The 57,671-nt window shown below is 43.0% G+C and carries 38 protein-coding genes, 1 tRNA gene and 3 rRNA genes (2 of these 42 only partly in view); 2 read left to right on the top strand and 40 right to left on the bottom strand.

Going from position 1 to position 57,671, the window contains the following annotated elements; all coding sequences use genetic code 11:
• The 18 genes from cysS to MKY14_RS29595 form a co-directional block, all read right to left on the bottom strand.
• Nucleotides 1–1,171: the 5' portion of a cysteine--tRNA ligase gene (gene cysS / locus MKY14_RS29680; protein WP_076142140.1), read on the bottom strand. Its footprint begins 236 nt before the window's first position; the window shows 1,171 of its 1,407 coding nt (coding positions 1–1,171); the start codon lies at nucleotides 1,169–1,171; the stop codon falls past the left edge of the window.
• 49 nt (nucleotides 1,172–1,220) lie between these two features.
• Nucleotides 1,221–1,913 (bottom strand): serine O-acetyltransferase, encoded by a 693-nt coding sequence (cysE, locus tag MKY14_RS29675; protein ID WP_036680489.1) that lies wholly within the window; start codon nucleotides 1,911–1,913, stop codon nucleotides 1,221–1,223.
• A gap of 553 nt (nucleotides 1,914–2,466) precedes the next feature.
• The gene (gene gltX, locus MKY14_RS29670) at nucleotides 2,467–3,930 is read right to left on the bottom strand and encodes a glutamate--tRNA ligase (RefSeq protein WP_036680487.1); all 1,464 of its coding nucleotides are present in this window, start codon (nucleotides 3,928–3,930) and stop codon (nucleotides 2,467–2,469) included.
• A gap of 51 nt (nucleotides 3,931–3,981) precedes the next feature.
• Nucleotides 3,982–4,470, bottom strand: coding sequence for a 2-C-methyl-D-erythritol 2,4-cyclodiphosphate synthase (gene ispF, locus MKY14_RS29665; RefSeq protein WP_036680486.1), 489 nt, complete (start codon nucleotides 4,468–4,470; stop codon nucleotides 3,982–3,984).
• Entirely contained in the window at nucleotides 4,467–5,165 is a 699-nt protein-coding gene (gene ispD, locus MKY14_RS29660; protein WP_076130021.1) for a 2-C-methyl-D-erythritol 4-phosphate cytidylyltransferase, read from the bottom strand. The genes ispF and ispD overlap by 4 nt, the downstream gene beginning before the upstream one ends.
• A gap of 95 nt (nucleotides 5,166–5,260) precedes the next feature.
• On the bottom strand, nucleotides 5,261–6,349 hold the full coding sequence (locus MKY14_RS29655) for a PIN/TRAM domain-containing protein (protein WP_036680481.1): 1,089 nt from the start codon (nucleotides 6,347–6,349) through the stop codon (nucleotides 5,261–5,263).
• Nucleotides 6,350–6,526: 177 nt separating this feature from the next.
• Nucleotides 6,527–7,264, bottom strand: coding sequence for a CDP-diacylglycerol--serine O-phosphatidyltransferase (gene pssA / locus MKY14_RS29650; RefSeq protein ID WP_036680477.1), 738 nt, complete (start codon nucleotides 7,262–7,264; stop codon nucleotides 6,527–6,529).
• Nucleotides 7,265–7,328: 64 nt separating this feature from the next.
• A complete protein-coding gene (disA, locus tag MKY14_RS29645) occupies nucleotides 7,329–8,405 on the bottom strand; it encodes a DNA integrity scanning diadenylate cyclase DisA (RefSeq protein WP_036680475.1) in 1,077 nt (358 codons plus the stop codon).
• A 13-nt stretch (nucleotides 8,406–8,418) separates the two neighbouring features.
• Nucleotides 8,419–9,786 carry a DNA repair protein RadA gene (gene radA / locus MKY14_RS29640; RefSeq protein ID WP_036680472.1) on the bottom strand — a complete coding sequence of 456 codons (1,368 nt, stop codon included), beginning with the start codon at nucleotides 9,784–9,786 and terminating at the stop codon, nucleotides 8,419–8,421.
• Between the two features lie 186 nt (nucleotides 9,787–9,972).
• Complete coding sequence (clpC, locus tag MKY14_RS29635; RefSeq protein ID WP_036680471.1) at nucleotides 9,973–12,441, bottom strand: ATP-dependent protease ATP-binding subunit ClpC; 2,469 nt, start codon at nucleotides 12,439–12,441, stop codon at nucleotides 9,973–9,975.
• A gap of 35 nt (nucleotides 12,442–12,476) precedes the next feature.
• On the bottom strand, nucleotides 12,477–13,541 hold the full coding sequence (locus tag MKY14_RS29630) for a protein arginine kinase (RefSeq protein ID WP_036680469.1): 1,065 nt from the start codon (nucleotides 13,539–13,541) through the stop codon (nucleotides 12,477–12,479).
• 28 nt (nucleotides 13,542–13,569) lie between these two features.
• Nucleotides 13,570–14,094, bottom strand: a complete 525-nt coding sequence (locus MKY14_RS29625; protein ID WP_036680467.1) for a UvrB/UvrC motif-containing protein — start codon at nucleotides 14,092–14,094, stop codon at nucleotides 13,570–13,572.
• Nucleotides 14,095–14,124: 30 nt separating this feature from the next.
• Nucleotides 14,125–14,586, bottom strand: coding sequence for a CtsR family transcriptional regulator (locus MKY14_RS29620; protein ID WP_036680465.1), 462 nt, complete (start codon nucleotides 14,584–14,586; stop codon nucleotides 14,125–14,127).
• Nucleotides 14,587–14,880: 294 nt separating this feature from the next.
• Nucleotides 14,881–16,053, bottom strand: a complete 1,173-nt coding sequence (locus tag MKY14_RS29615; protein ID WP_340978012.1) for a GNAT family N-acetyltransferase — start codon at nucleotides 16,051–16,053, stop codon at nucleotides 14,881–14,883.
• A 421-nt stretch (nucleotides 16,054–16,474) separates the two neighbouring features.
• A 5S ribosomal RNA gene (gene rrf / locus MKY14_RS29610) occupies nucleotides 16,475–16,591 on the bottom strand.
• A gap of 199 nt (nucleotides 16,592–16,790) precedes the next feature.
• Nucleotides 16,791–19,715, bottom strand: a 23S ribosomal RNA gene (locus MKY14_RS29605).
• Between the two features lie 142 nt (nucleotides 19,716–19,857).
• Nucleotides 19,858–19,933: transfer RNA gene (locus MKY14_RS29600), tRNA-Ala, on the bottom strand.
• Between the two features lie 101 nt (nucleotides 19,934–20,034).
• Nucleotides 20,035–21,597, bottom strand: a 16S ribosomal RNA gene (locus MKY14_RS29595).
• Together the 16S, 23S and 5S rRNA genes with 1 tRNA gene alongside form the textbook arrangement of a ribosomal RNA operon.
• Nucleotides 21,598–22,001: 404 nt before the next feature.
• On the opposite strand from MKY14_RS29595, the gene MKY14_RS29590 reads away from it, so the two are divergent.
• Complete coding sequence (locus tag MKY14_RS29590) at nucleotides 22,002–23,258, top strand: MFS transporter (protein ID WP_340978011.1); 1,257 nt, start codon at nucleotides 22,002–22,004, stop codon at nucleotides 23,256–23,258.
• A gap of 4 nt (nucleotides 23,259–23,262) precedes the next feature.
• Here the strand turns inward: MKY14_RS29590 and MKY14_RS29585 are convergent, their stop codons facing one another.
• The 20 genes from MKY14_RS29585 to MKY14_RS29490 form a co-directional block, all read right to left on the bottom strand.
• A complete protein-coding gene (locus MKY14_RS29585; protein WP_340978009.1) occupies nucleotides 23,263–25,065 on the bottom strand; it encodes a transglycosylase domain-containing protein in 1,803 nt (600 codons plus the stop codon).
• Nucleotides 25,066–25,118: 53 nt separating this feature from the next.
• The gene (locus MKY14_RS29580) at nucleotides 25,119–25,703 is read right to left on the bottom strand and encodes a HAMP domain-containing protein (protein WP_076099627.1); all 585 of its coding nucleotides are present in this window, start codon (nucleotides 25,701–25,703) and stop codon (nucleotides 25,119–25,121) included.
• 61 nt (nucleotides 25,704–25,764) lie between these two features.
• Complete coding sequence (locus MKY14_RS29575; protein ID WP_076099628.1) at nucleotides 25,765–26,877, bottom strand: sensor histidine kinase; 1,113 nt, start codon at nucleotides 26,875–26,877, stop codon at nucleotides 25,765–25,767.
• A gap of 19 nt (nucleotides 26,878–26,896) precedes the next feature.
• Nucleotides 26,897–27,604, bottom strand: a complete 708-nt coding sequence (locus MKY14_RS29570; RefSeq protein WP_036678667.1) for a response regulator transcription factor — start codon at nucleotides 27,602–27,604, stop codon at nucleotides 26,897–26,899.
• 180 nt (nucleotides 27,605–27,784) lie between these two features.
• Complete coding sequence (gene ligA, locus MKY14_RS29565) at nucleotides 27,785–29,797, bottom strand: NAD-dependent DNA ligase LigA (protein ID WP_340978007.1); 2,013 nt, start codon at nucleotides 29,795–29,797, stop codon at nucleotides 27,785–27,787.
• A 77-nt stretch (nucleotides 29,798–29,874) separates the two neighbouring features.
• Complete coding sequence (gene pcrA / locus MKY14_RS29560; protein ID WP_076276865.1) at nucleotides 29,875–32,214, bottom strand: DNA helicase PcrA; 2,340 nt, start codon at nucleotides 32,212–32,214, stop codon at nucleotides 29,875–29,877.
• Nucleotides 32,215–32,275: 61 nt separating this feature from the next.
• On the bottom strand, nucleotides 32,276–32,995 hold the full coding sequence (locus MKY14_RS29555; protein WP_139330100.1) for a heptaprenylglyceryl phosphate synthase: 720 nt from the start codon (nucleotides 32,993–32,995) through the stop codon (nucleotides 32,276–32,278).
• A gap of 226 nt (nucleotides 32,996–33,221) precedes the next feature.
• Nucleotides 33,222–34,091: a phosphatidylinositol-specific phospholipase C/glycerophosphodiester phosphodiesterase family protein gene (locus tag MKY14_RS29550; protein ID WP_340978005.1), complete on the bottom strand. Its 870-nt coding sequence runs from the start codon at nucleotides 34,089–34,091 to the stop codon at nucleotides 33,222–33,224.
• Nucleotides 34,092–34,199: 108 nt separating this feature from the next.
• On the bottom strand, nucleotides 34,200–35,606 hold the full coding sequence (locus MKY14_RS29545; RefSeq protein WP_340978003.1) for an undecaprenyl-phosphate glucose phosphotransferase: 1,407 nt from the start codon (nucleotides 35,604–35,606) through the stop codon (nucleotides 34,200–34,202).
• Nucleotides 35,603–36,502, bottom strand: coding sequence for a glycosyltransferase family 2 protein (locus MKY14_RS29540; RefSeq protein ID WP_254847752.1), 900 nt, complete (start codon nucleotides 36,500–36,502; stop codon nucleotides 35,603–35,605). Before MKY14_RS29540 ends, MKY14_RS29545 begins: the two co-directional genes overlap by 4 nt.
• Before the next feature lie 936 nt (nucleotides 36,503–37,438).
• The gene (locus tag MKY14_RS29535; protein ID WP_340978001.1) at nucleotides 37,439–38,437 is read right to left on the bottom strand and encodes a glycosyltransferase family 2 protein; all 999 of its coding nucleotides are present in this window, start codon (nucleotides 38,435–38,437) and stop codon (nucleotides 37,439–37,441) included.
• 1,093 nt (nucleotides 38,438–39,530) lie between these two features.
• Nucleotides 39,531–40,397 carry a dTDP-4-dehydrorhamnose reductase gene (rfbD, locus tag MKY14_RS29530; RefSeq protein ID WP_340978076.1) on the bottom strand — a complete coding sequence of 289 codons (867 nt, stop codon included), beginning with the start codon at nucleotides 40,395–40,397 and terminating at the stop codon, nucleotides 39,531–39,533.
• 8 nt (nucleotides 40,398–40,405) lie between these two features.
• Nucleotides 40,406–41,428: a dTDP-glucose 4,6-dehydratase gene (rfbB, locus tag MKY14_RS29525; protein ID WP_340977999.1), complete on the bottom strand. Its 1,023-nt coding sequence runs from the start codon at nucleotides 41,426–41,428 to the stop codon at nucleotides 40,406–40,408.
• A gap of 107 nt (nucleotides 41,429–41,535) precedes the next feature.
• The gene (locus MKY14_RS29520; RefSeq protein WP_340977998.1) at nucleotides 41,536–43,641 is read right to left on the bottom strand and encodes a DUF3329 domain-containing protein; all 2,106 of its coding nucleotides are present in this window, start codon (nucleotides 43,639–43,641) and stop codon (nucleotides 41,536–41,538) included.
• An 83-nt stretch (nucleotides 43,642–43,724) separates the two neighbouring features.
• Entirely contained in the window at nucleotides 43,725–44,645 is a 921-nt protein-coding gene (locus MKY14_RS29515) for a glycosyltransferase family 2 protein (protein ID WP_340977997.1), read from the bottom strand.
• A gap of 19 nt (nucleotides 44,646–44,664) precedes the next feature.
• Nucleotides 44,665–46,920: a glycoside hydrolase family 99-like domain-containing protein gene (locus MKY14_RS29510; protein ID WP_340977996.1), complete on the bottom strand. Its 2,256-nt coding sequence runs from the start codon at nucleotides 46,918–46,920 to the stop codon at nucleotides 44,665–44,667.
• Nucleotides 46,917–48,455 (bottom strand): hypothetical protein, encoded by a 1,539-nt coding sequence (locus MKY14_RS29505; protein ID WP_340977995.1) that lies wholly within the window; start codon nucleotides 48,453–48,455, stop codon nucleotides 46,917–46,919. The genes MKY14_RS29510 and MKY14_RS29505 overlap by 4 nt, the downstream gene beginning before the upstream one ends.
• Before the next feature lie 35 nt (nucleotides 48,456–48,490).
• Entirely contained in the window at nucleotides 48,491–49,393 is a 903-nt protein-coding gene (locus MKY14_RS29500; RefSeq protein ID WP_340977993.1) for a class I SAM-dependent methyltransferase, read from the bottom strand.
• Nucleotides 49,386–50,663 (bottom strand): ABC transporter ATP-binding protein, encoded by a 1,278-nt coding sequence (locus MKY14_RS29495; RefSeq protein ID WP_340977991.1) that lies wholly within the window; start codon nucleotides 50,661–50,663, stop codon nucleotides 49,386–49,388. The genes MKY14_RS29500 and MKY14_RS29495 overlap by 8 nt, the downstream gene beginning before the upstream one ends.
• A 17-nt stretch (nucleotides 50,664–50,680) precedes the next feature.
• Nucleotides 50,681–51,481: an ABC transporter permease gene (locus tag MKY14_RS29490; protein ID WP_340977989.1), complete on the bottom strand. Its 801-nt coding sequence runs from the start codon at nucleotides 51,479–51,481 to the stop codon at nucleotides 50,681–50,683.
• A 99-nt stretch (nucleotides 51,482–51,580) separates the two neighbouring features.
• Between MKY14_RS29490 and MKY14_RS29485 the strand changes: the two genes are divergently transcribed.
• Nucleotides 51,581–54,334: an O-antigen ligase family protein gene (locus tag MKY14_RS29485; protein ID WP_340977987.1), complete on the top strand. Its 2,754-nt coding sequence runs from the start codon at nucleotides 51,581–51,583 to the stop codon at nucleotides 54,332–54,334.
• Between the two features lie 74 nt (nucleotides 54,335–54,408).
• On the opposite strand, the gene galU is transcribed toward MKY14_RS29485, so the two are convergent.
• Both galU and MKY14_RS29475 read right to left on the bottom strand, forming a co-directional pair.
• Nucleotides 54,409–55,296 (bottom strand): UTP--glucose-1-phosphate uridylyltransferase GalU, encoded by an 888-nt coding sequence (gene galU, locus MKY14_RS29480; protein ID WP_076182190.1) that lies wholly within the window; start codon nucleotides 55,294–55,296, stop codon nucleotides 54,409–54,411.
• Nucleotides 55,297–55,615: 319 nt separating this feature from the next.
• Nucleotides 55,616–57,671, bottom strand: partial view of a U32 family peptidase gene (locus MKY14_RS29475; protein ID WP_340977985.1) — the 3' portion only. 467 nt of this gene lie beyond the right edge of the window; the window shows 2,056 of its 2,523 coding nt (coding positions 468–2,523); its start codon lies off the right edge, out of view; the stop codon is at nucleotides 55,616–55,618.

The raw sequence follows: 57,671 nt of genomic DNA, 5'->3' as shown, positions 1-57,671 counted from the left end.
GAGCAGCCTCGTTATTCGCAAGCGTATGGTTTGCCAGGCTCACCCAATCGAACATAGCCGTGATCGCATCAGGCGTATTAAAGTCATCCTGCATTCTAGCATGGAAATTGGCCACTATAGCTGACAGCTTATCATTAATCTCTGAGTTGACCTCACCTTGAGCACCATCAGCAGCGAGTTCAAGCCGATGTTTAACGTTACTCTCTGCAAGCGTGATCCGTTCAACGCTCTTTTCGGCGGAAGTCATAGATTCCTCTGAGAAATTCAGCGGGTTACGGTAATGGGTCGATAGCATGAAATAGCGGATAGCTCCTGCTTTAAAACGCTCACGGATGTCTTTTACAAGCCAGCCATTACCGAGCGATTTCGACATTTTCTCGTCTCCGATGTTGATGAATCCATTATGCATCCAGTAATTAGAGAGTGGTTTACCAGTCAGAGCTTCGGTCTGAGCGCATTCACATTCATGATGCGGGAACTGCAAATCTTGTCCACCACCATGGATATCAATCGTATCTCCCAAGAACTCTCGCGCCATAGCCGAGCATTCAATATGCCAGCCGGGACGTCCGTCTCCCCAAGGGCTACTCCAGTGCACTTCACCAGGTTTGGCTGCTTTCCAAAGCACAAAATCCTCCGGTTTTTCCTTACGTGAGTCCACCTCAACACGGATACCAAACTGCAGCTCATCCAGATTCTGACGAGATAATTTACCGTAGTCTTCAAATTTTGAAGTGCGGTAATATACATCGCCGCCGCTTTCGTATGCGTATCCTTTTTCCTCAAGCTCTTTAATAAATCCAATGATCAGCTCCATGCTTTCCGTTACACGGGGATTCAAGGTTGCCGGTTTAACACCAAGCCCTTCCAGATCGTCACGGTAAGCAGCAATAAAAGTTTCCGCTACCTCTGCTACAGTAGTGTTCATTTCTTCGGCTTTGCGAATCAGTTTATCATCGACATCCGTGAAATTCGTAACATACCGCACCTCATTACCTAACAGCTCCAAGTAATTCCGGACCATATCAAAAACAATTATAGGTCTAGCATTTCCGATATGCATATATCCATAAACGGTTGGACCACACACATACATCTTAACTTTGCCCGGCTCCTGGGGCACAAACTGCTCCTTGCTGCGTGTCATTGTGTTATATATTTGTAAAGCCATCCTTATTCCAGCCCTTTCTGTTCTTCCGGATTCCTTAATACCGGGATGCTTAAATTTCGTAGTCACCAATATACTGCTGAGCTTCTGCTATCCGCTGTGCGGTTTTTTGTTTATCTTCTGCGCCAAGCTTTTCCCTAATTTCTTCGATTTCTTTCTGCAAAAACCGCAATGAATCGACAAGCGGGTCAGGCATCTTCGTATGATCGAGCCGATCGGATACCCGTTCTCCATTACGTTTTACCACACGACCTGGATTCCCTACTACTGTACTGTTGTTAGGCACTTCACGCAACACAACTGCATTCGAACCTATATTTGAATTGTCACCAATACGAAAAGATCCTAAAACCTTCGCACCGGAACCAATAACTACATTGTTGCCGACCGTGGGATGTCGCTTACCTTTTTCTTTTCCTGTTCCTCCAAGCGTAACCCCTTGATAGATTATAACATCATCACCGATTTCGCAGGTTTCTCCAATAACAATCCCCATACCATGGTCGATAAACAGCCTATTTCCGATGACAGCTCCAGGATGGATCTCAACACCAGTCATAAATCTGCTAAACTGCGAAACCATACGAGCCATTGTATACCAGCGGCGTTTGAAAAAAGAGTGGGCGATCCGGTGACCCCAAATGGCGTGCAAGCCGGCATATGTGAAGACAACCTCGAACCAGCTGCGGGCAGCAGGATCGTTATCAAATACCGCCCGAATGTCCGACTTAATATGCTTAAACATCACGGTTCCTCTCTTCTTAACTTCCTTATCTCCTGTTTACAGGTACATAAGAAAGGTATTGTCTCCAGGCCCATCATCCTTATCATACATATGCGGTGAGTGTTCGCTTGGTTTGTTATCTCGTAGAAATATAAGACAAAGAGTATTGTATGAAAATTATTTTTGCTTATATTTAGACAAAAAACGCCCCTGCAGCATAATGCTGCAGAGACGTTTAACCGCGGTTCCACTCTGCTTGAACGAATCAAATGAGCCGCTATTGTAACAAACGGCAGAATTTCTTCGTTCCACTTGGCATCATTAACGGCGACGTTCCCGGCGCGATCTAATGAGCCTTAAAAAGGTCATTCAACCGTGCAGCTCACAGGCGCATGTTCTGCCCCGGACAAATGAATAACTCCCAGCCCGAAAGGGTGTCCCTTTCTCGGTTATTCTCTCTGGCAATTGTCTTCAATGGACGTACTTCTCCTGATCACAGCTATTATCATATAATTCTATCTTAGCGCAAAAGACAAGATACTGACAAGGGGGTTTAGTCGTATGAAATACGACCTTAAGCGCCCTTAATTTGTGATTTCAAACGTTCGATGACCCGGTTTTTGCCGAGCAAAGCAATGGTTATATTAAGATCACGTCCGTGCGTTTGTCCGGTCAGAGCCACACGAATTGGCATAAAGAGTGCTTTGCCCTTATGACCTGTTTCTTTCTGTACTTCCTTAATCAGAACAGCCATGTTGCTTGCACTGAAATCCTGACAGGCCTCAACCTTAGCCAGAAAAGCAGACAATACCTCAGGAACTTGGCTTTCAGCCAGAACCTGTGCTGCTTCCGTTTCTAATTCTAGGTGACTGCGGAAGAACAGTTCCGATAGCGCCACGATGTCAGAAGCTGCAGTCATCTGCTCTTGATACAACGCGACAAGGCTTTCCGCCCATGCTTGTTGCTCTTCGTTCAGCTCAGCAGGTATTTTACCCGCTTTTTGCAGATGTGGAATAGCTAGCGCAGAGATCCGTTTAGGATCAGCATGCTTAATATAATGATTATTCAGATGCGCCAGCTTGTTTTTATCGAATACAGCCGGGCTTTTGGACAAACGGTCCGCATCAAAAATAGAAATAAGTTCTTCTTTACTGAAGATCTCTTCTTCTCCCTCTGGAGACCAGCCAAGCAGAGAAATGAAGTTAACCAGAGCCTCAGGCAAGTAACCCAATTCATCATATTGCTCGATAAACTGAATAACGGATTCATCCCGTTTGCTGAGCTTCTTGTGGTTGTCGCCAACAATAAGCGTCATGTGACCAAATAAAGGCGGCTCCCAGCCAAGCGCTTCATAGATCATAAGCTGGCGGGGTGTGTTGGAAATATGGTCTTCTCCACGCAATACGTGAGTAATAGCCATCAGATGATCGTCAACAGCTACCGCGAAGTTATAGGTCGGAATTCCGTCCTTCTTCACAATAACAAAGTCACCCATTTCTTTTGTGTCAAAAGAAATACTGCCTTTTACGAGATCATCAAACGCATACGTACGATCTTCTGGCACACGGAAGCGAATGCTAGCCACTCGTCCCTCAGCTTCAAAAGCTAAACGTTGCTCTTCAGTCAGATCACGGTGTTTGCCAGAATAACGAGGCGTTTCTCCGCGGGCAGTCTGTTCTTCACGTTCCGCTTCCAGCTCTTCCTCTGTGCAATAGCAGCGGTAAGCCAAACCTCTGTCCAGCAAATCCTGCCAATGTACACGATATAAGTCAAGACGTTCTGTCTGACGGTAAGGTCCGTACTCTCCGCCAACATCAACGCTCTCATCCCAATCCATACCCAGCCATTTCAAATACTTAAGCTGGCTCTCTTCACCACCAGCGACATTGCGCTTTACGTCTGTATCTTCAATTCTGATAATGAATTTACCGCCTTTATTACGGGCGAACAGATAGTTAAACAGCGCCGTTCTGGCGTTACCTATATGTAAATGTCCCGTAGGGCTCGGTGCGTAACGCACCCGGACTTCATCCGTCATTGTATTCCCTCCGCTTCATATGGTTGAACTTAATTTACTACTTAGACCATCTCAAGATGATATCACATCTTGGAGTAGACAGACAATAGATTGTGCGGCAATTCCTTCGCCGCGTCCGGCAAAACCAAGCTGCTCAGTTGTAGTAGCTTTAACATTCACCTTGGACGGGTCGGCATTAAGCGCACGTGCGATAATCTCGGTCATTTGTGGAATGTACGGAGCCATCTTAGGCTTTTGGGCGATAATCGTTGAATCGATATTTCCCAGCTTATATCCTCGCTCACGAGCAAGTGCCCATACCTCTTCTAATAACTTCAAGCTATCTGCGTCCTTAAAGGCTGGATCTGTATCCGGAAAATGTCTGCCAATATCACCAAGTCCAAGTGCGCCTAGAATCGCGTCACTAACTGCATGCAGCAGCACATCTGCATCGGAATGCCCAAGCAATCCTTTTTCGTAAGGAATCGTAACTCCCCCAATAATACAAGGCCTGCCCTCTACCAGCTGATGCACATCAAATCCTTGTCCTACAGCGATCATGATTGTCCCTCTCCCCTGTTTCTTTCTGTGAATTCTGCATAATCCAAATCATCAGGTGTCGTAATCTTAATATTTCTGTAGCTTCCCTCTACCACAGAAACCGGAATCCCCGCACGCTCCGCCAAGCTGGAGTCATCGGTGCCCAGAAAGCCATCCCGCTCCGCCGCTGCATAAGCCTCCAGCAAATCAGAAAGACGAAAAGTCTGCGGGGTTTGAATCGCCCACAGACTTCGCCGATCCGGCGTAGACAGTACTTGTCCTTCATTATCCACCTGTTTGATCGTATCCTTGACGGGTACAGCAAGAACCGAAGCACCCATCTGCTTCGCTCGTTCGTAGCAAGCCTCAATTTCATTTGGCTGTACAAACGGACGAACACCATCATGTACCATTACCCACTGTGTCGTAAGTTTCAACAACCCTTTATGTACGGAATGCTGACGCTCAGATCCACCAGTTACTATAGCCTTAACCTTGTCCAGCTTATAGAGCTGTATCCATTCCCGGCAGCGTTCAATATCCTCTTCACCGGTTACGAGCACGATTTCAGAGATCAATTCGTGCTGCTGGAATACCTCCAGCGTATGAACGATAATCGGCTTCCCCTGCAGTAACAAATATTGCTTGCTCTCCGCAGTTCCCATTCGCGTTCCTCTGCCTGCCGCCACAATGACGACGCCCACACTGTTTGACATTAATCTGGCTCCTGTCTTTCACGTATAATCCCATCATAACGTGTTTGGCGGGCATTTCCAACCCATAGGACAGTCCCCATACACTTTATCTTCACTTATTGCGCTTTTTCCAAAAGTTTTGGCTTAGCAAATATCATTCGGCCAGCCGAAGTTTGCAGCACGCTAGTGACCAGAACCTCCATCGTAGTCCCGATATATTCACGTCCGCCTTCTACAACAATCATCGTTCCATCGTCTAAGTAGGCTACCCCTTGCCCATGTTCTTTGCCATCCTTAATGACCTGAACTACGATTTCCTCACCAGGCAGCACTACAGGCTTCACAGCATTCGCCAGATCGTTAATATTCAGAACGGAAACACCCTGCAATTCGCAAACCTTATTTAAGTTGAAATCATTAGTGACTACTTTACCTTGCAATACCTTCGCTAACTTCACTAACTTACTGTCAACCTCAGAGATTTCTTCAAAATCTCCCTCATAGATCAATACCTTCACATCAAGCTCTTTTTGAATTTTATTGAGAATATCAAGCCCACGCCGTCCCCGGTTCCGCTTCAACAGATCCGAAGAATCAGCAATATGCTGGAGCTCTTCAAGCACGAATTCAGGTATGACAATGGTTCCCTCAATAAATCCCGTCTTACAAATGTCAGCGATTCTTCCATCGATAATAACACTTGTGTCGAGGATTTTATGTTCCTCAAGCCCGCGGCCTTCCGGCTCAGCCGCTTGACCCCAGCGTCCAGATGTCCACAGTGCAGCTAGCTCCTCTTTTTTCTCCAAACCGATCCGCAGCCCCAGATATCCAAAAGCTAACGTAGCTGGCACTTGCAGCAGCTGCCCAGCTTTCCCAAGCCAGATCATTGCAGGGTATAACAGGAGAGATAACAGAAGCCCCCCTGTTAGCCCAGCTGCACTTGCAGCTAATTCATTCATCGGAATACGCGAACAGTAGTGAACCGCCTCCCGCAGTTTTGAACCTCCCCATTCCGCGCATAAAGACCCCGCAAACAAAAAAATAATGGCACCCAGCACCGTAAATAAAATGCTTCCTTCTACAGGTAAGCTTTCACCCAGCTTTTCCATCCCCTTGGGGAATCCTCTTTCGAGCGCATGGTATAGCGAAAAACCTGACCAAGCACCACATATTAAGGCAAAAGACAAAATCACTTTTTTCCACATAACCTAACGCACCTCCTTTTTATTCATCCTAAATGGATCTATTCCTCACCAGTATGTTCCAATTTTCAAGACGATAAACTTGGGGTAGCGCTGGAAATGCAAAAAGGCTTTGCCATCCCCCAGGGAAGACAAAACCTTTGGTCATAATTTATTCAGTTACCTTACCTTTTGGACCGATTAACCGTTCTTGGAATGATACACTTTATCCTCTGAACGGCTACGACGACGATGACGGCGTCTGGCTGTCAACCGATCAATATTTTGCTTAAAGCCGTATAATGCATAAATTCCAAGTAAGACAAAGATCAGCTTAGCGATTTGCTCTGGGAACACAACAGCTACAGCCACTGCAACAACAATAACCACTGGCGCTCCAACCACCGCTTTTTTCGGCAATCCAATCTTTTTAAAATTAGGATATTTAACAGTGCTGACCATCAAATAGGATAAGAGCAGTGTAGCAACGATCATAAACGGAGCCGAAACATCTTTATTAAAAAGAGCTAATGTGGCCAGTACACCACCTGCAGCAGGAATTGGCAAACCGATAAAATAACCCGGAACCCCCGGACGAACATTAAAACGGGCTAAGCGCAAAGCACCAAACACCGGAAAAATCGCAGTTACTGTCCAGCCTAATGCAGAGTTCAAATCCTGCAGGCTTGAGACGTACAAAATAACGGCCGGTGCGACTCCGAAAGAAACGACATCAGATAAGGAGTCCAACTCCTTGCCAAATTCGCTTTCGCATTTTAGAGCGCGAGCTACTCGACCATCTAAGCCGTCTAACAGCATAGCAATAATAACCATGATAGCGGCCATGCTAATCTTACCGTCAAACGCCATCATGATACCAAACATTCCGAGCATCAAATTACCTATCGTAAAAAGACTCGGAATTGATTTTTGTATCATTTCTTCACCTCAATTTTCTAACTTTGGCCTTTAACGTCCCCAATATTACGTGATTGTATGTTATTTACATTTGCCTGTCAATAAGAACTTGCTTCTGTAAACGTTTGAGCCCATCCTGAATATTACGGGCCCGCACCTCCCCAATTCCGTCCACTTCATCCAATTCAGCTATGCTTGCGGACATCAAATTAGGCAGCATTTCAAACCGCTCCACCAGATTGTGAATGATCACATTCGGAAGCCGCGGAATTTTGTTAAGCAGGCGATAACCACGTGGAGTCACCACTTCTTCAGAGGTAATTGCCGTAGAAGAATAACCCAATATACGGGCAATATGGTTGTCATCCATCAGATCATCATCGCTTATCCGTTTGAGACCAGCGATAATTTCACGGATTTTATCTTCCTGCTCTTCCTTAGCATAGTCTCTGTATAGAAGCCATGCTTCTTCCTCTGTATTTCCAACCAGTTCTTCCATCTGCATGCTGATCAGGCGTCCTTCGTTGCCCAATTCGTTGATATAGCGTTTGATCTCCATTTTTATGCGCAAAACCATCTCTACACGCTGGATAACGCCCACTACTTCAGCAACGGTAACAATGCCCTCATATTCTGAAGCTGACAAATTCGTCAGTCCTTGCGTGAGCACTGCTTTATACTTCTCGAGTGTCTGAATCGCTTGGTTAGCCTTTGCCAAAATAGCCCCGATCTCTTTGAGTGCATAACGTATCGAGCCTTGATAAAGCGTGATGATATTGCGGCGTTGTGAAATGGAAACCACCAGCTTACCCGTTTGCTTCGCTACCCGCTCCGCGGTCCGGTGACGGATCCCCGTCTCGATGGATGAGATAGAGGAATCCGGTATAAGTTGTGTATTAGCATACAATATACGCTTTAAATCCTCACTTAGAATAATAGCTCCGTCCATTTTAGCTAGCTCATATAAATAATTGGGCGAAAAATCGCAGTTAATGGAGAATCCGCCATCCACTACGTCCATCACCTCAGGACTGTACCCTACGACAATAAGTGCCCCTGTCTTAGCGCGCAGCACATTCTCCAAACCTTCCCGAAAAGGTGTACCCGGTGCCGCCAGTCTGAGCAGATCATTCATATTCTCTAATTGGTTATATTCTTTCATATCCCTGTGCCCCCTAATCTAACGCGACCGATAGTGCATCTGCTACGGTACTGACGCCAATAATCTGGATATCTTGCGGGTGCTTCCATCCCTTCATGCTCTTTTCAGGCATAATCACCCGCCGGAAGCCAAGCTTTGCGGCCTCCTTAACGCGCATTTCCGCGCGCGAAACGCCTCTTACCTCACCGGTAAGTCCTACTTCTCCGAAGAAAACGTCGTAAGGTTTTGTTGAAATATCACGAAAACTGGAGGCGATACTAATAGCTACAGCTAGATCAATCGCCGGTTCATCCAGCTTTACTCCCCCGGCAACATTAAGGTATGCATCCTGATTCTGCAGGAACATGCCCATCCGTTTCTCGAGTACAGCGATAATAAGTGCCATCCGCTGGTGATCCATGCCTGTGCACATTCGCCGTGGGGAAGGGAAGTGGGTGGCAGCAACAAGTGCCTGAAGTTCTACAAGCACAGGTCTAGTTCCCTCCATACTTGCCACCACAGTAGAACCAGCCACGCCAAGCGGACGTTCCGATAAAAAGAGCTCCGATGGATTCTCTACTTCGGTAAGCCCCGCTTCACCCATTTCGAAAATGCCGATTTCATTCGTAGAGCCAAAGCGGTTTTTTACAGCCCGCAAAAGTCTATACGTATGATGCCGCTCACCCTCAAAATACAGCACGCAGTCCACCATATGTTCAAGCATCCGTGGTCCAGCAATAGCCCCTTCCTTGGTAACATGACCAACGAGAACTGTTGCAATTCCACGAATCTTAGCGATACGCATAAATCTTGTCGTACACTCCCGAACCTGGGTCACGCTGCCTGGCGCACTCGTTACTTCTGGCATAAATACGGTCTGAATAGAATCGATGACAAGAAATTGTGGCTGGATTTGTTCGATCGCTTCTTCTATGCTTTCCATATTTGTCTCACATAGTACATAAAGCTCCGTTGACAACGCATCGAGGCGATCCGCGCGCAGCTTAGTTTGCCTTACCGATTCTTCGCCCGAGATATACAGTACTCGCAATCCCTGTGTTGTAAGGGCGTGCGAGGTCTGTAATAAGAGCGTAGATTTACCGATTCCTGGGTCTCCCCCTACTAGTACCAGCGATCCTGGTACGATCCCCCCACCGAGAACACGGTTAAGCTCACCTATACCTGTCAGTATGCGCGGTTCCTTGTCACTTTCTATACTTATGATCGACTGTGCCTTTTCTTTACTATGAAAAATAGGGGCATTCATTCCCTGTGTTTTGACTACGCTTTCCGTTTCCTCCACCATGGAGTTCCAAGCCTGGCACCCTGGGCATTTCCCGAACCATTTTGGCGATTCGTATCCACAGTCGGTGCAAAAAAATTTTGTTTTTGCTTTAGCCATTTGTTCTCCTTACGGTCCGAACTGTTTACAATTCGGATCATTTTCTTCTAATGAAAGTTTACCATTTCTACCCCTTTAACGAAAGGTCATTCGGTATTTGCATTAAATGTATATTTTAAATTGATCTATTTCCAATAAAAAAAGCTTCCGCTCCTCTATAAATAAGGAGCGAAAGCCTTGTTTATTTTATTCGGATTCTACTTCTTTTTCAAGCGCTGGCGCTACTGGAGCGTCCACTTTAGTCACCACAAGTTCTCCGCCGACCTCATCAATATTGAGGGAATCACCCTTTTGGATATTTCCTCTCAACAATTCCTCAGAAAGACGGTCCTCAATATGCTTCTGAATTGCCCGGCGCAATGGACGTGCACCAAAGGCTGGGTCATAACCTTCTTTAGCCAAGAAGGCCTTCGCTGCATCCGTGAGTACGAAATCAACATCATATTCACGCAGGCGCTTGCGCAGCTCATCAGACATCAACGTAACGATCTCAGCGATATGTTTCTCATCGAGTGAGTGGAAGACGATGATTTCGTCGATCCGGTTCAAGAACTCTGGACGGAAGCTCTTCTTGAGCTCTTCCATAACCTTGCCCTTCATATTGCCGTATTCTGCTCCTGCATCTTGCACAGCCGTGAATCCAAGCGTTGAATTCTTCTTGATTGCCTGTGCGCCTACGTTAGAGGTCAGAATGATAAGTGTATTGCGGAAGTCAACTACCCGGCCTTTGGAGTCGGTGAGGCGACCATCTTCAAGCACTTGCAGCAAAATGTTGAATACTTCCGGATGTGCTTTTTCAATTTCATCAAGCAGTACTACCGAGTATGGTTTACGACGTACCTTCTCTGTTAATTGGCCGCCTTCTTCATAGCCGACATATCCAGGAGGGGCACCAACTAAACGGGATGTGGAGTGCTTCTCCATATATTCCGACATATCAATACGGATGACCGCATTCTCATCGCCGAACATGGCTTCAGCAAGCGCACGAGCCAACTCAGTTTTACCTACACCCGTAGGACCGAGGAAGATAAAGGAGCCCATTGGACGTTTCGGATCTTTAAGACCCGCACGCGCCCGGCGCAATGCCCGGCTGACAGCCTTAACAGCTTCGTCCTGACCAATCACTCGTTCATGCAGCAGAGCTTCCATGTTAAGCAGACGGTCGGTCTCTTCTTCTTTCAGCTTGCTTACAGGGATTCCCGTCCAGCTTGCAACAACCTGTGCGATATCTTCAGGTGTAACTTCAGAATCGGTGCGTCCTTGTTTTTCTTTCCACTGGTTCTTAGTCGTATCAAGCTCTTCACGGATTTTTTGCTCCGTATCACGCAGGGCAGCCGCTTTCTCAAACTCTTGGCTCTGAACAGCAGAATCCTTCTCCTTGCGGATATCATCCAAGCGCATTTCTAGTTCCTTCAGATTTGGCGGGATAGTGTAAGAGTGAAGCCTTACTTTAGACCCTGCTTCATCGATAAGGTCAATGGCTTTATCCGGCAGGAAACGATCCGGAATGTAACGATCAGACAGCTTTACAGCTTCCACGATAGCTTCATCCGTAATTTTCACACGGTGATGTGCTTCATAACGATCGCGAAGTCCAAATAAAATTTGTACCGCTTCTTCTGGAGATGGCTGATCCACCGTAATCGGTTGGAAACGACGCTCCAAAGCTGCATCTTTTTCAATGTATTTACGATATTCATCCAGCGTAGTCGCACCGATGCACTGAAGTTCTCCGCGGGCTAAAGCCGGCTTAAGAATGTTGGAAGCATCAATAGCACCTTCTGCGCCACCAGCACCGATCAGCGTATGAAGCTCATCGATAAAGAGTACGATATTCCCCGCTTGGCGAATCTCATCCATGATTTTCTTGAGGCGGTCTTCAAACTCGCCGCGATATTTAGTACCAGCCACTACCGAGCCCATATCGAGCGTCATTACGCGTTTGTCGCGCAGTGTTTCTGGAATTTCATTATTAATGATTTTTTGGGCCAAGCCTTCAGCAATAGCTGTTTTACCAACCCCAGGTTCACCTATCAACACCGGGTTGTTCTTCGTCCGGCGGCTCAGTACCTGAATAACACGTTCAATTTCCTTGCTGCGACCGATAACTGGATCCAGGTTTCCATCCTTGGCATAAGCCGTCAAATCGCGTGCTAGACCGTCTAGAGTAGGTGTGCTGACATTAGCAGGTGTTCCGCTATGACTGGATGCAGCCTCGCTGCTTCCCAGAAGCTGAAGCACTTGCTGACGAGCTTTGTTCAAGCTGATGCCGAGGTTATTAAGCACACGAGCCGCGACACCTTCTCCTTCACGAATAAGTCCTAGCAGAATATGCTCAGTGCCGACATACGTATGTCCCAGCTTGCGGGCTTCGTCCATCGACAACTCGATTACTTTTTTGGCGCGAGGAGTATAAGCAATGTTCGTAGGTTGTTCTTGGCCTCTGCCAATCAGTGTCTCCACTTCGTCCTGGATTTTTTCAAGACCCAGACCCAAAGCGATTAATGCTTTAGCAGCAATGCCGTCTCCTTCACGAATAAGTCCTAGCAAAATATGTTCTGTGCCAATATTGTTGTGTCCTAAACGAACAGCTTCTTCCTGCGCTAGCGCTAGCACTTTTTGTGCGCGTTCCGTAAATCTTCCAAACATCATATCTCCTGCACCTCCATGAATAATAAATATCTATATTAATGTTGTGTTCCCAGTGTTTCTCGGAGCAGTTTCGCCCGATACATATCCCGTTCAGTGGCGTTCATCTCGTCACCGAACATTTTTTGCAGAAATCCTGGCTGTGTCTTAACGTTAAGCTCATTAAGCACGGAAATCGAAGGGCCTTCCAGTATGCCAAGGTCAACCCCAAGTCTCACATCAGACAGCCGTTGTGCGGATTCTTTAAGCTCCATTAGAGCAGCGTAACACAAAATCCCATAAGATCTTTTCACTCGGTCTGTAATTCTCAAAGCGGAATCTACAAGCAGCCTTTCACGGGCATTTCGTTCATGCTCTATAATCTGGGTGACTACACTGTGAAGGTTCTCGATGATTTCACTTTCCGTTTGACCGAGAGTAATCTGATTGGAAATTTGAAAGATGTTCCCTACTGCTTCGCTGCCCTCACCATAAATTCCTCTTACAGTCAATCCCACTTGGTTCACTGCTGACAATATGCGATTGATCTGTTGGGTCATTACTAGTGCTGGCAAATGCAGCATTACTGAGGCACGCAGCCCTGTACCCACATTGGTGGGACAACTGGTCAAGTATCCTCTTTTATCATCAAAAGCGTAATTCACAGCCGATTCGAAGATATCATCGATGGCTGTCGCACGTTCCCATGCTTCTCTTACCTGAAGACCCGGGAACAGACATTGGATCCGCAGATGGTCTTCTTCGTTAATCATGATGCTAACCGACTCATCTTCATTTAATATCACAGCTGCGCCACGTGAATCATTAGCCAGATTAGGACTGATGAGATGTTTCTCGACCAATACCTTTTTATCCAGTTCATTCACTTCAGCAAGCTTTATTAGTTGAAAAGATCCGAATTCGGCAGCAGTTTCCCCATGAAACACAGGGGCCAGCAGCTCTAATACTTCTTCCGATTGCTCTAAGGAAGCAAGCATAGGGAATGGAAGATGCTCTAAATTACGTGCAATACGCATACGGCTGCTAATTACAATCTCGGAGTGACTGCCTCCCGAGCGCATCCAATCACTAAGCGCTTGTTCAGTAAATCGGAGACTTGACATGTCATATCCCCCCTATATATCAAAGACTTTACTCTTGTGCCATTTCTTTTTCAAGTTGGCGAATTTGATCCCGCAGCTCTGCCGCAGTTTCGAATTCCTCCTGTGCGATACTTTGCTGTAATTCCAGCTTCAATTCATCAATTTGCCGCTTGAACACAATTTGTGCTCCAGCACGTTTAGGAATCTTGCCTACATGCGAAGTGCTGCCATGCACCCGTTTAAAGAGCGGGTCCAGTGCACTGTTAAAATATTTATAACAGGAGCTGCAGCCAAAACGACCCAATTTGCTAAACTGCGAGTACGTCATCCCACAATTCTCACATTGCAGACTCTGCGTAGTCTTCGTAGCAGCCGTCTTTTCCTTACCGGCCCCTTCAAGATCAAGCAGACCGGACAGCAAGCTGTGAATGGAGAATCCTCCAGCAGTTCCCGGGATCAGTTCACCCTTCTCCCGCGCACAGCTCTCGCAGATATGAAATTCTGTCTTCTCTCCATTCACGATCTTGGTGAAATGGAGTGTTGCTGGCTTGACGCCACATTCCTGACATTGCATAAGCGAAAGCCCCTCCCTTATGATTGACAATTATTTGCCTAACAAAGAGATTAACATCGCCTTCATAATCTTGGCCCGAATCTCATCCCGATATGGAATCTTAACCGTTAGGCAATCCCGAGAAACAGCAGCGCGCATAAGACACGCCTCACGCTTGCTTAGAAAACCAGCTTCCTCCAGTTGATAAATCAACCCTTCGGCAGCGTTCTGATCTATCCCGCCACCTATAGTATGGTTTAAATGGGCATGCAGTGCCACGTTGGGCGGCAATTCAAAACGTTGAATACGAATATATCCCCCGCCACCACGCTTACTTTCCACCACATAGCCTTTTTCCAGTGTAAAGCGTGTACTAATAACATAATTGATCTGTGACGGTACGCATGAGAACTGGTCCGCCAGGTCATTTCGCTGGATTTCCACCGTACCTTCGGGACTTTCATGCAAAATATTCTTCAGATATTGTTCAATAATATCAGAGATATTGCGCATCACTCATCCTCCAGTGCTCTTTAAAGCTTCATAATATCGCTTACGGCCCGCATCCTTAATGACATTCATTAGTGAACTTCATTCATATAAGTCTGAAGAAAACTTCACGAATTCAGAGGATCGCACTGTATGTCATCAGGTGCGTTGACTTTGACTTTCTTTGACTTTTTAATATTATAACATATTCTGTGCTAATTCCAAGAGGATTCTCTTATTTTTCACTTTTTTCAGCGAATGTATTCGGAAATAAAGAACTCTCCCAGCTTCTTTCGAAGGGGAGAGCCTAATTATTTTCTAAAAATGATCAAAAAGTGCTGTTTCAGCTTGCGGTATGATTTCTTCGAGCCATTCCAGAGCCGTCGGATTACCAGTCACACGTCCATAACGAGCCAGCTCTGCCGGGCGTTTATATCCAAACATTAGAATCGTCAGCGTACCAATCTCACAGCTTAAGTCAGCTGCATCCCGTTCACCCTCTATACGCAAGAAAGCTGCTGCTCCCTTTTCGGAGACAGTCCATTCCCACAACCCGTCATTCCATGGGGCATATTTATCTTCAATATAGATAACCTGTTTCTTCTGACTGTTGTGACGCTTAAAAGAATAACTCTCCACGAATGCTTTAGCATTAACAATACGCGCCATAAAATAAGGATAATTCTCCTGCTCTATACGCGGATCAGGCAGCAAAAAGGGTAACATATCATCGGATGGCACCAGTTTTAGCGATGCACCGGTCACCATCGAATCGTGATTCGCAAGAAATGTCCACAGCCCCTGCCGGGCCTGTTCGTTCAAAAACACAAATTCATCAATGACCAGCTCTCTATTTTCTATCTTATATAGTACGTATCCTTCAGGTTCCCCAAGCTGTGAATAAAATACCGCAGTCTGACCTTCATCATCCAGAACAGAGCTCTCCCACCAGTCCAAATCACGCTTAAGTGTTCCGTTATATCTAACTGCAAAACGATTGTATAAGTTGTCCAATACTTCGATATCGTTAACACCACGTCTTACCTTGCCCTCAACTTCAACCTTCTTGGGAAACTTGGCAACAGGAATGGAGTATTTCTTATATTCACAATAAACTTCCCAACCAAATTTGCGATAAAAGGGGATCAGGAACGGATGCAGAAAAGATAATGTCTGCCCCGCCTCATTCATCGTTTGCAGCGTATGCGCCAGGAGCTTTGCCACATGCCCCTGTCTGCGATTCTCTGGCCATGTCGCTACCCCTGCGAGCCCTCCCATAGGTACTAATCTACCTTGTATGTACACTTCGAACGGAAGAAGAGTAAGTTTAGCTTCCAAAGTACCTTCTTCAAAAGCACCCCATACGCGTTCTGCTTTAAATCTTTCCTTAGCATTCGCCCTTTTCTCACTAGGCAGCTTGTATTGAAAAGCATATTCAGATAAATCCATGCTTAGATCAAACTCTTCTGAGTGCAATTGTCTGATATCCACAAAACTCACCTCATCATTTATGAATTTACTTTTATGGTTAGTATAACAAGAGAGTGTATTGTGTGCGAATTATAAGGATATTTTTCGAACTTTTTTCAGTTATCCACAGCCTTAGGCAGTTTTAAAAATAGTCTTGTAATCTTGTTCTATTCAAGTTAAAATAATTATCCACTTATCAATCCCTCTATCCACATAAATATGACTATATCCACAGCAACCCGTGTATTACTTAGGTTTTCTGTTGACAGATCTACATAAATATGTACTTAATCCACACCATTTGGTGATTTTTTGCCTTTTAATCATCTATCCACATGTGCGTAAGTTTTCTGTAAATTCCAATGAATTATCCACAAGTTTTCCACAATCTATAATAGACGCAAAAAAGCCACTGTCGAGTTATCAACAGTGGTCTATTTGTGCTTGGCAACGTCCTACTCTCCCAGGACCCTTCGGTCCAAGTACCATCGGCGCTGGAGGGCTTAACGGTCGTGTTCGGGATGGGTACGCGTGGAACCCCTCCGCTATCGCCACCAAACATGCGTCTGTGAAACAGACGCCGCCGCGTGAAATTCAGTTCATCACCAGAAGTGACAATGAATTCCTAAGCGTGTTACAGGCTTGATGCCTGAAAACTGAATCCGAATTGAATTTGCGTCGCCCGTCATCTCTTCGGGGCCCCCGGAAAGTATTCGGAATTAGCTTCGCAGCTTCTTCTTCACTTTTTGGGGTATTTTTAGGATAAGCCCTCGACCGATTAGTATTGGTCAGCTCCATGCATTGCTGCACTTCCACCTCCAACCTATCTACCTCGTCGTCTTCAAGGGGTCTTACTAATTGGGAAATCTCATCTTGAGGGGGCTTCACGCTTAGATGCTTTCAGCGCTTATCCCGTCCGTACGTAGCTACCCAGCCATGCTCCTGGCGGAACAACTGGTGCACCAGCGGTACGTCCATCCCGGTCCTCTCGTACTAAGGACAGCTCCTCTCAAATTTCCTGCGCCCACGACAGATAGGGACCGAACTGTCTCACGACGTTCTGAACCCAGCTCGCGTACCGCTTTAATGGGCGAACAGCCCAACCCTTGGGACCTACTTCAGCCCCAGGATGCGATGAGCCGACATCGAGGTGCCAAACCTCCCCGTCGATGTGGACTCTTGGGGGAGATAAGCCTGTTATCCCCAGGGTAGCTTTTATCCGTTGAGCGATGGCCCTTCCATGCGGTACCACCGGATCACTAAGTCCGACTTTCGTCCCTGCTCGACTTGTAGGTCTCGCAGTCAAGCTCCCTTATGCCTTTGCACTCTGCGAATGATTTCCAACCATTCTGAGGGAACCTTGGAACGCCTCCGTTACTCTTTAGGAGGCGACCGCCCCAGTCAAACTGCCCGCCTGACACGGTCCCCGTACCCGGTAAGGGTACTAGGTTAGAACCTAGATACGATCAGGGTGGTATCCCAACGGCGCCTCCACCGAAGCTTGCGCTCCGATTTCTACGGCTCCCACCTATCCTGTACAGATCGTACCCAAATTCAATATCAAGCTGCAGTAAAGCTCCATGGGGTCTTTCCGTCTTGTCGCGGGTAACCTGCATCTTCACAGGTATTAAAATTTCACCGGATCTCTCGTTGAGACAGCGCCCAAGTCGTTACGCCATTCGTGCGGGTCAGAATTTACCTGACAAGGAATTTCGCTACCTTAGGACCGTTATAGTTACGGCCGCCGTTTACTGGGGCTTCGGTTCATAGCTTCGGGTTACCCCTAACCACTCCCCTTAACCTTCCAGCACCGGGCAGGCGTCAGCCCGTATACTTCGCCTTGCGGCTTCGCACAGACCTGTGTTTTTGCTAAACAGTCGCTTGGGCCTTTTCACTGCGGCCCCCTCGTGCTATTCACACTACCGGGGCACCCCTTCTCCCGAAGTTACGGGGTCATTTTGCCGAGTTCCTTAACGAGAGTTCTTCCGCGCGCCTTAGAATTCTCTTCTCGCCTACCTGTGTCGGTTTGCGGTACGGGCACCTTCTCCTGGCTAGAGGCTTTTCTTGGCAGTGTGAGATCATGACCTTCGCTACTACAATTTTCGCTCCCCATCACAGCCCAGCCTTAATGATGTGCGGATTTGCCTACACATCAGCCTCACTGCTTAGACGGACATCCATCAGTCCGCGTCACTACCCTCCTGCGTCACCCCATCGCTCATAGCGGATTACGGTGGTACAGTAATTTCAAACTGTTGTCCTTCGACTACGCCTTTCGGCCTCGCCTTAGGTCCCGACTTACCCTGAGCGGACGAGCCTTCCTCAGGAAACCTTGGGCTTTCGGCGGATCAGATTCTCACTGATCTTTTCGTTACTCATACCGGCATTCTCACTTGTGTAGTGTCCAGCGCTCTTTTCAGTACACCTTCAACCCCTACACAACGCTCCCCTACCCCAGATACATACGTATCTAGCCATAGCTTCGGTGGTGTGTTTAGCCCCGTTACATTTTCGGCGCAGAGTCACTCGACCAGTGAGCTATACGCACTCTTTCAATGGTGGTCGCTTCTAAGCCAACATCCTGGTTGTCTGTGCAACTCCACATCCTTTCCCACTTAACACACACTTGGGGACCTTAGCTGATGGTCTGGGCTGTTTCCCTTTTGACAATGGATCTTAGCACTCACTGTCTGACTCCCGGCAATAAGTATATGGCATTCGGAGTTTGACTGAGCTTGGTAATCCTTGCGGACCCCGCACCCAATCAGTGCTCTACCTCCACTACTCTTATACCGAGGCTAGCCCTAAAGCTATTTCGGGGAGAACCAGCTATCTCCGAGTTCGATTGGAATTTCTCCGCTACCCCCACCTCATCCCCGCACTTTTCAACGTACGTGGGTTCGGGCCTCCAGTGCGTGTTACCGCACCTTCACCCTGGACAGGGGTAGATCACACGGTTTCGGGTCTACGTCCACATACTAATTCGCCCTATTCAGACTCGCTTTCGCTGCGGCTCCACCTTCTCGGCTTAACCTTGCATGTTAAACGTAACTCGCCGGTTCATTCTACAAAAGGCACGCCATCACCCATTAATAGGGCTCTGACTTTTTGTAAGCACACGGTTTCAGGTTCTATTTCACTCCCCTTCCGGGGTGCTTTTCACCTTTCCCTCACGGTACTGTTTCACTATCGGTCGCCAGGTAGTATTTAGCCTTAGCAGATGGTCCTGCTGGATTCATACGGGGTTTCACGTGCCCCGCACTACTCGGGATCCGTCTCGGAGAGAACACAGTTTAGGTTACAGGGCTTTTACCTCTATCGCGGGCCTTTCCAGACCTCTTCACCTACCATATTCCTTTGTAACTCCATGTGAGACGTCCCACAACCCCTAAGAGCAAGCTCTTAGGTTTAGGCTGTTCCGCGTTCGCTCGCCGCTACTGACGGAATCACTATTGTTTTCTCTTCCTCAGGGTACTTAGATGTTTCAGTTCCCCTGGTCTGCCTCTACATTTCCTATGTATTCAGAAATGAGTAGCTGCGAATTACCACAGCTGGGTTTCCCCATTCGGACACCCCCGGATCAAAGCTTGCTTACAGCTCCCCGAGGCAGTTTCGTTGTTCGCCACGTCCTTCGTCGGCTCCTGGCGCCTAGGCATCCTCCGTGTGCTCTTATTAGCTTAACCTTGATTCTTCCGAAGAAAAATCTCACTAATAACATTTACTTGTTTGCACAAGTTGCTAAAAGATGTTCTAAAACGCAAATTCGTTTCGGTATCCAGTTTTCAAGGATCAAGTGTATAGACATAACAAATAGATGAAGTTTGTTGGTGGAGCCAAGCGGGATCGAACCGCTGACCTCCTGCTTGCAAGGCAGGCGCTCTCCCAGCTGAGCTATGGCCCCGCAAATTCCATCAAAACCGAACAAATGGATACACGTTAATTGGTTGTGGAAGTTAAACTTCCGATTTGAATGTTCTCATTGCAGAGAACGATTCTCCATAGAAAGGAGGTGATCCAGCCGCACCTTCCGATACGGCTACCTTGTTACGACTTCACCCCAATCATCTACCCCACCTTCGGCGGCTGGCTCCCTTGCGGGTTACCCCACCGACTTCGGGTGTTGTAAACTCTCGTGGTGTGACGGGCGGTGTGTACAAGACCCGGGAACGTATTCACCGCGGCATGCTGATCCGCGATTACTAGCAATTCCGACTTCATGCAGGCGAGTTGCAGCCTGCAATCCGAACTGAGACCGGCTTTGATGGGATTGGCTCCACCTCGCGGCTTCGCTTCCCGTTGTACCGGCCATTGTAGTACGTGTGTAGCCCAGGTCATAAGGGGCATGATGATTTGACGTCATCCCCACCTTCCTCCGGTTTGTCACCGGCAGTCACTCTAGAGTGCCCAACATTACTTGCTGGCAACTAAAGTTAAGGGTTGCGCTCGTTGCGGGACTTAACCCAACATCTCACGACACGAGCTGACGACAACCATGCACCACCTGTCTCCTCTGTCCCGAAGGCCGCCGCTATCTCTAGCAGATTCAGAGGGATGTCAAGACCTGGTAAGGTTCTTCGCGTTGCTTCGAATTAAACCACATACTCCACTGCTTGTGCGGGTCCCCGTCAATTCCTTTGAGTTTCAGTCTTGCGACCGTACTCCCCAGGCGGAGTGCTTACTGTGTTAACTTCGGCACCAAGGGTATCGAAACCCCTAACACCTAGCACTCATCGTTTACGGCGTGGACTACCAGGGTATCTAATCCTGTTTGCTCCCCACGCTTTCGCGCCTCAGCGTCAGTTACAGCCCAGAAAGTCGCCTTCGCCACTGGTGTTCCTCCACATATCTACGCATTTCACCGCTACACGTGGAATTCCACTTTCCTCTTCTGTACTCAAGCCACCCAGTTTCCAGTGCGACCTCAGGTTGAGCCCAAGGTTTAAACACCAGACTTAAATAGCCGCCTGCGCGCGCTTTACGCCCAATAATTCCGGACAACGCTTGCCCCCTACGTATTACCGCGGCTGCTGGCACGTAGTGGTATTAGCCGGGGCTTTCTTCTCAGGTACCGTCACTCCGGTAGCAGTTACTCTACCGGACGTTCTTCCCTGGCAACAGAGCTTTACGATCCGAAAACCTTCATCACTCACGCGGCGTTGCTCCGTCAGGCTTTCGCCCATTGCGGAAGATTCCCTACTGCTGCCTCCCGTAGGAGTCTGGGCCGTGTCTCAGTCCCAGTGTGGCCGTTCACCCTCTCAGGTCGGCTACGCATCGTCGCCTTGGTGGGCCGTTACCCCACCAACTAGCTAATGCGCCGCAGGCCCATCCCTCAGTGACAGATTGCTCCGTCTTTCATTCTTCTCTCAGGAGAAAAAAGAAATTATCCGGTATTAGCTACCGTTTCCGGTAGTTATCCCAGTCTGAAGGGCAGGTTGCCTACGTGTTACTCACCCGTCCGCCGCTAAGTTATTTTGAAAGCAAGCTTTCAAAATAACTCCGCTCGACTTGCATGTATTAGGCACGCCGCCAGCGTTCGTCCTGAGCCAGGATCAAACTCTCCAATTAGTATTGAAAAGAGCGATATGCTCATTTTGAAACTGACGATTCATTAATTGAATCTTTTTAAAAATTAACGTGTTCCATTTGTTCAGTTTTCAAAGAACTTGCTCCTAGCATTTCGACATTCAATGTCTCTTGCACAGGAATTAGAGTATATCATGTTTGTTTCTATATTGTCAACTTATTTCTTCATCGCTTGTGTTTCGTATGTGCGATGCGTCGTAAGCACAAGAGATAATATACCATGCTGTCATTGAGTTTGCAAGCTTTTTTTGAAATAAAAAAATCATTCGTATAAATAACTTCGATACAACACAAATTGATACCATTCATCCATTATTTGTGGCTAAATAGAATTTATCGTATTCGCCAATCTTACCTTTTAACTATCAGTACAGAGAGGAGTCAAAATGGAGACCAAACCTACAGACGCTGCATCCAAGGTAGACAGCAAGGACAAGGAGCAGCGTAATTTGCAGCAAGCAACGATTTATAAAATTTTGTTAGCTGTCAGTTTTGTTCATTTATTTAATGATTCTATACAGGCAGTCATTCCAGCAATCTTCCCTATTCTCAAAGATAATCTACTGCTCTCTTTCGCCCAGATTGGATGGATCTCATTCGCTTTAAATATGACGTCATCAGTAATCCAACCCGTCATTGGATATGCTGCAGACCGTAAACCCCGTCCTATATTATTACCACTGGGTATGTGCAGCACATTTTTAGGTGTACTTCTATTGGCTTATGCCAATAGCTATTTTCTGGTCTTATTCTCGGTTATCCTGATCGGATTCGGTTCAGCCACCTTCCACCCAGAAGGTATGCGTGTTGCTCATATGGCCGCAGGTCAGCGAAAGGGATTGTCGCAATCTATTTTTCAAGTGGGCGGCAATGCTGGCCAGTCCCTGGGTCCAATGCTTACGAAATGGGTATTCATCCCCTTTGGCCAGATTGGTGCCCTAGGCTTCACGATCGTCGCGGCTGCCGGAATCGCTGTTCAGACCTATGTAGCTCGCTGGTATAGAGAAATGCTAGATGCCGGTTATACCTTTCATAAAAAATCAACAGCACGAGCAATCGACCCCACCCGCCGAAAAAGTATACGAACAGCAACGATTATTCTTGTATTCCTAGTCTTTGTTAGGTCTTGGTATGGCGCTTCTATCGGCAGTTACTACGCCTTCTATCTAATGGACAAATATCAAATGACGCTGGATAAAGCCCAAATCTATATTTTTATGTATTTGGCTGCTGGCGCAGTGGGCACATTTTTTGGAGGTCCGCTGGCTGACCGTTTTGGACGGCGTAATCTCATCTTACTATCAATGGTAGGAACCGTTCCCTTTGCACTTGCTCTACCCTTTGTAGGTCCATTATGGGCGGCTGTATTGCTGCTGATTGGCGGTTTCATCCTTCTGTCCAGCTTCTCTGTTACCGTCATTTATGCTCAAATGCTATATCCGGGCAACATTGGCACAGTTTCAGGTCTGATCACGGGACTTGCTTTTGGACTCGGCGGGATCGGCTCATTAGTCCTCGGCAACCTCATTGATAGTATCGGGATTGCTAAAGTGTTCATCGCTTGCGGCTTCCTCCCGCTGCTTGGGTTTCTTGCCTTGCTGCTTCCTAGAGATGAGAAATTAGAAGAATGGGCGGCGCAATAACTTCTCAATGATCACTTAAGGCTTTACTCATTACTGTAGAAAATAGAGCGGCAGCCTTCCCGCTGCCTTCAGTCATGTAATTATCCTGATTCGTACGATCAAAACCCATCCATACCGCAGCTGTCCACTCCGAAGTATAGCCTACAAACCAAAGATCCCGATTAGCTTTCTTGCTCACGCCAGCCAAGTCCAATTGGGTCGTACCGGTCTTTCCCGCTACTGGTCTGTTCATCTGCGCTTTTTTCCCTGTTCCTTCATTAACAACATTGCGTAACATAGCCGTCATCGCTTCTGCGGTACGCGGCGAGATTACCTGACGTGATTCAGAGGGATGAGTATACAAGACCTTCCCTTTTGAATCCGTTATGGAGCGCACCATATGAGCCGCATTAAATTTTCCTCCACTAGCAAAGACACTGTAGGCCTGGGCCATTTTTAGTGGAGAAACCCCATTATGAAGCCCCCCCAAAGCTATTGATAAATGATTGTCCTCCTCCGTCAGTACAATTCCTAATTTGGCGGCAAATTGCCGCGCAGAAGAGATTCCAACCTGCTTCAATACCCATACGGCTGGTGCATTGATGGATTTTTGCAAAGCTGTGTTCATTGTGACCTGACCTTGGTATATACCGTTCAAGTTCTCAGGCTTATAGCTGCCATAAGCAACTTTACGGTCGGACAGCATACTATTCGGGTTGAATTTCCCGCTCTCGAGTGCAGGTCCATAATCAATGATCGGCTTAAAGCTGGAACCCGGCTGACGTGCATCAATAATAGCTCTGTTCAAATTGCCCTCGTTTTGATCTCGCCCACCAATCAATGCCACTACTTCTCCTGTACGATGATCCATTATGGTCATAGCTGCTTCTACCTGCTGATCTTTTCCGTCAGGTGGAAATGAAGCCTCTTTGAGAACGGCCTGCTCAAGTGCCTGCTGTGCTTTGATGTTCAAACCTGTAACTATAGTGTAGCCGCCTGTACGAAGCTCCTCTACGGATTCCCCTGTGATCTGAGCCGCTTCCTTAAGGGCTGCATCCACATAATACACTCCGGCAACCCCATTTTCGACCGCAGCTGGAGACTGATATTGTTTATTCATAGCTTCCTGCATTTGCTCATACGTGATTAGTCGCTGATTGAACATCATCTTTAGCACTAGATTTCTTCTCGTTTTGGATAATGCACTATTGTCTACTGGGTTATAAATAGAGGGGCCTTTAGGGATTCCCGCCAGAGTGGCTATTTGCCAGATCTCCAATTTTTTCAGATCAGACACGCCGAAGTAACGCTTCGCTGCTGCTTTTACTCCATATTGTCCCCGCCCCATATAAATCTGATTGAGGTACAGCTGCAAAATCTCACGTTTCGTCAGTCGCTGCTCCAAGGCAAAAGCAATAGAGGTTTCATTTAACTTGCGCAGCATATTCTTATCTCTGTTCAAATAAAGATTGCGAGCAAGCTGTTGAGTAATACTACTGCCACCTTCTGATAAACTCATGTCCAAGATATTTTTTAAGAACGCGCGTGATATCCCTTTATAATCGACCCCTTGATGGCTATAAAAACGGCGGTCTTCTACTGTTAAAAAGGTATCTATTAATAAAGCCGGCATCTCCTCAAGCTCTGCTGTAAGCCTATAACCCGAGCTCGGTAGCGGAGTCATTCGTATAACTGTTCCATCTGAAGCTGTGATGAGGCTTGATTCTGGCAATTGCAGCCTATCCTCATGCCGGTTAAGTACAATCCCCCCATACTGGTATACATAAAACAAAATCAAAAGCGCCAATACCGTACTAATAACACTCACATCAAATAATAGGTACCCTACTCGCAATATCCGGGTGCGTGCATTCCATCTGCTCATGATTCGATAATCAGGTTCTCCAGGAACCGCTCCATACTGCGTACTTCATCATTCGCTGCTGCAAGAAGTGTATGTACTTCCGCCCCATCCTCTTCAACCTCACGGAGAGTGCGAAGTATCGCCCTAGTCCTTATTAATAAAGCTACTGCTGGTGTGTCCTCTATCCGATTTGAGCTTGCACCTCTATCAGGAACTTCTATTCTTTGCATTCGATTGAGGTTAGCAGCAATTTCACCTATTTCTCCTCCAGAGAGAACCTTGATGTTCTGGGCGACTCCTTTATCTGCCAGCTCCGTGGTTCCCACCACTAGCGAGCGCAAATCATCAGCCATTTTCTGTGAACGAAGAACATACAGCCCACCGAAGACTAGAATAAATAGAAGGATGGCACTAGGGGTTTGACCCATATGATTAATAACCCAATGAATAAGCCGGACAAAAAAGGCTCCTGGTTGACCCGAATAATGAGAATACAGCAAAGCGACAGCCCGCTGGACAACAAAAAGAAAGGCAGCACTCAAAAGAGCACAACCCATAAAAATATATAAATAGCTGATACGAACCGTCCGAAGTTTTGGCATGGTAGTTCCTCCTTGTGCCACAAGGATAACTTCCAAATCTTAAGAACCCGCCAGAGTTTTCTTAAGATTCTATGAAGAATGGGAAACGGGTAATAAAATCCGTGCGAAGAGATGTACTTTCTACATAAATAACGCCATTGTGGCGTTCGATGATACTTTTGGCAATCGCAAGTCCAAGCCCTGAGCCGCCTGTATGCTGTGAACGCGACTTTTCTGCCCGATAGAATCGTTCAAAAATAAAAGGGATATCACTTTCCGCAATCCTCTCTCCGAAGTTGCTAATACGGACCACAGCATCATTTTCCTTTTTACTGAAACCTATCTCCAATTTCCCGCCGCTTCTGCCGTAACGGATCGCGTTAGTAATCAAATTTTCATAAGCACGTACTAATTCTTTAGGCGAAGCCTCTATCCATAACTCATCAGCAACGTCCTCGATTTCATAGATCATATCCGCCTTTGTTAGTTCAGGAACTGACTCCTCCGCCAGCTGCCGTATGAAGGCCTTCAAATCCAATCTCTGCATAACCAAAGGGTACTCTCCACTATTTACACGTGTGTATTCAAAAAGATCATCGATCAGTTTACGCAGCACCAGGGATTTGTTGTAGGCTATATCCACGTAATACCGGATTTCCGCTTCTTCCTGACATCGATCTTGTTCGATGTATTCCAAAAAGCCCAAGACAGAGGTGAGCGGGGTGCGTAAATCATGGGAAACACCTGTGATCAAGTCATTTTTCGCATTTACAGCTTTACGTTCCTCCTCTATGGAGTGCTGCAAACGCTCAGCCATTTCATTAATATTCTCAGCCAGCACACCCAGCTCATCCGTGGTTCTGACTTCAATTCTATGGGACATCCCGGAGCTTGTAATTTCTCGAATCCCTTTTGTGATCTCTTCCAGATACAGCACAACTTTACGAGTGTAGATAAAAAAGAATAATAAAAAGCTGATAATACCCGCTGCTGTCATTAGTGGCATAGAGCCAATATGATTAATAATCCAGCGCAGTATGCGTGAATAGGGAGCCGACTCTGAAGCCGGATTTAGATAGATCATAAAGTTGACGAGTTGGTACCCTGCCATGAGCAGCAAAGCGCCCGAAAGCACACTCAGCAAAAAAGCAAACATAAACTTCCAGCGAATCGTCGTTATATATTTAGAATTCAAGAAGCCTCACCTAATCCTTTCAGGAAGGTCCGTCTAATTTATAGCCAACTCCCCAGACGGTTTGTATATAACGTGGGCGTTTCGAATCGATTTCGATTTTGTCTCGGAGATTACGAATATGTACCATCACTGTGTTACCGCCATCTAAAAAGGGTTCATTCCATACCTTATTGTAAATTTGCTCCAAGCTAAGCACTTGACCTTGGTGTCTCGCTAAAAGCTCTAGAATAGAGAATTCCCGCGGAGTCAGTTTAATCTTCTGCTGGTCTACATACACCTCATGCTTAGACGTATCTATAGTCAGATCCTCAAAGCTTAGTTTGCTGTCGTTTCCCAACGTATTACTATCCTTATTAAATCCGTGATAACGGCGCAACTGTGATTTTACTCGTGCCACAATCTCCAAAGGATTAAACGGCTTGCCCACGTAGTCATCTGCCCCGAGGCTCAGGCCGGAGATTTTGTCCATATCTGTATTTTTGGCTGATAGTATGATAATTGGCATTTTCCGCTCTTCACGGATCTTCATACATGCAGCTAGCCCGTCCATTTTAGGCATCATGACATCAAGAATAATTAGATCAACTTCCTCTTTCTGCAGACATTCCAGCGCTTCCATTCCATCGTAAGCCTTAAGCAGTCTATAGCCTTCATTACAGAGATAAATCGTTAACAGTTCTACAATTTCCTTCTCATCGTCTACTAACAATATCGTTTCTCTCTTCACAGGAAGGGTTTCCTTTCAAATATAGTAATAAATATCTATAGCTATATATTAGCAGATCATCCGAATTTTTTTCTAAAAATGAAACGTTTAGTTGTAATCCACGCAAAAAAGGCCCCTGCTCCTCTCGTACTTAAACGAAATGGAACCGGGAACCTTTTGGAATCGAATATAGTTTGTTACTTACATATCCAACAAGCGAATTAGCTCATCTTCATCCTCAATGACTTGAATGCCTAACTGCTGAGCTTTGGCCAGCTTACTGCCAGCTTTTTCACCAGCGATAACTAAATCCGTCTTCTTGGACACACTTCCCGACACCTTTGCTCCGAGTGCTTCCAGACGTTCAGCTGCTTCATCTCGGGTAAGCTTTTGCAAGGAACCGGTCAATACGACCGTTTTGCCACTAAAGAAGGAATCGGTACTAACAGGACGTGGTGCCTCAGGAGCCTTCGCTTCCACACCCAACGCCCGCAAGCGGGAAACATTAGCTACTACAACTGGATCTGCGAAGAAGCTGACAATGCTCTCGGCGACAATCCCACCAATGTCTGGTAACTCAGCGAGCTCCTCGGCTTTGGCCTGCATCACAGCATCCAGATCGCGGAAATGATCAGCCAACATCTTCGTCGTTGCTTTACCTGTGTTAGGGATCCCTAACGCAAAGAGAAATGAAGCAAGATCTCTACCTTTGCTATCTTCTAAAGCTTGCAGCAAATTCTGTGCTTTTTTCTCACCAAAACGGTTCAGCTGTACAAGCTGCTCAAAGTTCAGTTCATACAGATCCGCAGAGTCATGTACATTAAGTTCATCATAGAGCTGACCCGCCGTCTTCTCACTGAATGTCTCGATATCCATCGCATCTCGCGAAGCAAAGTGGGTGATCCGACTGATAATCTGCGGCCTACAATTCAGTTTATTGTTACAGAAAAGATGTGCTCCGCGCATTTCTAACGGATATCCACAAGCTGGACAGTCCTCAGGGAAAATAATCTCTCCACCGTCATTCTCCTCTGTTACCTTGCCGAGAATTTCTGGGATAACATCATTGGAACGGCGAATAAAGACCCGCGAACCTAAGGCGAATTTCAAGTTTTTGCGCTCAATATCACCCACATTATTCAGGGTGCAGTTCTGAACGGTAACTCCGGCAAGCTCTACAGCCTCAACCCGAGCCAGCGGAGTCACTTTACCTGTACGACCTACATTCCAGCTAACAGACTCCAGCACGGTCGTCGTTTCTTCGGCTTCAAATTTATAAGCTACTGCCCAACGCGGGAACTTGTCAGTGTAGCCAAGCACCTCACGGATCCGGAAATCCGTGACCTTAATTACAGCCCCATCAATGAGGTAATCAAGACTCGAACGACTCTCCTCGATTCCAGCGAGCTGCTCAGTTACATCATCAAAATCATTGCAGTAGGTCAGGTATGGGTTCACTTTAAATTTGTTATTCCGCAGAAAATCCATCATTTCCTGATGGTCAGCGAACTCCGCGCCTTCTGCAAAGCCTACATTATAGAAAAAAGCGTTCAAACGGCGGTCCGCAGTAGTCTTCGGATTAAGATTACGCAGTGCACCTGCTGCTGCATTACGCGCATTCTTCAGCGGCTCTGCAGCCCTTGTATTATAATCAGCCAGCACAGACAGATTCATAATCCCTTCACCCTGAACCTCAATGACCCCATCCTTGAAGGGAATCGTCAATGGAACGGATTTGATGGTCTTCACCTGTGCAAGTATTCCTTCGCCAACTACACCATTGCCACGCGTTGATGCCTGTTCGAGAACACCATTACGATAGGTTAAATTCAGTGTTAAGCCATCGAACTTCAGTTCTACTGCATAACAAGGATCAGGAAGAGGGGTGTCTGGATTCTTGAGATTGTATTCATTCACTAACCGGAGCACCCGGGTATTCCAGCTGCGCAGCTGTTCAATATTCTGTGCTTTATCCAGACTCCAAAGCGGTGCCAGATGCCGATGCGGCGTGAAGCCCTTAAGCAGCTCTCCACCTACACGTTGTGTAGGCGAATCCGGTAGTACGAAGCCACTCTCAGCCTCCAGTGCTACAAGCTTGTCGTATAAAACATCGTATTCCTTATCGCTGACTAGCGGTGCATCCAGCGTGTAGTAGTGGTAATTATAGTTATTTAATTCCGCAACAAGCTCTTCCATCACATGCATAGCATCCATGCAGGTACATCCCTCCGTCAATAAGTTTCCTAAAGTTAGCGTGGTCTAAATATCCGTTCGTTAATCGTTGTCTGTTATTATTCCACTTTGGTAATCGGCGCAAACCCCGCAAGCAGACGTTTCACACCCACGGGTGCCGGAAAAGCAATCTGTAGCTCCGTGTCATTCCCGCTGCCTTTAACAGATACAACGGTGCCCGTGCCCCATTTGCCGTGGGAGACCTTGTCACCCGCTTTGTAATCGCCAGCTGCTGCAGCCCCTGCTCCGGTAGCACGCTGTGCGCCTCCGGAGGTCACGGTCACGCTGCTCTTGCTTGCCGCCGCTGACGCCGTGCTTCCGCCGCCTGCCGGCGTAGCTCCGGCGGCGCCACCCCGGCCGCCAAAGTTCCCACGGCCACCGCTGCCGAAGCCGCGTCCGCCGTAAGCACCGCCTGCCTCCGCGCCTCCGCGCTGGAAGCGGTCTTGAGTCTTAACGGTATCTTCCTTCAGTTCCTCCGGAATCTCCTCTAAGAAGCGGGACGGTTGGTTCGCCGTCGTCCGGCCAAAGAGCGTACGCATCCGCGCACAAGAGAGAAACAGTTGTTTCTCCGCGCGGGTGATCCCCACATACGCAAGCCGGCGTTCCTCTTCCAGCTCGTCGTTGTCCTGGAAGGCACGGCTGTGTGGGAACACGCCTTCTTCCATTCCGACGATAAATACCGTCGGGAACTCCAGACCTTTGGCGCTGTGCATCGTCATTAATACAACCGCATCACTACGATCCTCTTCGTCATCGTTCACACTATCGATATCTGCGATAAGTGCAAGATCCGTGAGGAAGGAGACCAGCGACTTGTCTTCGTTGTTCTTTTCAAACTCCATCGTCACCGATAAGAACTCATCGATATTCTCTAGCCGCGAGCGTGATTCGAGTGTGTTTTCATTTTGCAGCTCCAAACGGTACTGCGACATTTCCAGTATTTTTTCCGTCAATTCGGTTACAGACAAGAACTCCACCATACGGTGTAGAGCCTCAATCATATCGTAGAACTCTACTAGCATATTCCGCGTCCGTCCAGCAAAGCCCAAATCATCGACCGTTTGCAGCACTCGGAAAATAGAAACACCACGTTCACCAGCAGCAGCTGCCAGCTTGCCAACCGTTGTATCCCCTAATCCACGCTTAGGAACATTAATAATACGCGTCAGGCTGATATCATCATCAGGGTTAGACAGTAAACGTAGATACGCCAGCAGATCCTTGATTTCTTTACGATCATAGAACTTGATCCCGCCAACGATTTGATATGGAATATCTGATTTGATCAAAATTTCCTCTATTACCCGTGACTGGGCATTCGTCCGATACAGAATCGCGTGATTCTGGTAAGCTTGACCTTGCTTCACATTTTTGCTGATTTCTCCGGTTACAAAATACCCTTCGTCATGCTCGGAATCCGCCCGGTACACCTTAATCTTGGCGCCTTCCTCGGAATCGGTCCACAGCTTTTTCGGTTTACGGCCACTATTAAGCGCGATTACCCCATTGGCTGCATTCAGGATATTAGCGGTTGAACGGTAATTCTGTTCTAGCAGAATCGTCTTCGCTTCCGGATAATCCTCTTCAAAATTAAGAATATTCGTAATATCCGCACCACGCCAGCGATAGATCGACTGGTCACTATCCCCTACCACGCAAATGCGGTGGTGGCTGTCTGCCAGCATGCGGCACAACATGTATTGTGCTCTGTTCGTATCCTGATACTCATCCACATGGATGTATTTGAACTTCTTTTGGTAAAAATCTAGAACCTCGGGAACTTCCTTAAATAATTCGATAGTCTTCATAATCAAATCATCAAAATCAAGCGAGTTATTGCTTCTCAAACGCCGTTGGTACATTTTATAAACCTTGGCAACTAAACCTTCGAAATAATCACCGACTTTTTGCTCATACTGCGCCGGAGTAATCAGTTCATTCTTAGATGCGCTAATTATGGCTTGTACAGCTTTCGGTTCGAATTTTTTCGTATCAATATTCAGTTCCTTCATGCAATTACGAATGACTGATAACTGGTCTGTAGAGTCCAGAATCGAGAAGTTGGAAGTAAATCCAATGCGCTCAATATCCTTCCGCAAGATCCGAACACACATGGAGTGAAAGGTGGATACCCAAATATCTCTTCCCTCAGGTCCAACGAGCTTAGATACACGTTCCTGCATTTCCCTCGCAGCTTTATTCGTAAATGTAATCGCCAAAATCGCCCAAGGCGGCGCCTTTCGATTAGCAATCAGCCAGGCAATTCTGTGAGTCAGCACTCTCGTCTTCCCACTGCCCGCACCAGCCATAATCAAAAGGGGGCCTTCAGTAGTTTCGACAGCCTGCCTTTGTGGAGGATTCAATCGGCTGACCGCGTCTTGTATGTTAATAAGTTGCATGTGTAACATGCTCCTTTCTAAAAATGAAATTACAAATCATAAGTAGTCCATAAGCTAACCGCTAGTCGAACTGCTCTTGCACCGTCTTTTTAACAGCAAATACCGTACGAATTGCCTGCTCTACATCCCGATAAATAATATTGCCGACAACTACTGTATCACATAGAGCTGCTGCCTGCTCGGCCTCTGCCTCACAAGTAATGCCGCCTCCATAAAATAGTTGGGCTTGCTCCACCATCTCACGCACTATACGTACTGTCTCCATATCCCCAAATCTACCGCTATATTCAAGATAGACTATTGGCAGGGACATCAGCTTGTCCGCAACCTGGGCATACGCAGCAGCCTCTTCAGCATTAATGGTTGTCTCGGCCCCTGTAATCCGCGCAACTGAAGAATCACTGTTCAAAACGACGTAACCTTCCGTTAGCAGCTGATCCCATGGGATCATAAATCCATAACGCTCTATAGCTCGACGATGATGGCCTACAATCCAAGCTGGATCAGGTGTATTTAGCACCATAGGAATCATATAAAGATCAAATCCGGGTACAGCAGCTTCAAGTTCGGATACCTCGAGTGCACAGGGCAGCTCAAAACGTCTTACTCTTGATAAGAGATCTACTGTATTCTCATAAGTAACTCCTGTAGAGCCTCCTATCAATATGGCATCCGTGCCGGACAAGCAAACGGCCTCCAAATCCTCATCTGAAATCATACGATCTGGGTCCAACTTAAACACATGCCGCCAAGGTTTGATCATTTGCTGTACTGATTTCATGGGAATCATCCTTAATTGTCATTTGGGCAAGACAAAACACTCCTGCCGCCGCAAAAGATATAGATCTAGTCTATGCCAGCACAGGAGGTGTGTCAATTTAAAGCGAACAAAAATACGAACATTTTTTCGCATATAAATTTGGGGTCCCCGCAAAGTACCTGAATACACATCTGAGGAAAGCTGCACTTTGCAGGGATATATTAGTTGTAATGAGTGGAGATAAATTTCAGCGTATACCTCTGAGGTTATTCAAATCATTTTCAGGCACAAAATCACTATAAAATCCGTCTACACCCATACGAGATAACGCTCTAATCTCATCCTCTTCATCCACTGTATGAACGTATACACGAGCTCCGATATTTTTTAACTGTTTGACAAAACGCTTGGTGGCCCGGCTAACTGGCATCGTAATATCCACACCTGTTTTTTTAACAAACTCAATAACTTGTTCATCCGTATCCTTAGATTGGTACAGGGTGTAAAGCACTTCTGGAAAAGAATACACTTTACTGATCTCATCAAGCATCGGCTGATTGTAGATCTGTGGAACTATCCGCTCCAACAACGCTGGATCCCGACGCTGCGCCGCTTCGGTCAGCAATGTAAATTGCTTCTCTATAAGTTCCGGTTGGATTTCTTTGGTATCCGTAACGATATAAGCATCTGGATAATTCTGCATTAGATCAAGCACCTTCTCAATATCAAGCGGAGAGTATATATTCAGGATGGGGCTGTCCATAAATTCCTCGTAATCTAGTGCCACACCCTGTTTATTAGCAGGGAGAACCTCCAACTGACCTAAAAGCTTGCTCATATTGCCTGTCCATTCATGCCGAGCAACCAACTGATCATCCTTCGATAACAAAAAATCAACTTCAAATACGCGAGTTCCCCGTTCATAGTTAGCGACAAAGGCCTCCCAAGCATTGGTATACGTATAGCCGTTAATTCCCCCCATGGCATGTGCAACGATTCTGTGCGCTTCAAAACCGCTCGCGGGTTGTTGCTCTTCCTCTTTGTTCAACGTTATTACAAGAATTATTATTAGTGCGACAATCATTACTACGGTTGCAATAATCTTTTTCTTATTCATAGTTGTGAGTTTCCTTTGCAAAGTTTAGATTAGAAAATTAATACCCCGCTCTGCCTGTGGCAAAACGGGGTATTATTAAAATTTCACAAATCTAAATAAGTGCAGGTCTCAATATGCGTTTTTGTTAACGAAGCCGTTGCGAATCGTTTTGAAAATAATTCGAATATCGAACAGTAAGGACCAGTTCTCGATATAGAAAATATCGTGCTTAATCCGTTCTTCAATTGAAGTATCCCCGCGCAGCCCATTGCTCTGTGCCCAGCCCGTAATTCCTGGACGCACATGGTGCTTCACCATATACTTCGGAATTTCATCACGGAATTGTTCTACATAAAATGGTCGTTCTGGCCGTGGGCCAACTACACTCATATGACCGAGTAATACATTAAAAAATTGCGGAAGCTCATCCAGACTTGTCTTACGGATAAAGGTTCCAAATCGAGTTCTACGAGGATCTTCCCGCGTACTCCAACCTGTATCCTCTTCCCCGTCCTGCTGCAGCTTCATTGAACGAAACTTATACATCATAAAATTACGCCGATTAAGTCCCACCCGTTCCTGCCGGAATATGATCGGTCCCGGTGAGGTAAGACGTACGCCGAGAGCTACGATCAGCATCACGGGAGATATCATAATAATAGCGAATAGAGAGAACACGATATCAAACAAACGTTTTGCCATCTTATTCCCCGTCATATCCAGTGGAATATCACGAACATTAATCATTGGCATACCTGCAAAGTTATCAAAGTAAGGACGAGCTGGTAAATAATCAAAGAAATCCGGAATAATCAATGTGCGTACCCCTGCTTTTTCACAGGCCGCAATAATCGAAGGATATTTAGAATGCGCATCGAGCGGCAAAGCAAGAATAACCTCGTCCACAGGCAGCATCTCCAGCATTCCGGATAACTGATTAACCGTACCTAGAATCGGTTTATACCGTTGCTCCTCAATCCCATCCCAAGTATGGTAATCGTCTAAAAAGCCAATGGCTTCATATCCAAGCTCAGGATATTGTTCCAAATTGTTGTAGAATCTTTTGCCGAGTGTACCAGCGCCGATGATAAGCACGAACTGGCGGTTGAATCCCTTTTCTCGAAAAGATTTAAGCATCTTCTTCAACACATAACGGTAAAGCATAATGGAAAGAACGTTAAATCCCATATAAATAGCCAGATATGTACGGGAGATATCAATTTCTTTCACGAAAAACATTAGACCGAGCAGGATGAAGATGCTCATGATATGCACTTGGAAAATCTTAATAAATTCATCGACAAAACGTTTCTTACGCTTAGGCAAATAAAGCGATAAAAGGATACCGATTAAGACAGCTACTCCGCCATAGATCATACTCCAATAAGCGTACGACTCTACGGGTAGAGGATTGTAAAATTCCATCCATCCACTCTTAAACTTAAGCCACCAAGCCGCCAAAAAAGACAGCTGAATGACAATGAAATCAGCAACCATATAGAGCTGTGTCAAAAATTTCTGATTCCGCCGAATCATAATCTCACCTCAGTATTCTTATCGTTACGAGTGCCTGTTTCAGGGGCAGAGCTAAGACTCTGTGCAGGTGATGGAACTGCTTTAGGAAAGATTAGGGCATTCCGCAAAAGGGACAGAGCAAACTTCATACCAACACCAGCATATACTGTTCCATTTATAATACTGTTGTACTTCCTACTATAATGCTTACGATGAAATAAAATCATTGCCCTGTGAAATTCATAGACGATCTTGAACGGTCTACGTCTGGCACTGCCGCCTTTGAGATGTACGATGGAGGTCTTCGGATAATAATAAATCTCCCAACCAGCCTCTTTAATACGATAGCACCAGTCTAAATCCTCACCGTACATAAAAAACTCTTCATCTAATCCGCCGACCTGATCAATCGTCTCCCGCCGCAGCAGCATAAACGCACCCACCAGACAATCTATCGGGTAATCAAGATCAGGGTCCAGATAACCTAACTGGTAACCGTTAAACTTCGGTCGATCCGGAAACAACTTACTGAAACCAAAAGCATAATAGAAGGAAGCTGACGGTGTAGGAAATCCTCGCTTACACGCTTTATCCAGCGACCCATCTGGCAATATAATCTTACATCCTGACGCCCCAACATCGGGACGACCATCCATAAAGGAGATCATCGTCTCCAGCGTATCCCTGCGTACCACCGTATCTGAATTGAGCAATAGTACATACCGTCCGGATGAAGCTTCCATCCCCTGATTATTTGCACGGGCAAAACCGACATTGTCGTTATTTGCGATCAATATGACACTTGGAAACTCTCTACCAATCATCTCTACCGAATCATCATGGGAATTGTTGTCTATCAAAATAATCTCATAGGAATAGTTCGTTTCTGAGTCATATACCGACCTGATACAGTCCATCGTCAGGCGACACGTGTTGTAATTGACAATAAGTATGCTTACATCTACATTCACTGCGTAACGCTCCTGACAAATATAGTAATCTACCGACAATTATTATAACATAAAACCTCCCTGAGAGGAGCCGCCTATGTTTGGGAGCTAGTTACATTTGATAAATACGATAAACCTATCAAACTAATTGGTTATCATTCAATAATAAGTTGGCACAAGCCTACTTAGAAGGCAAAGGCAGCAGGCACTGGTAGTACCAGTCGACTCAAGGGTTGTCCACGTACCATCGGCAAAAATGTGGAAGAAGATAGGGATTATTCGCAGAGGGATTACTAAAAAAGAGGTACCCCAATCTGCTTCAGGGAGTAAGCTCGGTTTGCACGGTCAATACCAAATCGTGGAAAAATTGAAAGAATTTTATACCATAACCACTTTACTCAACTTGGCAAGGGTACAGAGAGCGAAGCGAACTATTTACAAGTGACGTAGAGCAAGGTACAAGAAGCTGAATAGCAACAAAAGAGATCATGAAATCAATGAGCATATGATGGCTAACATTTAGCTCAATACATCTACTTTTACAATACCAACGATTTCAAGGTACCTAAAACAGCGCATGCCGGTAGAGTACCAACACGCGCTGACAGCTTAGTCTTTTTTAGATGTCTACTTGAGGATATGACTAGCTTCGGATGTATGATACTTCTTTCAAAAACTGTGAGTGAAAAAACAAGAAGCTGCTATCAAAAGACACCTTTTTTTGTGTTGTTCGTAAATTTTATCCATACCACAAATTTCACTTGAAGTAAAAAAATACCAAATATGCGTGATCTCAGGCAAGTCTATTTTATAGTTTATCTAATCAATTTCAGGCGTACTTTTATGTGCGTATTCCACCAAGTTTGCATTTGCAATAGTTCTTAGTTTTCACCCTCGAAGGATTTAGGACATAATAAATTCTTTTTCAAATTGTTTTTGAGTACAACTGGTAAGTTCAGCCTCGATGATATATTTAGGTCTTCTTTTAACTTCTTTATATATTTTTCCAATATACTCACCGATTAAACCTAAAGCAACTAACTGAAGTCCACCAATAAACCATATCGAGATCATTAGTGATGGCCATCCAACGACTGTATTGCCTGTTACCTTGTTAAGTATTACATATGCAGCGATAATTAAACTAGTTGCAAACATGAGGAAGCCAAGTACGCTAATCAACCTGATGGGAGTAACACTGAAAGACGTGATTCCATCAAATGCAAAAGCCAGCATTTTTTTAAGCGGATACTTAGACTCTCCAGCAAACCTTTCATTTCGATCATAATATACTTCGGTTGTCTTAAATCCAATAAGGGGAATTAAACCTCTTAAAAACAAATTAGTTTCTTTGAAGTCAGTTAAGTGTTCAAGAACTCTTTTACTCATTAACCGATAATCAGCATGGTTGTATACAACGTTCACTCCCATTAACCGCATTAATTTATAAAAACTTTGGGCAGTAAATCGTTTAAAAAAGGTATCGGTATCTCTACTTTTTCTCACTCCATATACGACATCGTATCCTTCTCTATACTGTTGTATAAATTCCTTTATTACATTCAAATCATCTTGAAGATCTGCATCAATTGAAATGACACAATCAGATTTAGTCTTAGCATTCATTAATCCTGCGAGTAATGCATTCTGATGGCCAGCATTCTTAGCTAATTTCAAACCAGATACAAATATATTGCTTGAGTTATGTTCTTGAATAATACTCCATGTATTATCTTTACTACCGTCGTCGACAAATAGAATTTTGCTTTCTTTTGAAATTAAGTTTTGATAAAGCAAATCTTTTAAAACTAAAGTTAAACGTTTTATTGTTTCTGGTAATACAGCTTCTTCGTTATAACATGGGATTACCAAAGTTAAAATGGGCTGATTATTGCTACTCAAACTGCACCTCTCCTTATAAATAGATAACTTGCTTGAATCAGCTTAAATAGTATAAGAAACGATAAGTATCTTATACTATTTAAGCTGACTTTTCCCAAGTCTTATCATGGTTTCTCATAATATTTATATGAGCAAAAGCTATTAGAAACGTTAGTACGAAAACACAAATAAATGAAAGAATATAGGACATACTTTCGTGATTTAAAAAATGAATTTTTCGCAAAATTCCAGTGTTCATATTTAATATTAATACTATTGGATGTATTAAATATAAACCAAAGCTACTTAATTCAAGAGAATTAAAAAACGATTAATAAGAAGTCTTGGTCGAAAATAAGAGATTTAATGTATTAAAAAAACAATACTGCTGAAAAAAATAAAATTTGATTAAAAAAGTTCAACTCAAATGTAGATTCAGATATTCTTTTAAGTTCATTACCGAATAGGTGAAATTCAACAAAAACAAAAGCTGACACAAAAAAATAATTATAGAATTTATAAGTTATTTTGTAAAACCACTAACAACGGAAACTAAAAGTAAAATATCCACTCAACACCTATAGACCATCCTGCCCACACAATACTCTCTTGTTTATCTGGTAACAAAGCATAAATAAAAGATATGTTTGCTAAAATATCGACATCGCAACATTAGCTTTATGAAGTAAACAATTATACATAGTAGAACAAGGGAGCTTTTTAAAGAATCTACCAAGATAAAAGTTTTTTATACCGTTTTCCATATTGATTTCATAACAACCATAAAATAAAGAAAATGCGCTCAAAGCATAAAATAGTCGGACCCCTATATCCAATTTTGTTATAACTGATTCTATCAGCAAAGCCGCCTAAAAATAGTACATGAAAAAATATTATCATAGTCGCGGCTATGTCTCTCAACGAATTTAGCCCTTCTAATCATTTCTTCTTCACGCAGTTCACCATTTCTCCTCCAAACATTAAAAATCCCGAAAGATAAATAAAATATTCTTCCGGGAATATAGATTTATTTGTTAATTCATTTTCTCATTTATCTAAGCATCCTCTAAACTATAGATTATAAGTCAATGAAAAAAACACTTAGATGATGTATTTAATCCTCTAGTAAATCATATAAAAAATCTCTCAATCCTTCACGCCATGGACGAAGATCTTGGAATCCGTTCGTACGTATAGATAAATGCTCCATCACCGAGTATCGTGGGCGTGGCGCGGGACGAGGAAACTGCTCGGTCGCACATGGTTCTAATTTGGCAGTAAACTTAAGGTGTAAAATATCCTCAGCTTCAGCAAAAATCGCCTGCGAAAACTCATACCACGTACAGGATTCAGTGTTTGAAGCATGATAAACTCCATATTTCTCGGTTTGAATCAGTTCAGTCAAGAAGCGTGCTAAGTCAACAGTATACGTAGGTGACCCCTTCTGATCGTCAACCACTTGCAACAAAGGCTTCTCTTGCCCCAACTTTAGCATCGTTTTAACGAAATTGTTGCCGTATTTACCATACACCCAAGAGGTGCGAACAATAAAGTATTTGGATGACAGCGACTGCACCAGCATCTCACCAGCGCGTTTAGACTTGCCATAGATGCTCTGGGGATCAGTATTATCATATTCGTGGTAAGGATTCGAGCCTAAACCGTTAAACACATAGTCTGTACTGATATAAACTAACTTAGCCCCAACCTTTTCAGCCGCCAAGGCCACATTACGGCTTCCCGTTGCATTAATTAGATAGGCTATATCGATGTCTGTCTCTGCAGCATCTACCGCCGTATGAGCAGCACAGTGAATCACTGCATCAGGAACATAGCCGCCGATAACCGCTTTAGTCTGCTCCAGATCAGTAATATCCATCTCCTGTCGATCGCAGCCCATTACCTCATACCCATGCTGTTTTAGCAAAAACAATATGTCTTGACCTAATTGACCTGCTGAACCTGTGACAAGCACCCTCAATGTCGACATTACAATGAATCCCCCAGACTGTTGCCATATTGCTTTTCAGCATATTTCTGATATTCCCCAGATAGAATGCGAGTCCACCATTCCTTGTTGTCCAAATACCATTTAATTGTTTCCTTGATGCCTGTTTCGAATGTATGGTTGGGCTTCCAGCCCAACTCCTTCGTAATTTTGGTTGGATCAATACCATAACGACGGTCATGACCTAGACGGTCCTGCACATAGGCAATCAGTGACTCAGGCTTACCGAGCTCTTTCAGGATGGTTTTCACAATATGAATATTAGTGCGTTCATTGTTGCCGCCGATATTGTATACCTCACCGTTAACACCTTCATGAATAACGAGGTCAATCGCGCTGCAATGATCCTCAACATACAACCAGTCACGGATATTGAGTCCATCGCCATATACCGGTAGCGCTTGATCCACAACTGCACGGGACATCATTAATGGAATCAATTTCTCCGGAAATTGATACGGTCCATAATTATTCGAGCAGCGAGTAATGTTTACCGGTAGTCCAAAAGTCTCGTGGTATGCACGCACCAACAAGTCCCCTCCAGCTTTACTTGCGGAGTATGGACTGTTTGGAGCCAATGGAGTTTCTTCCGTGAATAGTCCTGTAGCACCCAGTGTTCCATATACTTCATCAGTAGAGACCTGCACATATTTCTTCACACTATACTTCTTAGCTGCATCAAGCAGCACTTGAGTACCTAATACATTCGTCTTTACAAATACTTCGGGCTCCAAAATACTTCGGTCCACATGCGATTCCGCCGCAAAATTAACAACAATATCCACACCTTGGCTAATGAGATTATCCATAGCTCTTACATCAGTAATGTCAGCCTTCACGAATGTATAGTTCGGATAATTCTCAATTGATTTCAGATTTTCCAAGTTACCCGCATATGTCAATGCATCCACATTAATAATTTGGTAATCAGGATGCTTTTTCAGCATATATATCACAAAGTTGCTACCAATAAAGCCGGCTCCGCCGGTAATGAACAATTTCATAGTAATTTTAACCTCCCAATGTTATTCTTATTAATTTCACAATATTCATCCCACTAACCGAGGTGTCATCCGATTATTCAAATAAACTATTGCCAAGTTTTTTTCATTCAATTTTCGAAAAGTTTATCCAAGTCAGCAATTTGGAACGATGGATCATTGCCTTTAGTTATAAAGTAACTTATACCATCCTTAACTCCACCGTTTTCCAACTGTACCAAGGAAGTGGCTTTATTATTTATATCTTTTATATTAATCTCCCTTGTTCTCTCGATGCTTACTGATTTAATTCCTATAACTTTATCAGGCTCGTTCCCCAAATCAATTCTAAGATTATATATATTTTTAGCGGGCAACTGAGCAACTAGATTATCCGCGTTACTAACGTTAGTCTTAATGGAATTGCTTTCACTAAACCCATTTCCTAGGTCATAAAATATTTGAACTTCTTCAGTAAGTTTAGCTCCAAAATCAATCGTTACTTTCGTGCCTTTATCTGTATAGTCATTTACAAATTCAAGCTGCGGATCATTACCAGAGGTAATCAATTCTAAATACTCATCCGTACGTTTTATCGTAGCAATGTCATGTTGCGGTACTAACATTTTTTTTAGTTGGGCACTATCATAACGTTTAATTATATCCCCATTTTGAATTGTAATTTTAGAAATGACAATTTTCTTATCCGCATTTATCCCAGGATCAAACCGAAATTTATAAATAGGCTTATCGGGAAGATCAAAATAGAGTTTGTTCCCATCTGTTCGATTATAGATACCCGCATATGATGTATCATTCTCGTTAAATCCGTTACCAGTATCATAATATAATTGATATTGATTTATTACAGGATCCTTGAGGTCAACAATTAAAACCGGAGCATCAATAACTACTGACTTAAGCCCATAATACTTTGCAAAATGATCATTAGCAGTATATTTAGGATTTGATGTAATATCATAAATAAAGACTCTATCACTCTCTTTTACTGAATAAGCAGGGAGTCTAACTTCAACATTTCCTTTAGCTATGCTTTCTGTAACAATTTTCTCTCGAATATCATTTTCATGTGCGACAGTCTGAAGTTCTTTATATAGATTAGTTACGGACAGAAAAAAAGGAATACTAGAAATCAACATAATGATATATACTACCTTTTTATTAATGTAGGACGAAAGAATCATTATTGAAATAATAATACAGATTACTCCAATAAAAGTGGACCGAGTTGGAAATTCAGGAGAAGCAATCATAGCAAGGTACGATATAATCCCTGACACAAAAAGTAAAGCTACTAATCCAATATCCACTGCTTTAGATTTTGATCTCTTAAACAACACAAAAATAAACAATACAAAAAACAAAATAAATAAGGTCATCTGTTCATTCAATATATATTTTAATGAATGAATAAATCCGTTAATTTGATCATTCAAACTTATATCAAAATACATTTTCTCCTTGCGTACCCCATTACCTGGAGCCAAAAGAAGGAAGGCAGCCCCAATGACAAGACCTATAGTACCACTTACAAACCAATAAGGTATTCTTTTGTATTTGTACATCACAAATACAAAAGTTATTCCTACAAAAGCTAAAGCAGTTACAACAGTATTCTCATGAGAACACCCCGCCAGTAGACCTAAAAAAAACATAACCGTAACACTAGTTATATTATTTTTGATAATGTACTTACCTTCTATTAAGTATCTATATGGCAAGAGAAAGGTTAAAACAATCACTGTCGCCCACAAATAATTCACAGCTCCTGCAAGCCAGAATATAGTTTGTCCCATTACAGGAATCAGCGACCATAGAAGAAGCGTTGCAATTATAAAATCTCTTAAATCATCCTTAGTGTTAAATTTTCTAATTCGAACAAATGAACAAACTAAATATATTAAGAATACAACTAAGATAGAGTTTATAATATTAAAATAGTCTTTACCTATCAACAAGAAAAATTGTACTAAAGATTGTATTATTACCCTCCCTGTCCAATTAAAATACAGGTAATGTTGTGAACTTATGATATCAATCATACTATTTACTCTCGTATCGCTACCTATTATAAAACTATAAGCGAACTCATCATTCCAGTAAGGAGTGAATCCATTGAGCTTAAGGAAGTACCCAAAAATAATAATTGATAAAAAGATTATTGATACTCTATAAGCATTAAGCGTTTTATCATCAACACTTATTTGAATTTTCATTTATAACATCCTTAATCATGAATTTTCACACTATTTTTAGAGGCGCATTATTTAATCTCTGATTATTATCACTACTCCAATAATCATTTACGATCAATAAAAGCTTGTCTGGTCTGGTATATAAAATTCAGAGGTGACCTAGAAAACAGCCAAAATTTATGAAGTGACATATTATGAATATGGTTCATGAAATCACTCCCCCAGTTTTTGGGACTCGGGCACAACGCGTTTTCCATGCTTTTCTTCCTACATTTAAAGAAAAAATCCCCTAACACAGTTTTCACTTCTCTATCGACTACATCATTTAACTGCAAATACGAATTATTCCCGTGTAGTCTGTAATAATAGTTGGTTTCCGATATATATAGCGGCTCCGTAATTAATAAACATTTTAAAATAAAATCCCAATCGTGACAGTACTTTAGGTTCCTGAATCCCCCTACCTTATGATATAGATCTCGCATAAATAACATATTGCCCGTTGATATTGCTGCATTATGAGGTATGAGGGACCATCCAACTGTTGGAAAGCTACTTATTGAGTTTTGAACCGCAATAAATTTTGCAGCTTCCTCTGTCTGACTATCTAATTGAGTCCCCTCTCCATCAATCACGCATATTTTTGTAAAAGCGAACCTTGCATTTCGAGAAATCATCTCTGACATCATTACCTCAAACCGATTGTTATCATACAGATCATCGGCATTCAAAATTGAGATGAATTCTCCACTAGATACGTTAATCCCTTCATTTATTGAATAGTGAGCACCACAATTATGTTCGTGCTTTATAAACTTTATTCTTCCACAAAAACGTTCTTTAACTGATTCTTGTGAAATCAGTCCATTTATTAGTGACACACTATTGTCTTTGGAAAAATCATCAACAATCACTAACTCTAAGTTTACATACGTTTGAGATATTATTGATTCTAAAGATTGGATGATGAATTTCTCATAGTTATACGACGGAACGATAACACTAACTAAAGGGGTATTGGTCATTGAGTTCTCTCCTATTTTATTAACGCACATTTACCGCTCTCTGTGTAGCTTCGAGGTAATCGTGTCCATATTTTTCATCAGGTTCTAGATGTGTTCCCTCCGCCCATTCATTCCAAGCATTAACAAAAATAACTTGGCTCTTGGCACTATTGAACCTTCTGGTATAGTCTACTAAACCTATCATCCATTTTTCATATTCTGTAGGGGAAGCCTCATAGAATATATTCGATGAAGTTTTTCTTCTTGCTGTATTATCCCAGCTTAACATTGCTCCACGGAACCAAGTGTAGTTACTCAAATTATTTTTTTGCAATGTACGTTCGACAACTTCTTTATAATTATAGATATTTCCGTCAAAGTCAGGATTTAAGCCCTCGATTTGCTTAGAAATCTCACTAGCATAGATTCCATGTGGTGGAAACTCAACTGCAGAATCGCATCCATGAACTTCAGGATCCTGTTGCCCGAAAGATTGGACCATACATACATGTAAATCCTTTATCCCATTTTCCTCACACTTTTCTTTCCAGAATTTTATTGTATTTTTTAAATTCGGAAATAGTTCAGCTCTATAGATTAAGATTATTGGCACTCCATCCTCTATACAAATGTACCTCTTATCTTTTAGCATTGGGATAATCTCTTCAATAAACCTTTTATCAGAATCTTCATCATGAACTTGTTGCATTAGAAGTTCTTTTTCTTGACCATCCCAACGTCTAGACCAACTTTCGTTTGCCCAACATATGCAGAACGGAAAATCGAGATCTTTATTAGCCAATAGATCATTCAATGGTTTCTCTAATAATCTCTTTCCATTAAACCAATAATAATAGTAGCAAAAACCAAAGATGTTATATTTTTGAGCTAATTCTATTTGACGATTTTTGATATCCTCATCCTCAACCAAATTATAATATCCTAGATCGGCAGGAATATGTGGTTGGTAATGTCCTTCATATAAGGGATTAGCCTTTTTAACGTTCGTCCACTCAGTAAACCCTTCACCCCACCACTCATTATTTTCCGGTATTTCATGATATTGAGGAAGGTAGAACGGAATGATTTTAATCTTTTCCTTTCCTTGTTCCTCCTTCCATTGCGAGACACTAGCTCTTTTGTGATATAAAACCTGCGGTATATGAGTAATAATTTCACTTTCATTAATTAGTTTATCCTTTAATTCGCTAAAGACACTTGCACTACAGATTTCTTTCAAAATACTAGATTTTACAATTACAGGTCCAATGAATTCACTTTTATTCTTAATATCATTAAAAATATACTCTTTTTTAAAGAAAGGTGCGAAGTGTTCCTCTCCGATAAAACGATCCTCATCAATGTAAAGTAAATCGCTATTCATTTCCTTAATTGCTTGTGAAACGTAATAAAGAGTATTAGTTGATATGAAATCTTCTTCTTCAAGAATGAACACATAATCACCAGAAATACTAGGAATAGCTGAACTAATGTGTTCTACCAAATTATCACTTTTAGTTTCATTAAGTTTAATATCATAATCAATAACGCTTCTATTAAATCCATTGAAATTGTTCCCTATAACAATCACTTCATATTTTTTATATGATTGCCTTGCTATAGACTCTAGACAATTATTTAAAAATTCAATATTCCCACTATGATATGGTATAACAAATGTATAAAGAATATCGTTTGGTAGATTTGGGTCTACGATCACATCTTGATCAACGTATTTATAAGAGGTATAACTATGTTGTATTTCCGCATCTGAAGAATGATTAATTAATAGAGCTTCTGCTCTGGCAATAACCCATTTGAATCCATGTTGTCGCCATTTTCGATACCCCTTCTGTGCTAATTTAAACAGACTTTCTTTACCGTATAAATTGGAGTACTTTTCCAAAGCTATTCTTATATAGGATACAGACGAAATTTTCTCAATACTCATTTGACCCAATTTAAATAGACCTTGCATATCTCCTGGATCTAGTCTTAGATCCTTTACTTCTCGATCAAATTTAACAATCTTAAAGTGTTCATTCTCTTTCTCATTCAAAGAACCTAAAAGTATTGAATTATCTTGACTGAAACCTTCCCCATAGTTTATATAAAGGCGTAAATACCTTGTGTCTCTGGAGACCCCCTGCCACATGAATTTATAAATTCCTTTGGGAAAAGCTTCGCTGAAATACATTTGTGGGTCATTGTTAAGGCTATTCCATTCATATATTTCGGTAGATGTCGTAGTCTGCTCGACACCAAATAAAGAAGATACATTTAATATTCTTTTCATTTTTTCTTTCCTTTCAGTCCACTTTTTATTTTCTCTATAAAACCTTTTATTTTTCGGGTTGCTTTCCACCAATAAGTATTTTTAATGCTATTGATAAACTGTTCCTTAGCTATGAGCTCAGTTTGAAGATTCTCAATTAAAGATAGAAAATGTGATTTCTCGTTAGAAAGACTTTCATTAATATCTAATTGTTCCGATAGTTTATATTGGAGACCTTTCATTTCATCTTTAAGTTTAACATTTGTATTCTGATACTCCTGTAATAAAAGTTTTTTTTCTTCTATTTCAGACTGATAAATCAAAGCTTTTTGATCAAATATATTTCTATTTTGTTCTATCGAATTTGTAAGGAAAACATTGTTATTCATTAGTTCTACGTAAGACTTACCTAATTCATGAAAAAACTCATCCTCGAAAAAGTGAACGTATCTTAAAGAGATAACAATCTTCGACGCTATAAGACTTGATTCTATTTCAAAATATAATTGAGGGTCGTCCGTTACGAATAAATATGTGGAATTAGTTGATAGGATCGCATTAGAACTTATCTCGTTTACTATAAAGGCATTATTACTTTCATCGTACACAGTTATGCTGTTTAACAAAAGGATACATTTTTTATCTGCAGGATCAAATCTAAAACGGTTAGCTTTATAATTCACTGAAAACTGAAGTGTATCAGTATCAGGATTAATTTCTACCTTTGTACTGTTTTCCTCTGTAAAACTACCCTTATCAAAATCACTAATAAACATCTGAGACGAAATAATTTCCGGTTCTTTATACTTGAACGGGATAGATTTTTTTAGATATTTAATCTGCTCTTGGGTAGCTTGGTTTGTTCCTACAAAATTAGCAAAGCGGATTGACATATCGATATAGTGTTGTATTCGCTCAGATGGTATATCGAACAGTTCAAATAACTCATCGATATCAACGAAGCTATTCATCGTCGAATAATGAGCATAGTAGAAAGTATTAACTGCTCTAAAAACTACAAACTCAACAGGAACCGGAAAAGGTAGTACCCATTCATAATCTAGTACTTTCAAATTATCATTCACTCCAAAAATATTATCGAAATTCAAATCAATATTTGGAAGAACAAAACTTTTCAAACCGTCTAGCGGGTATTTTTTTTCAAAAAAAGCAATAAATTCATCAGTATTACTAAATTCACAATAGTTGTTTTTTGCCACTTCATATATGAATTTTTTGTACAAATTTATATAGGAAAAAAATTTTTTTTTATTTTTTGTCAAGGCTGCTTCTAATATAAGTTGGTCTAGGCTGACTTCCTCGATATATTCAAATATTAATGTATCACCCGTAAAAATCGACTCTAATAGGACATCCTCTTTATAATGAATCTTTAAATCCTCATAGTTTTGTAAAATTCTCCGGACATGGGCTGAACCAGAAGGATTAATTGCTTGCTTCATCACTTTCTTTATACCGTTTTCTTCATATATAACGGTTTTCATTTGAAAATGAGGATGTCTTTCTCTACTATATCTTGCATATAGTATTTTCAAAAAAATCCCACTCCCTAAAATGAATAATAAATTCTTTATTTTGAAAAAACCAAAAACGAGTTAGAGAAAAAGGGGTATTCACCTTCACTGAATAAAATATTATTATAAACTGATTGCTCATTAAAGAGGATCGTTCTAGATTGATCATAGTTATTAATATTATTATTCAGTTCCCCAACTCTAGGTAATCGATCATCTGAGTAAATTGAATTAGGTAATTTATAATCAGGATAAGGATAGTAGAATTCATTTTCTGAAAATCCTGCGTTTACCAGATGCTTCGTTAATTCAAGCTTAGAGAATGTGGAGACTTTTTGGTTAGATGGATAATTCTCCAACCCATCAAACATAGAACCCGTATGATCTTCTTTACTACCAGCCCAATACTTCAAACCGAATTTGTTTTCGATTGCTGTCACCAATACTCCACTCGGTTTAAGATGTGTTTTAATTGTTTTCAAAAAATCCTCATAAGGAGATTCGCTAGAAGTATACATTGCAGCATATTCTAACACGCCGATAAGCGTTATGTAGTCGAATTTTTTGTCAAATTGAATGTCATTCAGATTACCTACGATAATCTCTAAGTTTTCTTTGTCCCTATTTCGGTAGTAGTTTATTAACGATCTCTTTTGAGACAATTCCACTGAAGTCACATGCTTACATTTATTGCACAGAACACCTGTAATAGCGCCGCAACCCGCACCGATTTCTAAAACTTCTGCTTCTTTATCAAACGGATACCATTCCAATAAATTATGCCTTTTATTTGAAAAATGATACAGTATAGGCCATCGATTATCGCCTGCTATAACAGATTCGAAATCATTATTGTTCTTTGCTATTTCAAGCATTTCGTCCTCTATTTCACCATCTGAATACAAATCCACTCCGTTATAGAACGAATAATTAAGTCTCTTATCTTCAGATTTATCCATTTGTTTCAAACCTCTCATCGCCCATGACTTTCACATCCGAATTAAGATCAAAAAAACCAACACTATTTTTATCTGCAATTACATGAATATTAAAAATATCATATAATCTATGATACACTACAAAATCATTTTGCTCATATCCAGTACACCCAAATGAAATCAAATAATCCCCTCCTTGAAGAGCATTAGTTTGTGTGAATTCTACTGTGAATATTTCGCCTTTCTTAATTGAGCCTGTGTTAATCATTTCAAGCATTGTATTTGTTCCAGTTATTTCAGTACCACGTACATCTTTTACACTAAAGGCAAAAATGGGATCTAATATATCTTCATTAAAGCGTACTTTTATTTTAAGTTTAAATTCTTTTCCTTTCATAATAACGTTAGTTAGATCCTTAGCATGATCAAAAACCCCAAAATCAATGATCTCAGCTTTTTTGTTTCCATAATCACTAAAAGAGGGATTGATATTAATCCCTATTTTCCACTCAGTAGTAGAATCATGGTTTATGACATTCGATTCCTCTTTGACAGCAAACTGATTAACTAAGATTTTCTTATATATATCTATCATTTTGCCAGGAGCACCTTCGTCAACAATAACTCCCTCGTTCATTACAATAACTCTGTCACAATATTTCATAACACTGCTCATATCATGAGTAACAAATATTATTGTTTTGCCTAAGGATTTGAACTCATCAAATTTCTTGAAACATTTTGCTTGGAAGAAAATATCTCCCACTGATAAAGCTTCATCTACGATTAATATTTCAGGTTCTACATTAATTGCCACTGCAAAAGCTAGTCTCACGAACATGCCACTTGAATAAGTCTTAACCGGTTGATGTATAAAATCTCCAATATCAGCAAATTGAATAATATCATCTAGTTTTTTGTCAACATCTTCTTTGCTCATACCCATCATTGTTCCATTCAAATAAACATTTTCCAAGCCAGAAAAATCGGGATTAAATCCTGCACCTAATTCAAGTAGGGCAGATATTCTGCCATCAACCACAACACTACCTGAAGTAGGCGACAAGACCCCTGTCATTATTTTAAGTAATGTGGATTTTCCAGATCCATTCTTTCCTATGATGCCCAACGACTCGCCTCTTTTTACATGTAAGGTCATCCCATTCAATGCAAAAAAATCTTTATGATAATTCTTTCCAAACAAATTTAAAGATTCTTTCAAACGATCCACAGGGTTCTTATATAATCTATATATCTTTGTTAAGTTATTTATTTCAATTACGTTCCCCATATTCAATCTCCTTAACTCTATAAAACATCAGCAAAGTGAGGTTTCAATTTTTTGTATAGCAGTCCGCCTATCAATAAAATTGCAAAAGCAACAATCCAAAAATACATGGTCTCAAATGGTTTTTCCCAGAACCAGACTTCATTAAGAAAACTGTCCCTATAGCCCTCAGCGATGTAATAAAACGGATTTAGTTTAAATAAGAATTGATATTTAGATGGAGCTATATCTAAAGACCAAACAATTGGAGTCAGCCAAAATCCAATTTGCACAATTATAGAGACTATTTGATTCATATCTTTAAAGAACGGGACAATAGAAGATGTAATAAAACTAGCACCAACTAATAGGACCACCATACCTACTATATAATAGATAACCTGAAACCAATAAATATCCGGATAAATCCCGTAAATAATCAATATCAAAAACAAAAAGAGAAGAAAGAATAAATGAATGAAAAATGAAGAAACTATTTTAACTATAGGTAGAATACTGATTTTAAATACTACTTTTTTCACTAAAAAACTATATTCTGCAAAACTTAAGGTAGCGTTAGCAAACGCCTCCGCAAAAAAGAACCAAGGAATCATTCCACAAATTAACCAAACGACAAAGGGAGCTCCACTAGTTGTTACACCTGATCTAAAACCAATTTGGAAAACAAACCAATAAAGTAAGATTGTAATCAAAGGATTAGCAAATGCCCAAAAAATTCCAAAATAAGATCCTTTGAATTTTTTCTTGAAATCGTTTTTGGCTAAATTATATATTAGTTTGTTCCTAGATATTAATGCCTCTGATACTGATAGTTTAAACAATTCTCTGTCTCCTTTATTTCATCTAGATTTAAGCTCCTTTTAGTATGTATACACTTATGCTAAAATATTGTCGTACCTACAGGAAAAGGAGATTATAACGTGTCGAAACCAGTATACGGTAAAAACGCCGCTCAGTCGAGAAATGTTGAAAAGATAGCAAGTCCGATATGGGCATTAGTTGTTGGTTTTATTCTATTTTTGTGTTGGACCCCATTTCAAGTGGGATTGTTTAATGGATCGCTAGTAGATTACGAGAAGCCAATATATTTGTCCGCACTATTAAGCGCTCTGATGCTGCTGGCCTGTGTTGGCTTGTACTACAAAAAATTCAAGCTTGAAGAGCAGAGTGATTTAGTGGCTTGGGCAGCATTATTGCTCCCTGTGACCTATGCTCTGTCACTGTTTGTCGCAGTTTCGCATTATACGGCGATGAATATGCTGTTCATTCAGTGTACATATGCCGCAGTTTTCATTATAGCCTTTTATCTCATGAAGCAAAAGCAAGTAAATGTTGTCATTCAAAATGCTATATTAGCGATTGCCTATTTTATAGTGGGTTTTGGACTTTTAAATTGGCTAGGCAGTAGTAAATTAGCAGGAAATCTTATAGGTTGGTTCTCAAACACCGTCCGAAATGATGTCTATTTAGATGCTGTTATGACTGACTCTAACGGACTTCGTCTGACTTCGATCTTTCAGTACGCAAACACGTACGCTGCCTTCTTGATGGCCTTTCTATTTGTAGCAATATTCGCGCTTATTCGCTCTAAAAATTGGTATGGATCGTTAACTCATGGCTTTATGTTAGTTCCCATCATTGTGTCGATCTTGTTAACCTTATCTCGTGGCGGCTTAGTCCTGCTACCTGTAGTATTCATACTCCTACTTCTATTCCTAAAACCTGCACAGCAAATTCTTTGGATTCTGCATCTAGGAGTTGCTGGTATTGTAGCTTTGCTCATTACGACACCCGTTACTAACCTAGGAATAGAGTTAAATGCTAATTTCACTTCTTCTTCAGCTTTAAAAGGTTGGACGTATCTATTAGGAGCCTCAATAGTTGTGGCTGGCCTTTCTTGGGTCATTCAGCGTTTTGTCGCTCCATGGTTGTATGCAAAACTAGAGAATTGGTCGTCACGTAAACGGACAGGTCTTTGGATTCCGCTCGGATCTGTCGCTCTAGTTGCTATTGTAGCTTTCTTGCTTATCGGTACGAGTGCAAAAAGCATCTTACCCGACAATATGGAGACTCGCCTAGAGAACATCAACTTCCAACAACATAGCGTACTCGAGCGGATTACTTTTTATAAGGATGCCTTGAAGGTGGTTAAGGATTATCCGATCCTCGGTGCTGGTGGAGGAGGCTGGGCATCACTCTATGAGCATTATCAGAATAATCCTTATACAAGCCGGCAGGTGCATAACTTCTTCTTACAATTTCTCATTGAAGTAGGTATTGTTGGATTTATAATATTTATGAGCTTCATTCTGTATATCTTCTATAAATATATTCGTGGATATGTAAAACGGGATAAGAATGAATTCGAGAATGGTTTCTTCTATTTAATTATTGCTCTATCTATTCTTGTGCACAGTCTACTTGATTTCAATATGAGTTATGCCTTTATGGGCATACTAGTTTTTATTGGTCTTGCTGGAATGGCAGCTGTTATGGATAGCAAGCCACTACGGAAAAATTGGAATAAAGCGGGCATCCGTTTTGGATACCTCGCTGTGCTTTCTTTAGGAACCTTGTTCCTAGTGTTCTTATCAATTAGCTATATTGGCTCCAGTAACTCCGCTTTGAAAGCTAAACAATTGAGGAGTTATAGCAATTCTTACGAAGAGCTTAGAGCTCCCTTGATAGAGACTTTGAACAAACGTCCAAGCCATCCAGAATCGACAATTTATCTTTCAGCCTTAGATCAGCAGGTATTTAGCCAGACCCAAGAGGAACAGTTCCTTGACGAATCTTACAATGTTTTAACTCGTGCACTCAAAGATGAGCCATACAACAAAAATCTTCTGCTCCAATTAGTGAGCTACTACGATCTGAAAGGTCAAAGCGACATCGCCTTGGGTATTTACCGTGACAACGCAGATAAGTTCAACTGGGATATCGATTGGTATGATGCAATAATCAGCCGTTCCTTTGCCTTAGGTCAGCAAGCACTTAATCAAAAGGATGAGACAAAGAAACAAGAGTATTTCAATGAAGCGCAAGAAGCATATAATCACGTTCTTGCTGGAATAGATCATCTGAAGACTCTTCCACCAGAACAACTGCAAGGGCGTCCTTTCTCAGTAACGCCAACTATCGCTTTGAACGTTGGCAAAATGCAGCTTTTATCCAGACAAGAGGATGCAGCGAAGACCACCCTCAAGCTTAATTCAGATGCTAATTACACGGATATCATGAACAGTGAAACTCCATGGGATATAAATTGGTACAGTTCACTCATCAGCCGTTCATTTGATTTGGGGCAGACAGCTTATGCACAACAAGATAATCCAGATAGAATAGACAATATGAAAGCTGGTTTTGTCATTGGGCTTTTGGCCTACGATCATGTACTTGCGGATAATGATCCTTCGAAGACATTTAATCCGGATGTAACACTGAAGGTAGGAAAGATGCAGTATATGTCTGGAAAGATACAAATTGCCTCCTCCATCTTAAAAACAGCTTTAAGCCAAGATTTCGCAGATGCAACTAATCGAGAGATTGCTCGTTGGTACCTAGCTGCACTGGCGAAAACTGGTGGCGAGGATCAGGCACTATACGGTTCGCTGATTGCAGCTGACCCTGCGGAAGCAGCACAAGTTGAGGCCATTACAAATTCACAATTTTAAAAAAGAAAGAAACCATAAAAGCGCGCCACTGTAATAACCGTGGCGCGCTTTTTTTTCGATTATACGAGATTTACTTATAGCCCGGTCTTAGCCGCTTCACTCTCAACAAGCTCTTTCATATAACGAAGCAAGTCATCTTTAAGCTCCTCGTGTTGAAGTGCATAATGAATGGTGGTCTGGATAAAGCCCATTTTCTCACCAACATCATGACGTTTACCTTCAAAGTCATAGGCAATAATTCGTTCAACCTCGCTTAGACGTGCTATCGCATCAGTAAGTTGGATCTCTCCACCTACACCTACCTGCTGCTCACCTAGCATATCAAAGATACGTGGGGTTAAGATGTATCGTCCTAAAATTGCTAGATTAGAAGGAGCCTCTTCTCTCTTTGGCTTTTCTACTAGACGATTAGCTTTATATACCCGTTCTGCCAAAGGCGAAGCATCTACAACACCATACCGTGATACTTCTTCCCATGGAACAGGCTGAACACCCACGATAGAAGATTTATACTCGTCATAAACATCTATCATCTGTTTGAGACAAGGTTTATTCGCTTCAACAATATCATCGCCTAGCAGGACAGCAAACGGTTCGTTTCCTATGAATTTACGTGCACACCAAATTGCATGTCCGAGACCTCTTGGTTCTTTTTGACGAATGTAGTGGATATCTGCCATTTCGGAAGATTTACGAACGGATTCAAGCAGCTCCCACTTCTGCTTCTCTGCTAAGTTAAATTCCAGTTCAAAAGAGTTATCAAAGTGATCTTCAATCGCACGTTTACCTTTCCCTGTTACAATAATAATATCCTCGATCCCAGAAGCAACAGCCTCTTCAACAATATATTGGATCGTCGGTTTATCTACAATCGGGAGCATTTCTTTAGGCATTGCTTTGGTCGCAGGCAAAAAACGGGTACCAAGACCTGCGGCGGGTATAATGGCTTTACGGATCTTCATCACATTAACTCCTTCTGTCAGATACTCTTCCATTCTAAATACTCAGTATGTAAAATGGCATATTTCCTTCAATTATAGCAGTTATAGCAGATTTATGTCAGAGTGTTTGTTATATTTGTATATCTATTCCATTGAAATAAGAGAGAAGGAATTATAAAATCATTTACTGCTAGAATAAACACTTTGCTGACCCTCATGATATATTATTTAGTATATGCAAATTAGGATGAGGACGAGATCAATTCTAAAAAAAGGGCTAAGCAATACCAGCATCAACCTGGTAGTTACTTAGCCCTTATTCTTCAACTCTTAACTCTTATTACTTCGCGTTCACCAATTGCCCACGCGTTACACCAAGTTGGTTAGTAGCCTTTAGGCTCTTCCATACCTGTGTACCAGAGATTTCACCACGCAGAGCGCGGCTGTAGAGGCTGATTACCTCAGCCACTTGCTCTGGCGTCTCTTCCAAGAACTCCACACGGTATGAAGATACTCCTAGTTCACGGAAATTATTCAGATACTCCGCACCAGACTGCTCAACAGCGTTATAGACGGTATTACGGCAGCCTTCATCCACACGAACTGGATGTGACATTCCAATACGGTCTTGCAAAGAAGCACGGTGCTCTTCACAAGGACGACCACAGTTCGTATAGTCTGTGCCTTCACTCATAAAGGTACAGTACACGCAGTGTTCAGTATGGAACATCGGCAAATGCTGATGAATAACAACCTCCATCCGGGACGTATCACTGTGTTCAAGCAGATCGACCATCTGTTGAATGTTCAAGTCATAGGATGGCGTTACTATGTCACAGCCAGCCTCAAGGAACAAATCCACTGCTTTATGATTGGCGATATTCAGTGAGAAATCACCGATCAGGCGTGGATGCACAGCATCCGGCTGCTCCTGGCGGCGGCGCAGATAATAATATAACGCGCCTGTATTACGCACGAGCACAGCATCCGGCTGCAAGCGAAGAATATTCGCGTGGTAGCCGTTCTCGCCCGGCATATGAATGCGCGGCGTGGCCAGCGCTATGCTGGCCCCTGCAGCCCGTACCGCATCTACCGCTGCCGGGAACTGCTTGATAAACTCGAAGTCGGCGTAGATGTTTCTCACGCCGGCCTCGAGCGCAGCCTGCACCTGCGGCAGGCTGCGGCACAGCGCGGTGAGCTCCGCTTCACCAGCGCGCTGCGGAGCGACGCCCCTGCGGGTGGCGTCGCCGTAAACCTCGATCGCCCGTTTCACGTAGACGGGCGGTTTCGGGCGCTCGCCCGCAAGCAGCTCCACCGCTTGGCGGCGGATGCTGTTCAGCTCGCGCATAGGGACGATGACGTCGCCTTGCAGATGCGACTCCAACGCGTCAAGCTGGAACACGGTCCCGCCCAGGCGGCCGAATTGTTCTTCCAGCAGCGCGGTATCCATCGGACGCTTTTGCGCGGCTTCCAGCGCGAGCTCCGAGTCCACACGGACGGTAACGTTCTTCTGAACGTCCGTCCACCAAGTCGTCAGCTTCTCGCCGACGCAGCCTTGCACTCTAACATGTACCGGAAATACCCGGTACGGCTTTTCAGTTTCATAAGTCTGGCGCAGCGCCTTATCTAACGCAGGGTCATTTGTCTTCCAAATGCGGTCACCGACATTTAGACGACGAAGATCCACATCATTACGACCGGCTACGATGTCAATGATCCAGCCTTCTCCGGCTTCGCCTTCCAGCTTCACACCTTTACGACGAAGGTCGTAGACACGACCGCCTTCTTCTTTTTTCGTCGGATCGCCAGCGTCAAAAACAATTCCGTCCCCACGCTTAAGCGGTGCATGAATACGGCAGACCACTCCGTCACGCAGAATTTGCTCAACCGTCCCCAAATATACGCCACGGCTTTTTGGAAAAGTCCCGTCTACCAGTTTCTTATTGTTCGTTCCATCCAGGAAACCATGTGTAAACCCGCGGGAGAAGCTTTGTTGCAGCTCGCGCACCTCCTCCTTCGAAGGTTTGGACAGATCGCCTTCAAAATACCGATCAATCGCTTTACGATACTTACTAACTACATTCGCTACATATTCCGGGCTTTTGAGGCGGCCTTCGATTTTAAAAGAAGTCACACCCGCCTCGATCAGTTCGGGCATTAGATCAATTGCTGCAAGGTCCTTAGGAGAAAGCAAATAAGTTACGTCTCCCATAGGTTTTACCTCACCATCCACCATCAGATCATAAGGCAAGCGGCAAGCCTGAGCACATTCACCGCGGTTGGCTGAACGTCCGCCCCACATTTCAGAGGTCAGACATTGACCTGAGTAGGAAACACACAAAGCACCGTGTACGAATACTTCCATCGGTAAGCGGGCTTGCTCTCCGATCGTACGA

It is taken from the genome of Paenibacillus sp. FSL R5-0887 (assembly GCF_038002305.1).
GTDB classification, from domain to species: domain Bacteria; phylum Bacillota; class Bacilli; order Paenibacillales; family Paenibacillaceae; genus Paenibacillus_AQ; species Paenibacillus_AQ odorifer.
The sequence above is the reverse complement of the archived record's forward strand: the minus strand, read 5'-3'. Positions and strand labels throughout refer to the sequence as shown.

Coding starts and splice junctions, on each gene's coding strand:
- cysE (WP_036680489.1), bottom strand. CDS start 1,913: ATGTTTAAGCATATTAAGTCGGACATTCGGGCGGTATTTGATAACGAT.
- gltX (WP_036680487.1), bottom strand. CDS start 3,930: ATGACGGATGAAGTCCGGGTGCGTTACGCACCGAGCCCTACGGGACAT.
- ispF (WP_036680486.1), bottom strand. CDS start 4,470: ATGATCGCTGTAGGACAAGGATTTGATGTGCATCAGCTGGTAGAGGGC.
- ispD (WP_076130021.1), bottom strand. CDS start 5,165: ATGTCAAACAGTGTGGGCGTCGTCATTGTGGCGGCAGGCAGAGGAACG.
- MKY14_RS29655 (WP_036680481.1), bottom strand. CDS start 6,349: ATGTGGAAAAAAGTGATTTTGTCTTTTGCCTTAATATGTGGTGCTTGG.
- pssA (WP_036680477.1), bottom strand. CDS start 7,264: ATGATACAAAAATCAATTCCGAGTCTTTTTACGATAGGTAATTTGATG.
- disA (WP_036680475.1), bottom strand. CDS start 8,405: ATGAAAGAATATAACCAATTAGAGAATATGAATGATCTGCTCAGACTG.
- radA (WP_036680472.1), bottom strand. CDS start 9,786: ATGGCTAAAGCAAAAACAAAATTTTTTTGCACCGACTGTGGATACGAA.
- clpC (WP_036680471.1), bottom strand. CDS start 12,441: ATGATGTTTGGAAGATTTACGGAACGCGCACAAAAAGTGCTAGCGCTA.
- MKY14_RS29630 (WP_036680469.1), bottom strand. CDS start 13,541: ATGTCAAGTCTCCGATTTACTGAACAAGCGCTTAGTGATTGGATGCGC.
- MKY14_RS29625 (WP_036680467.1), bottom strand. CDS start 14,094: ATGCAATGTCAGGAATGTGGCGTCAAGCCAGCAACACTCCATTTCACC.
- MKY14_RS29620 (WP_036680465.1), bottom strand. CDS start 14,586: ATGCGCAATATCTCTGATATTATTGAACAATATCTGAAGAATATTTTG.
- MKY14_RS29590 (WP_340978011.1), top strand. CDS start 22,002: ATGGAGACCAAACCTACAGACGCTGCATCCAAGGTAGACAGCAAGGAC.
- MKY14_RS29580 (WP_076099627.1), bottom strand. CDS start 25,703: ATGCCAAAACTTCGGACGGTTCGTATCAGCTATTTATATATTTTTATG.
- ligA (WP_340978007.1), bottom strand. CDS start 29,797: ATGGATGCTATGCATGTGATGGAAGAGCTTGTTGCGGAATTAAATAAC.
- pcrA (WP_076276865.1), bottom strand. CDS start 32,214: ATGCAACTTATTAACATACAAGACGCGGTCAGCCGATTGAATCCTCCA.
- MKY14_RS29555 (WP_139330100.1), bottom strand. CDS start 32,995: ATGAAATCAGTACAGCAAATGATCAAACCTTGGCGGCATGTGTTTAAG.
- MKY14_RS29550 (WP_340978005.1), bottom strand. CDS start 34,091: ATGAATAAGAAAAAGATTATTGCAACCGTAGTAATGATTGTCGCACTA.
- MKY14_RS29545 (WP_340978003.1), bottom strand. CDS start 35,606: ATGATTCGGCGGAATCAGAAATTTTTGACACAGCTCTATATGGTTGCT.
- MKY14_RS29540 (WP_254847752.1), bottom strand. CDS start 36,502: ATGGACTGTATCAGGTCGGTATATGACTCAGAAACGAACTATTCCTAT.
- rfbB (WP_340977999.1), bottom strand. CDS start 41,428: ATGAAATTGTTCATTACCGGCGGAGCCGGCTTTATTGGTAGCAACTTT.
- MKY14_RS29520 (WP_340977998.1), bottom strand. CDS start 43,641: ATGAAAATTCAAATAAGTGTTGATGATAAAACGCTTAATGCTTATAGA.
- MKY14_RS29515 (WP_340977997.1), bottom strand. CDS start 44,645: ATGACCAATACCCCTTTAGTTAGTGTTATCGTTCCGTCGTATAACTAT.
- MKY14_RS29510 (WP_340977996.1), bottom strand. CDS start 46,920: ATGAAAAGAATATTAAATGTATCTTCTTTATTTGGTGTCGAGCAGACT.
- MKY14_RS29500 (WP_340977993.1), bottom strand. CDS start 49,393: ATGGATAAATCTGAAGATAAGAGACTTAATTATTCGTTCTATAACGGA.
- MKY14_RS29495 (WP_340977991.1), bottom strand. CDS start 50,663: ATGGGGAACGTAATTGAAATAAATAACTTAACAAAGATATATAGATTA.
- galU (WP_076182190.1), bottom strand. CDS start 55,296: ATGAAGATCCGTAAAGCCATTATACCCGCCGCAGGTCTTGGTACCCGT.